The 57671-nt window shown below is 36.2% G+C and carries 64 protein-coding genes (2 of these 64 only partly in view); 49 read left to right on the forward strand and 15 right to left on the reverse strand.

Translation table 11 applies throughout. The annotated features are described in order from the left end of the window. Positions 1-106 carry the beginning of a peptide deformylase gene (def, locus tag COL05_RS02810; RefSeq protein ID WP_000957055.1) on the reverse strand. The gene continues 449 nt to the left of window position 1, outside the view, so 106 of the gene's 555 nt are visible here — the first part of the coding sequence; its start codon is at positions 104-106; its stop codon lies off the left edge, out of view. Between the two features lie 155 nt (positions 107-261). Further along, positions 262-408, reverse strand: coding sequence for a YjcZ family sporulation protein (locus COL05_RS02815; RefSeq protein ID WP_000274562.1), 147 nt, complete (start codon positions 406-408; stop codon positions 262-264). Between the two features lie 513 nt (positions 409-921). Here COL05_RS02815 and pdhA point away from each other — a divergent pair. From pdhA to COL05_RS02840, 5 genes are all read left to right on the forward strand, one after another. Next, positions 922-2037 (forward strand): pyruvate dehydrogenase E1 component subunit alpha, encoded by a 1116-nt coding sequence (gene pdhA / locus COL05_RS02820; RefSeq protein ID WP_000536893.1) that lies wholly within the window; start codon positions 922-924, stop codon positions 2035-2037. Between the two features lie 3 nt (positions 2038-2040). Next, complete coding sequence (gene pdhB, locus COL05_RS02825) at positions 2041-3018, forward strand: pyruvate dehydrogenase complex E1 component subunit beta (RefSeq protein WP_000068166.1); 978 nt, start codon at positions 2041-2043, stop codon at positions 3016-3018. Between the two features lie 92 nt (positions 3019-3110). After that, entirely contained in the window at positions 3111-4397 is a 1287-nt protein-coding gene (pdhC, locus tag COL05_RS02830; RefSeq protein ID WP_098667485.1) for a pyruvate dehydrogenase complex dihydrolipoyllysine-residue acetyltransferase, read from the forward strand. A gap of 5 nt (positions 4398-4402) precedes the next feature. Continuing rightward, positions 4403-5815, forward strand: coding sequence for a dihydrolipoyl dehydrogenase (lpdA, locus tag COL05_RS02835; protein ID WP_000260104.1), 1413 nt, complete (start codon positions 4403-4405; stop codon positions 5813-5815). Between the two features lie 237 nt (positions 5816-6052). After that, positions 6053-6280 carry a hypothetical protein gene (locus tag COL05_RS02840; protein WP_098667486.1) on the forward strand — a complete coding sequence of 76 codons (228 nt, stop codon included), beginning with the start codon at positions 6053-6055 and terminating at the stop codon, positions 6278-6280. A gap of 1 nt (position 6281) precedes the next feature. On the opposite strand, the gene COL05_RS02845 is transcribed toward COL05_RS02840, so the two are convergent. Then, a complete protein-coding gene (locus COL05_RS02845) occupies positions 6282-6674 on the reverse strand; it encodes a DUF1885 family protein (protein ID WP_098667487.1) in 393 nt (130 codons plus the stop codon). Positions 6675-6801: 127 nt separating this feature from the next. Here COL05_RS02845 and COL05_RS02850 point away from each other — a divergent pair, with 127 nt between their 5' ends. The 4 genes from COL05_RS02850 (at position 6802) to COL05_RS02865 (ending at position 7785) form a co-directional block, all read left to right on the forward strand. Further along, positions 6802-7098 carry a DUF3055 domain-containing protein gene (locus tag COL05_RS02850; protein WP_098667536.1) on the forward strand — a complete coding sequence of 99 codons (297 nt, stop codon included), beginning with the start codon at positions 6802-6804 and terminating at the stop codon, positions 7096-7098. A gap of 196 nt (positions 7099-7294) precedes the next feature. After that, entirely contained in the window at positions 7295-7423 is a 129-nt protein-coding gene (locus tag COL05_RS02855; RefSeq protein WP_000536778.1) for a GapA-binding peptide SR1P, read from the forward strand. A 59-nt stretch (positions 7424-7482) separates the two neighbouring features. Beyond that, entirely contained in the window at positions 7483-7611 is a 129-nt protein-coding gene (locus COL05_RS02860; protein ID WP_000536800.1) for a GapA-binding peptide SR1P, read from the forward strand. A gap of 45 nt (positions 7612-7656) precedes the next feature. Further along, positions 7657-7785, forward strand: coding sequence for a GapA-binding peptide SR1P (locus tag COL05_RS02865; RefSeq protein ID WP_098667488.1), 129 nt, complete (start codon positions 7657-7659; stop codon positions 7783-7785). 34 nt (positions 7786-7819) lie between these two features. Here the strand turns inward: COL05_RS02865 and COL05_RS02870 are convergent, their stop codons facing one another. Together COL05_RS02870 and speA are read right to left on the reverse strand one after the other, a co-directional pair. Beyond that, positions 7820-8650: a protein-glutamine gamma-glutamyltransferase gene (locus tag COL05_RS02870; protein WP_098667489.1), complete on the reverse strand. Its 831-nt coding sequence runs from the start codon at positions 8648-8650 to the stop codon at positions 7820-7822. A 75-nt stretch (positions 8651-8725) separates the two neighbouring features. Beyond that, positions 8726-10198 (reverse strand): arginine decarboxylase, encoded by a 1473-nt coding sequence (speA, locus tag COL05_RS02875; RefSeq protein ID WP_142337326.1) that lies wholly within the window; start codon positions 10196-10198, stop codon positions 8726-8728. 365 nt (positions 10199-10563) lie between these two features. Between speA and COL05_RS02880 the strand changes: the two genes are divergently transcribed. Continuing rightward, positions 10564-10833, forward strand: a complete 270-nt coding sequence (locus COL05_RS02880; protein WP_098667491.1) for a UPF0223 family protein — start codon at positions 10564-10566, stop codon at positions 10831-10833. 81 nt (positions 10834-10914) lie between these two features. Here the strand turns inward: COL05_RS02880 and COL05_RS02885 are convergent, their stop codons facing one another. Further along, positions 10915-11541 carry a YktB family protein gene (locus COL05_RS02885; protein ID WP_098667492.1) on the reverse strand — a complete coding sequence of 209 codons (627 nt, stop codon included), beginning with the start codon at positions 11539-11541 and terminating at the stop codon, positions 10915-10917. A 206-nt stretch (positions 11542-11747) separates the two neighbouring features. Here COL05_RS02885 and COL05_RS02890 point away from each other — a divergent pair, with 206 nt between their 5' ends. Both COL05_RS02890 and COL05_RS02895 read left to right on the forward strand, forming a co-directional pair. After that, the gene (locus COL05_RS02890; RefSeq protein ID WP_001250168.1) at positions 11748-11936 is read left to right on the forward strand and encodes a hypothetical protein; all 189 of its coding nucleotides are present in this window, start codon (positions 11748-11750) and stop codon (positions 11934-11936) included. 88 nt (positions 11937-12024) lie between these two features. After that, on the forward strand, positions 12025-12816 hold the full coding sequence (locus COL05_RS02895; RefSeq protein ID WP_098667493.1) for an inositol monophosphatase family protein: 792 nt from the start codon (positions 12025-12027) through the stop codon (positions 12814-12816). Between the two features lie 44 nt (positions 12817-12860). On the opposite strand, the gene COL05_RS02900 is transcribed toward COL05_RS02895, so the two are convergent. After that, positions 12861-13040, reverse strand: a complete 180-nt coding sequence (locus COL05_RS02900) for a DUF5325 family protein (RefSeq protein ID WP_000400127.1) — start codon at positions 13038-13040, stop codon at positions 12861-12863. A 140-nt stretch (positions 13041-13180) separates the two neighbouring features. Here COL05_RS02900 and typA point away from each other — a divergent pair, with 140 nt between their 5' ends. The 3 genes from typA to COL05_RS02915 all read left to right on the forward strand — a co-directional run bounded on the left by typA (position 13181) and on the right by COL05_RS02915 (position 15776). Next, on the forward strand, positions 13181-15025 hold the full coding sequence (typA, locus tag COL05_RS02905; protein WP_000914761.1) for a translational GTPase TypA: 1845 nt from the start codon (positions 13181-13183) through the stop codon (positions 15023-15025). 158 nt (positions 15026-15183) lie between these two features. Then, a complete protein-coding gene (locus COL05_RS02910; protein WP_063223159.1) occupies positions 15184-15486 on the forward strand; it encodes a YlaH-like family protein in 303 nt (100 codons plus the stop codon). Between the two features lie 14 nt (positions 15487-15500). Beyond that, the gene (locus COL05_RS02915; RefSeq protein WP_098667494.1) at positions 15501-15776 is read left to right on the forward strand and encodes a hypothetical protein; all 276 of its coding nucleotides are present in this window, start codon (positions 15501-15503) and stop codon (positions 15774-15776) included. Positions 15777-15811: 35 nt separating this feature from the next. On the opposite strand, the gene COL05_RS02920 is transcribed toward COL05_RS02915, so the two are convergent. Next, positions 15812-16012, reverse strand: coding sequence for a YlaI family protein (locus COL05_RS02920; RefSeq protein WP_097846076.1), 201 nt, complete (start codon positions 16010-16012; stop codon positions 15812-15814). Positions 16013-16157: 145 nt separating this feature from the next. Here COL05_RS02920 and COL05_RS02925 point away from each other — a divergent pair, with 145 nt between their 5' ends. Together COL05_RS02925 and COL05_RS02930 are read left to right on the forward strand one after the other, a co-directional pair. After that, complete coding sequence (locus COL05_RS02925; protein WP_098667495.1) at positions 16158-16613, forward strand: pyridoxamine 5'-phosphate oxidase family protein; 456 nt, start codon at positions 16158-16160, stop codon at positions 16611-16613. 246 nt (positions 16614-16859) lie between these two features. Further along, entirely contained in the window at positions 16860-18188 is a 1329-nt protein-coding gene (locus COL05_RS02930; RefSeq protein WP_000358083.1) for a PhoH family protein, read from the forward strand. Positions 18189-18235: 47 nt separating this feature from the next. On the opposite strand, the gene COL05_RS02935 is transcribed toward COL05_RS02930, so the two are convergent. Further along, a complete protein-coding gene (locus tag COL05_RS02935) occupies positions 18236-18733 on the reverse strand; it encodes a hypothetical protein (RefSeq protein WP_098667496.1) in 498 nt (165 codons plus the stop codon). A gap of 150 nt (positions 18734-18883) precedes the next feature. On the opposite strand from COL05_RS02935, the gene COL05_RS02940 reads away from it, so the two are divergent. The 3 genes from COL05_RS02940 to pyc all read left to right on the forward strand — a co-directional run bounded on the left by COL05_RS02940 (position 18884) and on the right by pyc (position 24254). Next, positions 18884-19171: an Fpa/YlaN family protein gene (locus COL05_RS02940; RefSeq protein ID WP_000135695.1), complete on the forward strand. Its 288-nt coding sequence runs from the start codon at positions 18884-18886 to the stop codon at positions 19169-19171. A gap of 125 nt (positions 19172-19296) precedes the next feature. Beyond that, positions 19297-20478 (forward strand): putative lipid II flippase FtsW, encoded by a 1182-nt coding sequence (gene ftsW, locus COL05_RS02945; RefSeq protein WP_098667497.1) that lies wholly within the window; start codon positions 19297-19299, stop codon positions 20476-20478. 329 nt (positions 20479-20807) lie between these two features. Next, positions 20808-24254, forward strand: coding sequence for a pyruvate carboxylase (pyc, locus tag COL05_RS02955; RefSeq protein WP_098667498.1), 3447 nt, complete (start codon positions 20808-20810; stop codon positions 24252-24254). A gap of 128 nt (positions 24255-24382) precedes the next feature. Here pyc and ctaA read toward each other — a convergent pair whose 3' ends face one another. Then, on the reverse strand, positions 24383-25318 hold the full coding sequence (ctaA, locus tag COL05_RS02960; protein ID WP_098667499.1) for a heme A synthase: 936 nt from the start codon (positions 25316-25318) through the stop codon (positions 24383-24385). 497 nt (positions 25319-25815) lie between these two features. Here ctaA and ctaB point away from each other — a divergent pair, with 497 nt between their 5' ends. The 7 genes from ctaB (at position 25816) to COL05_RS02995 (ending at position 32953) form a co-directional block, all read left to right on the forward strand. Continuing rightward, the gene (gene ctaB / locus COL05_RS02965; RefSeq protein ID WP_001015052.1) at positions 25816-26739 is read left to right on the forward strand and encodes a protoheme IX farnesyltransferase; all 924 of its coding nucleotides are present in this window, start codon (positions 25816-25818) and stop codon (positions 26737-26739) included. Positions 26740-26832: 93 nt separating this feature from the next. Next, positions 26833-27882, forward strand: a complete 1050-nt coding sequence (gene coxB, locus COL05_RS02970; protein WP_098667500.1) for a cytochrome c oxidase subunit II — start codon at positions 26833-26835, stop codon at positions 27880-27882. Positions 27883-27942: 60 nt separating this feature from the next. Beyond that, a complete protein-coding gene (gene ctaD, locus COL05_RS02975) occupies positions 27943-29778 on the forward strand; it encodes a cytochrome c oxidase subunit I (RefSeq protein WP_180233418.1) in 1836 nt (611 codons plus the stop codon). Next, positions 29778-30401: a cytochrome c oxidase subunit III gene (gene ctaE / locus COL05_RS02980; RefSeq protein ID WP_000557861.1), complete on the forward strand. Its 624-nt coding sequence runs from the start codon at positions 29778-29780 to the stop codon at positions 30399-30401. Before ctaD ends, ctaE begins: the two co-directional genes overlap by 1 nt. Positions 30402-30404: 3 nt before the next feature. Beyond that, positions 30405-30737: a cytochrome c oxidase subunit IVB gene (ctaF, locus tag COL05_RS02985; protein ID WP_000985699.1), complete on the forward strand. Its 333-nt coding sequence runs from the start codon at positions 30405-30407 to the stop codon at positions 30735-30737. An 85-nt stretch (positions 30738-30822) separates the two neighbouring features. Then, on the forward strand, positions 30823-31728 hold the full coding sequence (ctaG, locus tag COL05_RS02990; protein ID WP_098667502.1) for a cytochrome c oxidase assembly factor CtaG: 906 nt from the start codon (positions 30823-30825) through the stop codon (positions 31726-31728). Between the two features lie 226 nt (positions 31729-31954). Further along, complete coding sequence (locus COL05_RS02995) at positions 31955-32953, forward strand: formamidase (protein WP_000535791.1); 999 nt, start codon at positions 31955-31957, stop codon at positions 32951-32953. A gap of 46 nt (positions 32954-32999) precedes the next feature. Here COL05_RS02995 and COL05_RS03000 read toward each other — a convergent pair whose 3' ends face one another. Continuing rightward, positions 33000-33365, reverse strand: coding sequence for a YugN family protein (locus tag COL05_RS03000; RefSeq protein ID WP_098667503.1), 366 nt, complete (start codon positions 33363-33365; stop codon positions 33000-33002). A 206-nt stretch (positions 33366-33571) separates the two neighbouring features. On the opposite strand from COL05_RS03000, the gene COL05_RS03005 reads away from it, so the two are divergent. The 6 genes from COL05_RS03005 (at position 33572) to COL05_RS03030 (ending at position 37107) form a co-directional block, all read left to right on the forward strand. Continuing rightward, positions 33572-34606, forward strand: a complete 1035-nt coding sequence (locus COL05_RS03005) for a CAP domain-containing protein (protein ID WP_098667504.1) — start codon at positions 33572-33574, stop codon at positions 34604-34606. 186 nt (positions 34607-34792) lie between these two features. Next, on the forward strand, positions 34793-35236 hold the full coding sequence (locus COL05_RS03010) for a YlbD family protein (RefSeq protein ID WP_098667505.1): 444 nt from the start codon (positions 34793-34795) through the stop codon (positions 35234-35236). A gap of 11 nt (positions 35237-35247) precedes the next feature. Beyond that, positions 35248-35493 (forward strand): YlbE-like family protein, encoded by a 246-nt coding sequence (locus tag COL05_RS03015; protein WP_001200991.1) that lies wholly within the window; start codon positions 35248-35250, stop codon positions 35491-35493. Between the two features lie 82 nt (positions 35494-35575). Then, the gene (locus tag COL05_RS03020) at positions 35576-36148 is read left to right on the forward strand and encodes a histidine phosphatase family protein (protein ID WP_142337328.1); all 573 of its coding nucleotides are present in this window, start codon (positions 35576-35578) and stop codon (positions 36146-36148) included. A 116-nt stretch (positions 36149-36264) separates the two neighbouring features. Then, positions 36265-36714 (forward strand): YlbF/YmcA family competence regulator, encoded by a 450-nt coding sequence (locus COL05_RS03025; RefSeq protein ID WP_098667507.1) that lies wholly within the window; start codon positions 36265-36267, stop codon positions 36712-36714. Positions 36715-36840: 126 nt separating this feature from the next. Beyond that, complete coding sequence (locus COL05_RS03030) at positions 36841-37107, forward strand: YlbG family protein (RefSeq protein ID WP_002080814.1); 267 nt, start codon at positions 36841-36843, stop codon at positions 37105-37107. A 55-nt stretch (positions 37108-37162) separates the two neighbouring features. On the opposite strand, the gene COL05_RS03035 is transcribed toward COL05_RS03030, so the two are convergent. Then, positions 37163-37552, reverse strand: a complete 390-nt coding sequence (locus tag COL05_RS03035; RefSeq protein WP_000616011.1) for a DUF7147 family protein — start codon at positions 37550-37552, stop codon at positions 37163-37165. 503 nt (positions 37553-38055) lie between these two features. On the opposite strand from COL05_RS03035, the gene rsmD reads away from it, so the two are divergent. Then, a complete protein-coding gene (rsmD, locus tag COL05_RS03040) occupies positions 38056-38622 on the forward strand; it encodes a 16S rRNA (guanine(966)-N(2))-methyltransferase RsmD (protein ID WP_098667508.1) in 567 nt (188 codons plus the stop codon). Then, positions 38619-39110 (forward strand): pantetheine-phosphate adenylyltransferase, encoded by a 492-nt coding sequence (gene coaD / locus COL05_RS03045; RefSeq protein ID WP_000200598.1) that lies wholly within the window; start codon positions 38619-38621, stop codon positions 39108-39110. The genes rsmD and coaD overlap by 4 nt, the downstream gene beginning before the upstream one ends. Here the strand turns inward: coaD and ylbJ are convergent. Further along, positions 39102-40331, reverse strand: coding sequence for a sporulation integral membrane protein YlbJ (gene ylbJ, locus COL05_RS03050; RefSeq protein ID WP_098667509.1), 1230 nt, complete (start codon positions 40329-40331; stop codon positions 39102-39104). The genes coaD and ylbJ overlap by 9 nt on opposite strands. Positions 40332-40444: 113 nt before the next feature. On the opposite strand from ylbJ, the gene COL05_RS03055 reads away from it, so the two are divergent. Further along, a complete protein-coding gene (locus tag COL05_RS03055) occupies positions 40445-41236 on the forward strand; it encodes a patatin-like phospholipase family protein (protein WP_098667510.1) in 792 nt (263 codons plus the stop codon). Further along, a complete protein-coding gene (locus tag COL05_RS03060; RefSeq protein ID WP_098667511.1) occupies positions 41229-42251 on the forward strand; it encodes a SepM family pheromone-processing serine protease in 1023 nt (340 codons plus the stop codon). Before COL05_RS03055 ends, COL05_RS03060 begins: the two co-directional genes overlap by 8 nt. Positions 42252-42278: 27 nt before the next feature. Here the strand turns inward: COL05_RS03060 and COL05_RS03065 are convergent, their stop codons facing one another. Further along, complete coding sequence (locus COL05_RS03065) at positions 42279-43520, reverse strand: nucleotidyltransferase (protein ID WP_180233419.1); 1242 nt, start codon at positions 43518-43520, stop codon at positions 42279-42281. A 153-nt stretch (positions 43521-43673) separates the two neighbouring features. On the opposite strand from COL05_RS03065, the gene COL05_RS03070 reads away from it, so the two are divergent. The 3 genes from COL05_RS03070 (at position 43674) to COL05_RS03080 (ending at position 45043) form a co-directional block, all read left to right on the forward strand. Next, the gene (locus COL05_RS03070) at positions 43674-44174 is read left to right on the forward strand and encodes a YceD family protein (protein WP_098667513.1); all 501 of its coding nucleotides are present in this window, start codon (positions 43674-43676) and stop codon (positions 44172-44174) included. A 61-nt stretch (positions 44175-44235) separates the two neighbouring features. Continuing rightward, complete coding sequence (gene rpmF / locus COL05_RS03075) at positions 44236-44409, forward strand: 50S ribosomal protein L32 (RefSeq protein WP_001984764.1); 174 nt, start codon at positions 44236-44238, stop codon at positions 44407-44409. Between the two features lie 127 nt (positions 44410-44536). Beyond that, positions 44537-45043: an RsfA family transcriptional regulator gene (locus tag COL05_RS03080; protein WP_098667514.1), complete on the forward strand. Its 507-nt coding sequence runs from the start codon at positions 44537-44539 to the stop codon at positions 45041-45043. 34 nt (positions 45044-45077) lie between these two features. Here COL05_RS03080 and COL05_RS03085 read toward each other — a convergent pair whose 3' ends face one another. Beyond that, positions 45078-45551 (reverse strand): N-acetyltransferase, encoded by a 474-nt coding sequence (locus COL05_RS03085; protein WP_098667515.1) that lies wholly within the window; start codon positions 45549-45551, stop codon positions 45078-45080. A gap of 296 nt (positions 45552-45847) precedes the next feature. Between COL05_RS03085 and panE the strand changes: the two genes are divergently transcribed. The 9 genes from panE to murD form a co-directional block, all read left to right on the forward strand. Then, the gene (panE, locus tag COL05_RS03090) at positions 45848-46738 is read left to right on the forward strand and encodes a 2-dehydropantoate 2-reductase (RefSeq protein ID WP_098667516.1); all 891 of its coding nucleotides are present in this window, start codon (positions 45848-45850) and stop codon (positions 46736-46738) included. Positions 46739-46817: 79 nt separating this feature from the next. Further along, a complete protein-coding gene (gene bshC, locus COL05_RS03095) occupies positions 46818-48434 on the forward strand; it encodes a bacillithiol biosynthesis cysteine-adding enzyme BshC (protein WP_098667517.1) in 1617 nt (538 codons plus the stop codon). Between the two features lie 368 nt (positions 48435-48802). Next, entirely contained in the window at positions 48803-49735 is a 933-nt protein-coding gene (rsmH, locus tag COL05_RS03100) for a 16S rRNA (cytosine(1402)-N(4))-methyltransferase RsmH (protein ID WP_098667518.1), read from the forward strand. Between the two features lie 15 nt (positions 49736-49750). Continuing rightward, complete coding sequence (gene ftsL, locus COL05_RS03105) at positions 49751-50113, forward strand: cell division protein FtsL (RefSeq protein ID WP_000067082.1); 363 nt, start codon at positions 49751-49753, stop codon at positions 50111-50113. Positions 50114-50134: 21 nt separating this feature from the next. Further along, the gene (locus COL05_RS03110; protein ID WP_098667519.1) at positions 50135-52285 is read left to right on the forward strand and encodes a penicillin-binding protein; all 2151 of its coding nucleotides are present in this window, start codon (positions 50135-50137) and stop codon (positions 52283-52285) included. An 81-nt stretch (positions 52286-52366) separates the two neighbouring features. Continuing rightward, positions 52367-54283: a stage V sporulation protein D gene (locus COL05_RS03115; RefSeq protein WP_098667520.1), complete on the forward strand. Its 1917-nt coding sequence runs from the start codon at positions 52367-52369 to the stop codon at positions 54281-54283. A gap of 208 nt (positions 54284-54491) precedes the next feature. Continuing rightward, the gene (gene murE, locus COL05_RS03120) at positions 54492-55967 is read left to right on the forward strand and encodes a UDP-N-acetylmuramoyl-L-alanyl-D-glutamate--2,6-diaminopimelate ligase (RefSeq protein WP_098667521.1); all 1476 of its coding nucleotides are present in this window, start codon (positions 54492-54494) and stop codon (positions 55965-55967) included. Positions 55968-55989: 22 nt separating this feature from the next. Then, the gene (gene mraY, locus COL05_RS03125; RefSeq protein ID WP_000893058.1) at positions 55990-56964 is read left to right on the forward strand and encodes a phospho-N-acetylmuramoyl-pentapeptide-transferase; all 975 of its coding nucleotides are present in this window, start codon (positions 55990-55992) and stop codon (positions 56962-56964) included. Further along, positions 56965-57671 carry the 5' portion of a UDP-N-acetylmuramoyl-L-alanine--D-glutamate ligase gene (gene murD, locus COL05_RS03130; RefSeq protein ID WP_098667522.1) on the forward strand. Its footprint extends 646 nt past the window's final position, so only the first 707 of its 1353 coding nucleotides appear in the window; its start codon is at positions 56965-56967; its stop codon lies off the right edge, out of view.

Genomic DNA, 57671 nt, shown 5'->3' on the forward strand with positions numbered 1-57671 from the left:
CTTTAAGTGTATTTGTATCTTCTTCGCTCGCTGGTATTACTACCTCTTCTGCAACATTTCGCAAAATAGGATCTCCTTCGCGAATTACATCTTTCATTGTAAGCATATGTAATCTCTCCTTTCCCTTTTAGTCTACCAAAGGAGCCGAAAAAAGTCATCGACAAGTAGGGAGAAGCACTTTGGAAAGAGTTCTATTGTATGTAATAAAAAGAAACAGACGGCAAAGCCGTCTGTTTCTTTCCATAGTTGTTTCATTTTACATTAGCGAATGCAAGCAGCACCAACGATAATTAAAAGAATAAACAACACAACGATTAAGGCGAAGCCGCGTCCAGACCCGCCACAAGAACCGCCATAACCGTAGGAAGGATATGAACAAGTTGGATAGCAATATGAGTATCCGTACATGAGATGACCTCCTTTATCATTTCCCGCTAATACTGCGGTTACTATAATGTATGGAGGGAAGAGTAGAAATGTATGGGTAATTACCTATAAAAGGAAGAAGAGTTTGTATATTTTTGCTAAGAAGGGAGAAAAACTAAAGAGAATTAAATCGTTTACATATTATTCTAAGAGAAAAAACTAGTTAAAAAGGGAATAATATAACAGCGGGTTAATGCTTACTAATACAGATGTGAAAAATAAAAACACGTTTGTGTAGAAGAAACCGGCAGATTATTTATAAAAAAACGTATTCAAAGTAATTGACATCGTAATTAGAATAGTTGTAAACTAAAAAACGTGATCAAGATTGTATTAATATGTTTCTGAAAAAACATTAGTACAGATTGTTAGGTACACAAAATTATTCTCAACCGACAAATAAATTTGTTGGTTTACATTGTTGCGTTTTCAGTCTAGCCAATAGATAGTGAAAGCGTTTCAGAATATGGTTCAAGAGAGGAAGAGGTGAACGGAATGGGTACTAAAACAAAAAAGACCCTATTTAATGTTGATGAGCAAATGAAAGCTATCGCAGCTCAATTTGAAACATTACAAATTTTAAATGAAAAAGGCGAAGTTGTGAATGAAGCAGCTATGCCTGAATTATCTGATGATCAATTAAAAGAATTAATGCGTCGTATGGTGTATACTCGCGTATTAGATCAACGTTCTATTTCTTTAAACCGTCAAGGACGTTTAGGTTTCTACGCACCAACAGCTGGACAAGAGGCTTCTCAATTAGCAAGTCATTTCGCACTTGAAGCAGAAGATTTCATCTTACCAGGATATCGTGATGTGCCACAATTAGTATGGCACGGTTTACCATTATACCAAGCATTCTTATTCTCTCGTGGACATTTCATGGGTAACCAAATGCCTGAGAACGTAAATGCACTTGCTCCACAAATCATCATCGGTGCGCAAATCATCCAAACTGCTGGTGTTGCGTTAGGTATGAAACTACGTGGTAAAAAATCTGTTGCAATTACTTACACTGGTGACGGTGGTGCTTCACAAGGTGACTTCTACGAAGGTATGAACTTTGCGGGTGCATTCAAGGCTCCAGCAATCTTCGTTGTTCAAAACAACCGTTATGCAATCTCTACTCCAGTAGAAAAGCAATCTGCAGCTAAAACTGTAGCTCAAAAAGCAGTAGCAGCAGGTATTTACGGAATTCAAGTAGACGGTATGGATCCATTAGCTGTATACGCAGCAACTGCTTTCGCTCGTGAGCGCGCAGTAAATGGCGAAGGCCCTACTTTAATCGAGACTTTAACATTCCGTTACGGTCCACATACAATGGCTGGTGATGACCCAACTCGTTACCGTACAAAAGATATCGAGAACGAATGGGAACAAAAAGATCCAATCGTACGCTTCCGTGCATTCTTAGAAAACAAAGGCCTATGGTCTCAAGAAGTTGAAGAGAAAGTAATTGAAGAAGCAAAAGAAGATATCAAACAAGCAATTGCTAAGGCTGACCAAGCTCCAAAACAAAAAGTTACTGATTTAATGGAAATCATGTACGAAAAAATGCCTTACAACTTAGCTGAACAATATGAAATTTACAAAGAAAAGGAGTCGAAGTAAGCCATGGCTCAAATGACAATGATTCAAGCAATCACTGATGCTTTACGCGTTGAAATGAAAAATGACCCTAACGTACTTGTGTTTGGTGAAGACGTTGGTGTAAACGGCGGTGTATTCCGTGCTACTGAAGGTTTACAAGCTGAATTCGGTGAAGACCGTGTAATGGATACTCCACTTGCAGAGTCTGGTATTGGTGGACTTGCAGTTGGACTTGCACTTGAAGGATTCCGTCCAGTTCCAGAAATCCAATTCTTCGGTTTCGTATATGAAGTAATGGATTCAATTTCTGGTCAATTAGCTCGTATGCGTTACCGTTCTGGTGGACGTTGGACTGCTCCTGTAACAGTTCGTTCTCCATTCGGTGGCGGTGTTCATACTCCTGAACTACATGCTGATAGCTTAGAAGGATTAGTGGCTCAACAACCTGGTCTAAAAGTTGTTATTCCATCTACTCCATACGATGCAAAAGGTCTTTTAATCTCTGCGATTCGTGACAACGATCCAGTTATCTACTTAGAGCATATGAAATTGTACCGTTCATTCCGTCAAGATGTACCAGAAGGTGAGTACACAATTGATTTAGGTAAAGCTGATATCAAACGTGAAGGTACAGATGTATCTGTTATCGCTTACGGTGCTATGGTTCACGCTGCATTAAAAGCTGCTGAAGAACTTGAAAAAGAAGGTATCTCTTTAGAGGTTGTTGACTTACGTACAGTTCAACCATTAGATATCGAAACAATCATCGCTTCTGTTGAAAAAACAGGCCGCGTGGTAGTAGTTCAAGAAGCACAAAAACAAGCTGGTATTGCAGCTAACGTTGTAGCGGAAATTAATGACCGTGCAATCTTAAACTTAGAAGCTCCAGTTGTACGTGTAGCAGCTGCTGATACAGTATTCCCATTCTCTCAAGCTGAGAGCGTATGGTTACCAAACCACAAAGATATTGTTGAAGCTGTTAACAAAGTAATGAACTTCTAATTTTTAGTTATTCATGTGCAAAAGAAATCAGCACATGCTGATTTCTTTTGCCATATTCCATAATAAAGAAATGAATCAGGGGGCTGAATTCCGTGGCATTTGAATTTAAACTACCAGATATCGGTGAAGGTATCCACGAAGGTGAAATCGTAAAATGGTTTATTAAACCAGGCGACGAAGTAAACGAAGATGACGTACTTCTTGAAGTACAAAATGATAAAGCAGTAGTAGAAATCCCTTCTCCTGTTAAAGGTAAAGTACTTGAAGTACTTGTAGAAGAAGGTACGGTTGCAGTAGTTGGAGATACATTAATTAAATTTGATGCTCCAGGATACGAAAACCTTAAATTTAAAGGTGACGATCATGACGAAGCTCCTAAAGCTGAAGAAGCGAAAGAAGAAGCTCCAGCAGCAGAAGCTACTCCAGCAGCAACTGCAGAAGTAGTAAATGAGCGCGTAATCGCTATGCCATCTGTTCGTAAATATGCTCGTGAAAACGGCGTAGACATTCATAAAGTAGCTGGTTCTGGTAAGAACGGTCGTATCGTAAAAGCTGACATCGATGCATTTGCAAATGGTGGACAAGCAGTAGCAGCAACTGAGGCTCCAGCAGCAGAAGCTACTCCAGCAGCAGTGAAAGAAGAAGCACCAAAAGCACAACCAATCCCAGCTGGTGAATATCCAGAAACTCGTGAGAAAATGAGTGGTATCCGTAAAGCGATTGCAAAAGCAATGGTTAACTCTAAGCACACAGCTCCTCACGTAACATTAATGGATGAAGTTGATGTAACTGAGCTTGTTGCTCACCGTAAGAAGTTCAAAGCTGTTGCAGCTGACAAAGGTATTAAATTAACTTACCTTCCATACGTTGTTAAAGCTTTAACATCTGCATTACGTGAATTCCCAATGTTGAATACTGCTTTAGACGATGCTTCTCAAGAAATCGTTCATAAACATTACTTCAACATCGGTATCGCAGCTGATACAGACAAAGGTCTATTAGTACCAGTTGTTAAAGATACAGATCGTAAATCAATCTTCACTATTTCTAACGAGATCAATGATCTTGCTGGTAAAGCACGTGAAGGTCGCTTAGCTCCGGCTGAAATGAAAGGTGCTTCTTGCACAATTACAAACATTGGTTCTGCAGGTGGACAATGGTTCACTCCAGTTATCAACCACCCAGAAGTAGCAATCCTTGGTATCGGCCGTATCGCTGAAAAACCAGTTGTGAAAAACGGTGAGATCGTTGCAGCTCCAGTATTAGCATTATCTCTAAGCTTTGACCATCGTTTAATTGACGGCGCAACTGCTCAAAAAGCATTAAACCAAATTAAACGTCTATTGAATGACCCACAATTATTAGTAATGGAGGCGTAATAACAATGGTAGTAGGAGATTTCCCAATTGAATTAGATACAGTCGTTGTTGGTGCAGGTCCTGGTGGATACGTTGCGGCAATTCGTGCAGCACAATTAGGTCAAAAGGTAGCAATTATTGAAAAAGCTAACCTTGGTGGCGTATGCTTAAACGTTGGATGTATTCCTTCAAAAGCGTTAATCAATGCAGGTCATCGTTATGAGAATGCAATGCATTCTGATGACATGGGTATCACTGCAGAGAACGTAAAAGTTGACTTTACAAAAGTTCAAGAATGGAAAAACGGCGTAGTTAAGAAATTAACTGGCGGTGTTGAAGGCCTTCTTAAAGGTAACAAAGTTGAAATCATTCGCGGTGAAGCTTACTTCGTAGATGCTAACACATTACGCGTAATGACTGAAGATGCAGCTCAAACTTACACGTTTAAAAATGCTGTTCTTGCAACTGGTTCTACACCAATCGAAATTCCTGGATTCAAATACTCTAAACGTGTTATCAACTCTACAGGTGCTTTAAGCTTACCTGAAATTCCTAAAAAACTTGTTGTAATCGGCGGCGGTTACATCGGTATGGAATTAGGTACTGCATATGCTAACTTCGGTACAGAAGTTACTGTAGTAGAAGCTGGCGACGAAATCTTAGCTGGTTTCGAAAAAGCTATGAGCTCTGTTGTTAAACGTGCTCTACAGAAAAAAGGTAACGTTAATATCCATACAAAAGCTATGGCTAAAGGCGTTGAAGAAACAGAAACTGGCGTAAAAGTTAGCTTTGAAGTTAAAGGTGAAATCCAAACTGTAGAAGCAGACTACGTATTAGTAACTGTAGGTCGTCGTCCAAACACTCAAGAAATCGGTCTTGAGCAAGTTGGAGTTAAAATGACTGACCGCGGCATCATCGAAATCGATGAGCAATGTCGTACAAACGTACCAAATATCTATGCAATCGGTGATATCGTTCCTGGACCACCATTAGCTCACAAAGCTTCTTACGAAGGTAAAGTAGCTGTTGAAGCAATTAGTGGCCATGCATCAGCAATCGATTACATCGGAATTCCTGCAGTATGCTTCACAGATCCAGAATTAGCATCTGTTGGTTACACTAAGAAACAAGCTGAAGAAGCTGGAATGACTGTAACTGTATCTAAGTTCCCATTCGCTGCTAACGGTCGTGCGTTATCATTAAACAGCACTGACGGTTTCCTACAACTTGTAACACGTAAAGAAGATGGTCTTCTTGTAGGTGCTCAAGTTGCAGGTGCAGGCGCTTCTGATATTATTTCTGAGATTGGTTTAGCTATCGAAGCTGGAATGACAGCAGAAGATATCGCTCAAACAATCCACGCTCACCCAACATTAGGTGAAATCACAATGGAAGCAGCTGAAGTTGCTCTTGGAATGCCAATTCACATTGTAAAATAATTTAAGTAATGAAAATAGCCCATCTCTTATTTAAAGAGATGGGCTATTTTTTATTTTAATAAAAATGGCTTGCAAGGTCTTTATGTGTACTTGTCGAATGAATATATAATACTTTATTTGGACTGTTAGAACATATATTAATCCAAAAGCCATATATATGCTTTCGTATAATATGTAATTGATTCAAACTTAATCCCATATAGTAATAAAATAGAGCATGTCAAAGGAGAAGGTTCCATGAAAATATTACATGTTATATTTTATCATTTTTTATTATGGAGTGGTTTTTCCGTTGTATTATCATTGTCAAATGGTGATAAGTTGCATTATAAAGTCATTCTATTTTTTGTATTTCTTTATTTAGGATATGTGATCGCATATGTTGTATTGCAGATTAGAAAGCAGGCATTATTTCTTACGTGTTCAAATTGCATACTTTTCTTAATCATATTTTCTATTTTTTAGATTAACGTTTATAGAAATACATTGTTCTGCCATTAAATAATTGTAACTCTCCTTCTAACTTCTTCGCTAGAAAACGGCAAAATTCATTTGCTTTTCCTTTATCACCAAATGTTGCATTAGGTGGTAACGAGATCTGAATGAAAGATTGTTCTTTTTCTATACCGACACCAACATAAATGGAATCATATCGATTGTGAGTAGATTGTAGTTTTAATGTTGTTGCTGATGTATCTAAAATTTCATAAGGAAAAGCGGTATTTGTATAAGCGTAATTAATTTGAACACCAGTTTTGGAAGTAACTGTTTGATAATAATGAAAAAGTTGTTTTATATCATCTATTGAAACAGATTGTTGATTGGATTTAGGTACAAGCGTAATGAAGGCATGTTGCATATAAGTTCCCCCTAACTTAGTAGAATACTTTCATTCTACATCCTACTGAATTTTTTGACAATTAAAAGGAGTATTCCTTTTTTTGTTTAATATACTAATGAAAGGTGATGGAGAAAGGTGGAAACCGATGTTTGAAAAATTGTATGATGAGCATGAAAGTGTGAAGGTACGATTTTTGGGATTTATGACACATGATACTCGTTATGATTTTGGTGTTATTTATACAAATATGTTTTTTGGGAAGCCACTCATTGTTTGTATGCAAACAGGAAGGTCTACTTTACTTGGACGAGATGATGTAGAGAATGTTCAATATTTAAAGGAAATTTTTAAATTAGGATCAGAAGGCGAAGCAGCGGAGTTAGCTCAGTTTTTTTCATTTCTAGTTCCCTCTACATCTTTGCATGCTGAATATGAAGAATAAATAATGTAAAACAGTCGTACGTATAAATATGGCTGTTTTTTTGTTTGAATATCGTATACTAATTTAAATTAAAAATATTTAATGTGTTATACTAAAAACCTATTGACGTAAAAAGTATAACATATTAAAATGAAGACAGAAAGTTAAGCGGTTACAAAAAAGTTTTTGGGATTATAAACTTAGGGGGAAATGAAAAATGGGAACAATCGTATGTCAAGATTGTGAAGGTACAATTGCACACTTCGAGGATGAGAAAGTAACGGTACTTTACGGGAAATGTGGATCTTGCGGATGTGATCACACAGAGCATACAAAAGCCCAATAATTGATAGGAAATGGACAGCTAAAAGTTTTTAGGACCATAAACTTAGGGGGAAATGAAAAATGGGAACAATCGTATGCCAAGTATGTGAAGGAACAATCGGTCATTTTGAAGATGAAAAGACGACAGTGCTTTACGGGAAATGTGGTACAAATTGTGACTGTGCTAATAAAGATAAGGCGAAAGCTTAATTATAAATAAGTAGATTATTATTAAAACTCAGGGGGAAATGAAAAATGGGAACAATCGTATGCCAAGTATGTGAAGGAACAATCGGACATTTTGAAGATGAAAAATCAACAGTACTATACGGAAAATGTGGATCTCATTGCGACTGTAACCATAAAGAACATGCAAAAGCTTAAATAAGAAAAAGCGCCTACACTTGTAGGCGCTTTTTTAATAAATTGTAGTTGTATGGCCAACTGTTGCAACGATTGCATCATCTCTAATCGGAATAAATCCTATGGATGTCTGTGGGGCTTTTGAAGAAGCGTAGTGGCTCATGAGACGGCTATCGATACGGGTAATAGTATCGGTCAAGAAAGCCGAAATGAAAGCATAAGGAACTCGTCGTTCATTTAACGCGTATATAATTTCTTCTTTTGTTTTTACACCTACACCATGTCCGTAAAAAAAGAAATTCCCCAAATAGATTGTATTTTCTCCTTGCCACTCGATTGTAGCTGGATTCACTTGTGGATTTTTAAAATAAACGAGATCACCTGGGATAAGATCGCCACCCGTTTTTGTTATGAGTTTTAAATCTTGATCGTAGTCCCACGTATAAAGTAAAAGGTTTGCAAAGAGACGGTTGAAAGTTTCTTCTTCATACAACGATAGTAAAGCTTTGTAAAAAATAATAATCATCGCGGTGGCACATTCAGTTCCATATAGTTTTCCGTTTTTGAAAATATCTTGTATGGCAATGGAAGGGGGTATGTTTGGAAGGAGCTCAAATCCTCCAAGGGACGTTCTTTTCCAATACTGAGGGTTACAAAAGGATTGTTGAAATGTTCGAAACTGAAATCCACTTTGAAAAAGTTCTAATGCGGAAGTAATAATATTCACACGCAAGTTTAGATCGAAGCTGAGTTCATCTGATGTTCGGAAGGAATAGATTTCTTGATTTCCTGCCATTATAGATAAAATTTGCTGTTTCTCAGCTGCAAATGGCTCATATTCATTTGTGATATAAGGATGCACAATAGAACGGCCTATTACAATCATAATAGTATCCCCACCTATACGTTACATTACATAATATCGTATGAGAAAAGGGAAAAAGGGTGAAAGAAAAGCCTATCAACTGATAGGCTTGTACTCTTTAATCACACGTAATGTTTGCAATGTCATATCTTCAGGACCTTGTACAGGTAAACCTGCTTCTAAGTTTTTACGAATATACTCTAAGTTATCTTGTGTAATAATTTCCCCCGGAGTAAAGATTGGAATCCCTGGTGGATAAACCATAACGAAATCAGCTATAATACGACCGGCTGCATTTTCAAATGGGATGACTTCTGTTTCCGAATAAAAAGCATCTCGAGGAGAAAGTGCTAGCACTGGTATTTCTGGAATTTCTACTTGTACTTGAACACCTTTATCAGCTGTATTTCTAAATGTTGCTGCTAAATCTTGTAATGCTGTAATAAGTGTATTCGTCTCACTTTCTGTATCTCCGAAAGTGACAAGACATAGTATGTTGTATAAATCTGAGAGTTCTACTTCAATGTTATATTGCTCTCTAAGCCATACTTCAGCCTGATGGCCTGTAATACCTAAATCTTTTACAGATACAATTATCTTTGTAGGATCATAGTTAAAAGTAGCATCCGTACCTAGCATTTCTTTCCCAGGACAGTAAAGATGCTCAATGTCATTTATAGCATCACGAACTTGTTCTGCTAATTGAATTGTTTGTTCTATGAGTGCAGTTCCTTCTGTAGCAAGACGTTTTCTAGCAACATCAAGAGATGCTAATAAGATATAAGAAGTTGATGTAGTCGTAAGCATGCTAATAATAGATTGAACATGTTTTACGTTCACAAGGCCTTCTTTCACATTAAGAATAGAACTTTGCGTTAAAGATCCTCCTAGTTTGTGAACACTTGTTGCCGCCATATCTGCTCCAGCTTGCATCGCTGACATCGGCAATTCATCGTGAAAATGAATATGAACACCATGAGCTTCATCAACGAGTACAGGGATATCGTAAGAATGTGCTAATTGTACAATCTGTTCTAAGTCCGCAGCAAAACCAAAGTATGTTGGGTTAATAACAAGTAAGCCTTTCGCATCTGAGTGCTCTTCAAGAGCCTTTTTGACAGATTGAATTGTAATTCCATGTGAAATACCAAGTTTTGGATCGATTTCAGGATGCATAAAAATCGGTTTTGCACCTGAGAAGATAATTGCTGACATTACGGATTTATGCACGTTTCGTGGTACTAGGATTTTGTCACCAGGACCGCAAACGCTCATTACCATTGTCATAATTGCGCCACTTGTACCTTGAATGGAAAAAAAAGTATGGTCTGCACCGAATGCAGCGGCTGCTAAATCTTGTGCTTCTTTAATCATACCTTTTGGATGATGTAAATCATCGAGCGGCGCAATATTAATTAAATCAATTGCTAATGCATTATGCCCAATAAATTCGCGAAATGTAGGATCCATGCCTTGTCCTTTTTTATGACCAGGAATATGGAATTGAATTGGATTTCGCTTACTGTGCTCAACTAAAGCGGTAAACAATGGTGTTTCGTATTGGGACAATCTATACACCCCTTCTTCTTCGTAATATTTAGTATTATTTGTTTTATATAATCCGGTTCTAAAAAAGCTAAGTCCTTTTTTAGTATAAGGCTTGTTTTTCTGCCATTCACAAAAGTGTTTTGAGATGGTAGGTTCACTTTATTTTCTATAAAACAAAAGCATTATATCACCAATAATTATAGATGTATAGAAAAAAATATTTTTACAGTGCGTATGTTAAATAGTTATTTCCAATTAACTTATAGAGGAAGACAATTCCATCATAAGGAATAAATAGTGTATAATGCAAAGTGGCTATAGTGAAGAGGAAAAAAAAACTTAAGATAGCATATTGAAATAAGAAGAAATGATAAATGAGGTGCAAAATGGAATATCAATATCCGTTAGATTATGATTGGTCAAATGAAGAAATGGTTGCAATTGTGAAGTTTTATGAAGCGATTGAGAAAGCATATGAAAAAGGCATTATAAGAGAAGAATTAATGGGATTATATCGTCGTTTTAAAGAGATTGTTCCATCGAAAGCAGAAGAAAAGAAGATTGATAAAGAGTTTCAAGAAGTAAGTGGATATTCTATATACCGTGCGATTCAAAGGGCTAAAGAAGCAGAGGAACAAAAGCTTGTGAAAATGTAAAAAATATTTTGAAAAATAAAAACTGAAGTGATATAATGTGATAACAACTAAAAACGGACAATATAAATTGTCCGTTTTCTACTATCGATTACAAAGTGCATATAAAGGAAGGAGTGATTGCATCGTAGATTCAATCTTAGCAAGGAATTGTTCGTTGGTCATTGCTGAAAACTCCTCTGGTGATATATGAATACCAACTAATAATTCTGCTTTTTTCACAGTAGCTAGACGTTCAATCATCTTTTGTAAATCTTCTGTTTCAAGTGTTTTATGTAATTTTACACTTGGTTTAGTATGGTCAATGGACCAAACGAAGTCATTTGGAATATTAGTTTTTAAATCATTTAAATGTTCTAAGAAGGCGTGAGCCGTCTCCACTTTTTGTGGACACTCATAGATTAAACCAAAGTATACGAAGGCATGAGTACCCCATAATCCAATTTGGAAATGTGGTAGCATTTTATATCCGCGTTTATTTGTTGAAAAAGCAACCCAAGTATCGTTTGGTGGATTGACTTTGCGACGTGCATGTTTTGCTACATGATAAAAAAAGTTCTCATCAGTTTGTTTGGATAAATACGCAGCAAACTGTTCCCCTAAAGCTTCTAGCTTAGGATGAATGTTCGTTTTAATTGCACTCATTCGTTCTTCGAGACCATCAACTGTAAAGACCTCAAAATCAGTTGATTTGAATGTTTGTAGTGTCATGATTGTTCCTCCAACTCCTATTTTGCTTTTATTTTAGCATAGCTTGTACTATTCATAAAAAAAACAGCACAAAAAAATTTAAATAAAAAAATATAATTTTGTTGCATAGATGATTTATCCAACATAGTATAGTATAAAACAAAAAATCAGAAAATTAAATCAATTACAGTCCGAGGGCAGACGAATATTGGGAGGAGGCAAATAATATGAGACAGGTGATTAATGCGTTAAAGAGAACAGATGCTGAAAAGAGAATTCCGGTGCTACGTTTGGAGCTAGATTATGAATTAGCGACTTTATATGATGCGATGATGGAAAATGATAAACAGAAAAAAGAAGAGTGTGTACAAAAGTTAGAAGTGTTAAGACTTGAAATGATTCGTTTAGAAGCGTAATAATAGTATATGTATAAAAAATTAGTTGGTGCGAACCTTATAAAGGGTTCGTTTTTTCTGTGAACAGTATAGATCGGAGTGTTTAAACATGCAAGAAGTATGGAAAGACATCGATGCACAAGCCAAACAGTGGATTCGAGATGCGGGAGAGCGTTTAATGGCATCAATGAAAAAGGCACTTATTATAGAAACAAAATCAAATGCAGCTGACTTAGTAACAAATATGGACCGAGAAATAGAACAGTTTTTAATTGGGAAAATTAAAGAAACATTTCCGAATCATACCATTTTAGGGGAAGAGGGTTATGGAGATGAGGTAACTTCTTCTGACGGGATTGTTTGGTTAATTGATCCAATTGACGGCACGATGAACTTTGTCCATCAAAAAAGAAATTTTGCTATTTCAATTGGAATTTATGAGAACGGTATCGGAAAGATTGGACTTATTTATGATCCAGTTCATGATGAATTATATCATGCGTTAAAAGGTGCTGGAGCTTTTTGTAATGAAGTGCCAATACCTTCATTACAAAAAGGGACTGTAGAGCAAGGTATTGTAGCTTTAAATGCGATATGGCTTACCGACAATCCATTGCTTGATATGGAAAGTATGATGGCGCTTGTTAAGAAAGCAAGGGGCACAAGATCATATGGCTGTGCAGCGTTAGAGATGGTATATGTTGCAACAGGGAGAATAGATGCATATGTAACGCCGAGATTATCACCATGGGATTTTGGCGGGGGACAGATAATTGTAGAGGAAGTTGGAGGCAAGGTGACAACCTTCTCTGGAGCCACGCTTTCTATTGTAGAGAAGAGTAGCGTGTTAGTTGCGAAACCAGGGGTGTATGAAGAAGTGTTATCGTTTATATCGGAGTAACAAAAAAAGTAAGAGGCTGTATATAAGCTTCTTACTTTTTAGCGTTATTGTGATTTGCGCATTTTTCTTTTTGTTACAAAACCGTATCCAACTGTAACAAATGTGCCGATAATGCAAATAATAATACCGATGGGACTATTTTCAGCAATCATAATGCCGATACCAATTAAGAAAATAACACCGATAATTGCGGTTAATAAAAAGCGATATTGAATGTGTTCCATTTCTTCACCCTCCAATCTCATTTTACTTTCACAAAAGTAAGAATACAACTATATTTTCATTCTTGATTTTATTTTAATTGCTATTGTATCCCCTTCGCTCTTATAATAGAGAAGGATTAAAAAGACATTAGGAGTTGGACATGTTGAAAAAACGACAAGATTTACGTAATATAGCAATTATTGCCCACGTTGACCATGGTAAAACAACACTTGTTGACCAGTTATTACGTCAAGCGGGGACTTTCCGTGCGAACGAACACGTTGAAGAACGCGCAATGGATTCAAATGATCTAGAAAGAGAACGCGGTATTACAATTTTAGCGAAAAATACAGCGATTCACTATGAAGATAAAAGAATTAACATTTTAGATACACCTGGTCACGCTGACTTTGGTGGAGAAGTAGAACGTATCATGAAAATGGTTGATGGTGTTTTACTTGTTGTTGATGCATATGAAGGTTGTATGCCACAAACACGATTTGTTTTAAAGAAAGCTCTTGAGCAAAACTTAACTCCAATCGTAGTTGTAAACAAAATTGACCGTGACTTCGCTCGTCCGGATGAAGTAGTTGATGAAGTAATCGATTTATTCATCGAACTTGGTGCAAACGAAGATCAATTAGAGTTCCCAGTTGTATTTGCATCAGCAATGAACGGAACAGCAAGCTTAGATTCAAACCCAGCAAATCAAGAAGAGAATATGAAATCATTATTTGATACAATTATCGAACATATTCCAGCGCCAATCGATAATAGCGAAGAGCCACTTCAATTCCAAGTAGCACTTCTTGATTACAATGACTATGTTGGCCGTATTGGGGTTGGCCGTGTATTCCGCGGTACAATGAAAGTAGGACAACAAGTTGCTTTAATGAAAGTTGATGGAAGTGTAAAACAATTCCGTGTAACAAAATTATTTGGTTACATTGGATTAAAACGTCAAGAAATTGAAGAAGCAAAAGCTGGTGACTTAGTAGCTGTTTCTGGTATGGAAGACATCAACGTTGGTGAAACAGTATGTCCAGTTGAGCATGAAGATGCGTTACCATTATTACGTATTGATGAGCCGACACTACAGATGACGTTCCTTGTAAATAACAGTCCATTTGCAGGTCGTGAAGGTAAATACATTACATCTCGTAAAATTGAAGAGCGCCTTCGTTCACAATTAGAAACAGATGTAAGTTTACGTGTAGATAATACAGAGTCTCCTGATGCATGGATCGTATCTGGACGTGGGGAACTACATTTATCTATCTTAATTGAAAACATGCGTCGTGAAGGTTATGAACTACAAGTATCTAAGCCAGAAGTAATTATTAAAGAAGTTGATGGCGTAAGATGTGAGCCTGTAGAGCGTGTACAAATCGATGTACCTGAAGAATATACTGGTTCAATCATGGAATCTATGGGTGCACGTAAAGGTGAAATGTTAGATATGGTGAATAACGGAAACGGTCAAGTTCGCCTTACTTTCATGGTTCCAGCACGTGGTTTAATTGGTTACACAACAGAATTCTTAACATTAACTCGTGGTTACGGTATTTTAAACCATACATTCGATTGCTACCAACCAGTACACGCTGGACAAGTTGGTGGACGTCGCCAAGGTGTTCTAGTTTCACTTGAAACAGGAAAAGCATCACAATACGGTATTATGCAAGTTGAAGACCGTGGTGTAATCTTCGTTGAACCAGGTACAGAAGTATATGCTGGTATGATTGTTGGAGAACATACTCGTGAGAATGACTTAACAGTTAACGTTGTAAAAATGAAACAACAAACTAACATTCGTTCTGCAACGAAAGATCAAACTTCAACAATGAAAAAACCACGCTTAATGACTTTAGAAGAGTCATTAGAGTACTTAAACGATGACGAGTTCTGTGAAGTAACTCCAGAATCAATTCGTTTACGTAAAAAGATTCTTGATAAGAGCGAGCGCGAAAGAGCTGCTAAGAAAAAGAAATCTGTAGAAGCGTAAAATAGTAAAACAGCTACCTTTAATTAAGGTAGCTGTTTTTTTATGTTTATTTTTTAGAATATTTACTCTTTTTTGTGGACAGTATTTTTTTCACAGGTTACTCTTGTATTAAGTACATAAAGAAAAATGGTTTGATTTATGAGGAAGGGGGATAAATGGTGTTAGAAAGAATGTCGTTTTTTGCGAAATTATGTAAAGTTGATGAAAATCCAGAGCTAGGGATGTGGTTACTGTATGGCATCATTATAATATTAAGTGCACTTGTGTATAATTTAGGTTTTGCAAGAAAGCTATCAATAATAAAAAATATAGTCATATATATATCGTTAGCGATTGGATGTACAGTTTTAACTTTCTTTGCAGTTTTTTTACCTGTTGGAGAGGGACTTGTTGTAGCGGCAATTGTGCTTGGGATTTATAGATTGCGATTACATCAAGCAAGACAACAAAAAGCAGGGTGAGGGGGCGAAATTTTATGCGTTCAGTGCAAGATGCATTATATAATTGGTTAACAATTAAAACAGTTGCCGAAGCACGTCCAGATGATAATGCAGCAAAAGAAACGTATTTACTATTTCAAAATATGATATATGAAGAGCACAAATTAAAGAATGTGGAAGTTGAAAAGAACGAAGAAATGTATTTGATTTCATATGAAATGAATGGGGAACGAAAATCTGCACGGTTTCCATTAGAAGCTATTGATTGTTTCTTGGATCAAATGAATCGTGAACCTGAAAAATATAAATAAGTCCTTATCTATATGATTAAGGACTTATTTACATTTTACCAATCGTCTTCGACTTTTTTATCACGATATAGTCGGAAGTTACCACTTGCATGACGTTCCAGCGTACGTTCTGCAATTCGTTCCGAACATTCCATGCACATATATGTATGAATAGGGCGATTACGCAGTTTTTTTGCCGTAGGATTTTCATCATCTAACATATCTTTTTTATCACAAATCATACATTTGACTCTCATTTCGTCACCTCAATACGAATTCTATCAATATAAGTATATCATGGAAGTATAATGTTTTTGAATAATAGCGGGAAAAAATAATATTTTCGCAATTCAAAAAATAAGTTATGATAAGGATATATTAAGTATATTTGGAGGTGGAAATATGGCGAATGTAGTAGAGCCTACATTAACAGATGATTTAGTACAAACGTTACGTAAAGAGTGTATTGTCATGGTAGCAACAACAGATTTTGAAAAACAAGTTCCCAACGTAAGTGCTATTTCTTGGGTGTATGCGATGAGTAAAACTAGTATTCGATTTGCAGTAGATCAACGTTCTCGTATTGTGGAAAATATACGGCATAGTACTGGGGTGGTATTGACTATAATGGCGAATGAATCCGTATTTTCCATAAGTGGTGCAGGCGAAATTTTGACTGATAGAATGGAAGGCATTCCTCTAAAATTAACTGTAATAGAAGTAAATGTACAAGAAGTACGTGATGTGATGTTTTATGGTGCAAAACTTGCAACTGAGCCAACATATGAAAAAACATATGATCTTCGGGCAGCAAAAAAGCTCGATAATCAAGTATTGGTAGGAATGAAAGAATTATAAATGCGATAAATAAGAAAGTAAGGTATTAACTTTTGTAATCAGTTATTGTGATTTTATGTTAATAATTATAATTAAAAGTAATATATTGAATAGAAATGAATAAAAAATAAATAAAAGGTTTAATGGCGATACATTTCGATTCTACCTCGTTTATACGGTACATATAATTATAACAATGGTTCGTCCATATTTTATGGATGAAACCCTTGTTCTACAAATTTAAAAGTGGAGTCAGGGGGTAACAGGTTGGATAAAATTTATGTGTTAGATACGAATGTACTTTTGCAGGATCCTTTATCTATTTTTTCATTTGAAACCAATGAAGTAGTGATTCCAGCAGTTGTATTAGAAGAGGTTGATTCGAAAAAACGTTACATGGATGAAGTAGGAAGAAATGCTCGTTATGTATCTAAGTTAATAGACAAATTTCGTGAAATAGGAAAGCTGCATGAGAGTATTCCGCTAGAAAACGGCGGTACATTTCGTATTGAATTAAACCATCGTTCATTTGTCCAACTACAAGATATCTTTGTAGAAAAGACAAATGATAATCGAATTTTAGCTGTAGCAAAAAATCTATCTTTAGAAGAACAAGAAAAAGAGGATGGGAAATCTGTTATTTTAGTAAGTAAAGACGTGCTCGTAAGGGTAAAGGCAGATGCGATTGGTTTGAAGGCGGAAGATTACTTAAGCGATCGCGTAATTGAAGTAGAAAATATATATTCAGGATTTTTAGAAGGGTATATATCAAAAGAGCAATTGGATTATTTTTATGAAAAAGGTGAATTGCCATTATCCGAAATTGCAAATCATCCTTTTTATCCAAATCAGTTTGTAGTAATGAAAGATGCATTAGGGGGATCTAGTTCAGCACTTGGCATTGTGGATCACTTAGGTAAGAAGGTAAAGAAACTTATTTTTCACAATGAACAAGTATGGGGGATACGACCGCGAAATGTGCAGCAGATTATGGGGTTAGAATTGTTGCTTCGTGAAGATATTCCGCTAGTAACATTAACGGGGAAAGCTGGTACAGGAAAAACATTACTAGCTTTAGCTTCGGGACTCATGCAAACCGAAGATTTAGGACTATATAAAAAATTACTCGTTGCAAGGCCAATTGTTCCAGTCGGAAAAGATATCGGTTATTTACCAGGAGAAAAAGAAGAAAAGTTAAGGCCTTGGATGCAACCGATTTTTGATAACTTAGAGTATTTATTTAATACGAAAAAGCCAGGAGAGTTAGATGCGATTTTAGCTGGAATGGGTTCGATTGAAGTAGAGGCTCTTACGTATATACGCGGAAGAAGTATTCCAGATCAATTCATTATAATTGACGAAGCACAAAATTTAACGAAGCATGAAGTGAAAACGATACTAACAAGGGTAGGAGAAAAAAGTAAAATCGTATTAATGGGAGATCCTCAGCAAATTGATCATCCGTATTTGGATGAGTATAATAACGGTTTAACATATGTTGTAGAGAAATTTAAAGAGCAACGTATTAGTGGCCATGTGAAATTTGTTAAAGGGGAGCGATCTAATTTAGCTCAACTAGCAGCAGATTTATTATAAAAAGGAGTGAGCCTTGGCTCACTCCTTTTTTCTTTCAAATATACACATTAAATAATGGTAAATTTACGAATGTTACGGATTGGATTTTGTCTATTAGATCCATCATTGTAATATAGATGAACAGGTCCATCCTCTTTTAATGGTTTTCCTTCTTTCGAAAAACCAAGAATAGCATTTTTGACGGTTTCTAATGGAAGTGTAAATGTATGTTCTACTGTTTCGACCTCGACTTGCGTAGCGTCATCTGAAATTTCAGCGTTAGCAAGAAAAGGATGAAATGGCATACCGAACGTTCCAGTAATTAGCTGTTCTTTTTTATATTTTTTTACACTTTGTTGTATCGGCGGGAAAGCAGCACCATCACGGATTTCGCGATCCCAATGCTCTGAAGTGTTTTTCAAATAAGCTTCTAATTCTGATATGTTTTCTCTCGTTTCATCAAAGTAAGTTGTCAAATCTACTTTTCGATCATCAAAGATCCAAACCGTTGGATCAATAGTGATTGGAAACCGAACTTTTCCATTAATAAATAAAATTTCGCTCATTGTTGTTCCCCCATTTGTGTTATACTCCCACTTTTCAGTATAATAGTATTAGACACTATTGTCACAAAAAATGTTTCTATTGCAATTTATTAAAACTATCGCTAATATTAATAGATAGGAGAGAGTAGGACGGAAACGGAGGGAATCAATTTGGCGTCTGAGACAGTATCAAATCATCAGGAAAAGGCACTAGCCCTTCTACAAGCGGATGCGGAGAAGATTTTAAGACTTATTAAGGTGCAAATGGACCATCTTACAATGCCGCAATGTCCATTATATGAAGAAGTGTTAGACACACAAATGTTTGGACTATCCCGCGAGGTCGATTTTGCAGTTCGCCTTGGTCTTATTGCAGAAGAACAAGGGAAAGCAATGTTAGGAGAGCTCGAACGTGAGTTATCTGCACTTCATGAAGCATTTACAAACAAACAACAATAACGGGTTCAAATAAGGGGGCTCAAACTGAAAAAGTTTGGGCTTTTTATTTGTATAATAAAGCAGGAAGAATCAATGTACATATGGAATACAACAATAATTAAATTGAAACAGAGAGAGGAAATGAAATGAAAAGAGTATGGAAATCAATGGATTATTCATTATTACTTCCTCTTGTTATCTTATGTGTGTTGGGAGTTATAATGGTATATAGTTCTAGTTCCATTGTCGCGATTTCGTCGAAATATAACTGGCCAGCAGATTACTTTTTTAAAAAACAATTAGTTGCTCTTGCTATTGGAACGATAATACTTGTGATTGTCGTTATAATACCTTACAAATTGTGGAGGAAAAAAATAGTTCTTACAGCGATGGGGTTAGGGAGTATTGGATTACTAACAGCAGCTCTCCTTTTCGGTAAGGTAATCAATGGTGCAAGAGGATGGATACTAGGTATACAACCAGCTGAATTTGTAAAAATAGCAATTATTATTACGCTAGCAAGTTTTTTTGCTAAGAAACAAGAGAGGCAAACCCCTTTTTTTCAAGGGATAATACCTCCCCTATTTGTTGTCGGTGGATCGATGGTATTAATTTTATTACAAAATGACTTAGGGACTGACATATTAATAGGTGGAACAGTGTTAATTATGTTCTTCTGTTCAGGAGTTAATGTTAACTTGTGGATAAAAAGATTTTTATTAACATCTGTCGTGTGGATTCCGGCGTTGTACTTTATTGGGGACTATAAATTAAGTAAATACCAAAAAGCGCGATTTTCAGTTTTTCTTGATCCATTTAGTGACCCTCAAAATGATGGATTCCAATTAGTTAATTCGTTTATTGGAATTGCCTCAGGTGGGTTAAATGGTAGAGGACTAGGAAATAGTATACAAAAGTATGGCTACTTACCAGAGCCGCAAACGGATTTTATTATGGCGATTATATCTGAAGAACTAGGTTTTATAGGTGTAGCTATCATTTTAATCTGTTTACTACTTATTATCATTCGCTCGTTTAGAGTGGCGCAAAAATGTAAAGACCCATTTGGAAGTTTACTTGCAATCGGGATTGCAAGTTTAATTGGGATACAAACATTTGTTAATGTTGGTGGTATGTCTGGATTAATACCGCTTACAGGTGTACCTTTACCGTTTATTAGTTATGGTGGTAGTTCTCTATTAGCAAATCTAATTGCGATGGGTATATTATTAAATGTTGCTAGTCATGTAAAACGACAAGAGAAACAGCAAAATGAGGAAATGAAAGAAAGAAAACAAGATGGACCACGTCTTGTTGTTGTGAAATAAAAAACACATTGTGCTTTAGAGCACGATGTGTTTTTTTTTAGAAATATTAAATGTGATATATTAATTGATATTTCCAACTAAAAATATATCACATTAAATCTAATGTGATATACAATTAGGTTGTTAGAAAAGGAAGAGGTATGCTATACTATTTTTGTGAAACAAATTAATCAGAAAACTTATCATTTGTTAAAAAATAAGGTATGATGGATAAAAATAAAGTGAAGCTTTCTAAGTATAATATAATGTAGAAAGTGAAGAACTTCACGCTCTTTATGGTGTGTATATATTTTATCTCTAGAGTGGTAGGAAAGTAGAGGGGGAAGATCATGACAAAGCTGCAACGTATTCAAAAAGTATTGGTAGCTAACCGTGGAGAGATTGCAATTCGTGTGTTTCGAGCTTGTTCGGAACTTGGATTAAAAACAGTTGCAATCTATTCTAAAGAGGATAGTGGTTCTTATCATCGTTATAAAGCCGATGAATCCTATTTAGTTGGGGAAGGGAAAAAGCCAATTGATGCTTATCTAGATATTGAGGGCATTATTGAGATTGCGAAAAGTAATCATGTAGATGCAATCCACCCTGGATATGGTTTCTTGTCAGAAAATATTCAATTCGCAAAACGTTGTGAAGAAGAAGGGATTATCTTTATCGGTCCAAAAAGTAAGCATTTAGATATGTTTGGAGATAAAGTAAAAGCAAGAACACAAGCGCAGCTAGCAAAAATTCCAGTTATTCCTGGTAGTGATGGGCCAGTAGATTCGTTAGAAGAAGTCAAAGAATTTGCTGAAAAGTATGATTACCCGATTATTATTAAAGCTTCCCTTGGCGGTGGCGGTCGTGGTATGCGTATTGTACGAAATAGTGAAGAATTAAGAGAATCGTATAATCGTGCGAAGTCAGAAGCAAAAGCAGCCTTTGGTAATGATGAAGTATACGTAGAAAAATTCGTTGAAAAACCTAAACATATAGAAGTTCAAATTTTAGCAGATGAAGAGGGCAATGTTGTTCATTTATACGAACGAGACTGTTCTGTACAACGTCGTCACCAAAAAGTAGTAGAAATTGCACCTAGTGTGTCGCTTTCAGATGATTTGCGTCAACGTATTTGTGATGCTGCTGTGAAGTTAACGAAAAATGTAAACTATTTAAACGCAGGAACAGTTGAATTCCTTGTTAAAGACGATAATTTCTATTTCATTGAAGTAAATCCACGTGTTCAAGTAGAACATACGATTACAGAAATGATTACAGGAGTAGACATCGTTCAATCACAAATTTTAATAGCTGATGGACATGCATTACATAGCAAAATAGTAGGTGTTCCGAAGCAAGAGGAAGTTGTTGTGCATGGATTTGCAATACAATCTCGTGTAACGACTGAGGATCCACTAAATAATTTCATGCCGGATACAGGAAAAATTATGGCATACCGATCAGGTGGGGGCTTTGGAGTTCGTCTTGATACGGGTAATAGTTTCCAAGGTGCTGTTATTACACCGTACTATGATTCTTTACTTGTAAAAGTTACAACATGGGCGCTTACTTTTGAACAAGCTGCTGCAAAAATGGAACGTAACTTAAAAGAATTCCGTATTCGTGGTATTAAAACAAATATTCCATTCCTAGAGAATGTAGTAAAACATAAAAACTTCTTATCAGGGGAATATGATACTTCATTTATTGATGCGTCACCTGAACTATTCTTGTTCCCGAAACGTAAAGACCGCGGAACGAAAATGTTAAATTACATTGGGACAGTAACAGTAAATGGCTTCCCAGGAGTAGGGAAAAAAGAGAAACCAATTTTCCCTGATGCTCGTATACCGAATGTACTACATTCAGAGCCAATCCAAAATGGTACGAAACAAATTTTGGATGAGCGTGGAGCAGATGGATTAGTAAAATGGGTACAAGATCAAAAACGTGTACTTTTAACGGATACAACATTCCGTGATGCGCATCAGTCATTACTTGCGACGCGTATTCGTACAAAAGATTTGCATCAAATTGCAGAGCCGACAGCGAGAATGTTACCGAACTTATTCTCAGCGGAAATGTGGGGCGGTGCAACGTTCGATGTTGCATATCGTTTCTTAAAAGAAGATCCATGGGAACGATTGCTAGATCTTCGTGAAAAAATGCCTAACGTTTTATTCCAAATGTTACTTCGTTCTTCAAACGCAGTTGGTTACAAAAACTATCCGGATAATTTAATTCAAAAGTTTGTGGAATGTTCTGCTCAAGCTGGAATTGATGTGTTCCGTATTTTTGATAGCTTAAACTGGGTAGAAGGTATGAGAGTTGCAATTGATGCTGTACGAGATACTGGTAAAATTGCAGAAGCAACTATGTGCTACACAGGAGATATTCATGATCCATTACGTAGTAAATATGATTTAAATTACTATAAAAACTTAGCAAAAGAGTTAGAAGCATCAGGAGCTCATATTTTAGGTATTAAAGATATGGCGGGCTTACTAAAACCAAACGCAGCATATGATTTAGTTTCAGCATTAAAAGAGACGGTATCGATTCCGATTCACCTGCACACACATGATACGAGTGGGAATGGTATATTAACGTATACGAAAGCGATTGAAGCAGGAGTTGATATTGTCGATGTAGCAGTAAGCTCTATGGCTGGTCAAACGTCACAACCAAGTGCGAACACGCTATACTATGCGTTAGGTGGAAACGAAAGACAGCCAGACGTTAATATAGATTCATTAGAAAAACTATCTTATTACTGGGAGGATGTACGTAAATACTACGCACCGTTTGAAAGTGGTATGAATGCTCCTCATACAGAGGTATATATGCACGAAATGCCAGGCGGACAGTATAGTAATTTACAACAACAAGCGAAAGCGGTTGGTTTAGGGGATCGCTTCGATGAAGTAAAAGTAATGTATCGCCGCGTGAATGACATGTTTGGTGATATCGTTAAAGTAACGCCATCATCTAAAGTTGTTGGAGATATGGCATTATTTATGGTTCAAAATCACTTAACAGAACAAGATGTTTTAGAGCGTGGGCATTCTATGGACTTCCCGGGATCTGTTGTTGAAATGTTCTCAGGAGATTTAGGACAACCATATGGTGGTTTCCCGAAAAAGTTACAAGAAATTATTTTAAAAGGGAAAGAGCCGTTAACAGTAAGACCAGGTGAATTATTAGAGCCAGTAGATTTCGACGCGTTAAAAGAAGAGCTATTCCATAAACTTGGACGTGAAGTGACGATTTTTGATGTAGTTGCATATGCACTATATCCAAAAGTGTTTATGGATTACGAAAAAGTTGCTGAGATTTATGGAAATGTATCCGTGCTTGATACACCGACATTCTTCTATGGTATGAGACTTGGTGAAGAAATCGATGTGGAAATTGAACAAGGTAAAACGTTGATGGTGAAACTAGTATCAATTGGAGAACCTCAGCCAGATGGAAATCGTGTTCTTTACTTGGAGTTTAACGGTCAACCACGTGAGATTGTTGTGAAAGACGAAAGTGTGAAAGCAACAGTTGCACAACGCGTGAAAGGAAACCGTGAAAATCCAAACCACATTAGCGCAACAATGCCAGGAACGGTTATTAAAGTAGTTGTAAAAGAAGGCGATGAAGTGAAAAAAGGCGATTCTATGGCAATTACAGAAGCGATGAAAATGGAAACGACAGTTCAAGCGCCGTTCAATGGTAAAGTGAAGAAAGTATATGTTAACGATGGAGATGCAATTCAGACGGGTGACTTACTTATTGAATTAGATCACTAAAATAAAAAAAGAGCTGTGTCATTATGAACTGCACCCCAATTGTTAGACACAGTCTAACAATTGGAGGTGCAGTTTTTCTATATTACAAAAAATACCTTGCTGATTCGGCAAGGTATTTTCATTTAACTTTATTTTGTTTGTTTAGAAGTTGATGCAGCTTCTTTTGCATTCACTTTACTTCTTGTACCTAACATAACTAAATAGCATAGTACAGCAAACAAGCAAGAAATGAATAATGAATGTAATAATGCCATTGATAAACTAGCATTTGTAAATACGACTAAAATTCCTACTATAGCTTGAAGTGTAACAAGGATAAATGAAATGATCCATCCCCAGTAGACGACAGGCTGCTGTTTGTAATGGCGAATAGCAAGAATCATTGCGTATAGTATCCAAGCGAAAATTAACATCGCTGCAACTCTATGTCCCATTTGAACCCATTCATGTAGTTGAGTTGGCATAGGTCTGTTTTTGCTACATAAAGGGAAGTCTGGACAGGCTAAGCTAGCTCGTTCGTGACGTACTAAAGCCCCTGTGTAGACGACAATATAACTGTAAATTGTTACACCATAAATATGAAATTTCATTTTTTGGTCCATAATAAGTGAACGTGCATCAAATTTTTGATCGATTTCAAAGATAAGACACGTTAATAAAATGACAGAAGCAAATGAAATTAAGGAAATACCGAAATGGATAGCAAGTACAGCTGGCATTTGTCCCCAAACAACTGCTGCAGCCCCCATTAATGCTTGTGCAACTAAAAATACGAAGGATAAAATTGCTAACGTTTTTGTTTCGCGCACATGTTTATAATATTTCCAGGACAAAATACAAAGGAGAGTGACAAGAATTCCTGCGGATCCTGATGTAAGGCGATGACTCAGTTCAATAATAGTTTCCATTGATAAATTAGATGGAACAAATTCACCGTTACAAAGTGGCCATGATTTACCGCACCCTTGACCAGAACCTGTTTTTGTAACTAAAGCGCCTCCTAATAAAACTATTAATAAATCAAGGCTTGTAATGACTGCTAACCATTTAATAAAGCGTTGCAATCTCGTTCACCATCTTTCTGCTATGAAGTTATTGCGAAATATTTTCATTCCATTATGTATAGAATAAAACGCGCTAATTCCTATGATATATAAAAAATAATAAAATAGCAAAGAAATGGAGGGGGAAGACAGGGGAGAGAAAATGGGTGTAGAAATAGAATATATAAGGAAATTTTTAGGTGAAAAATAGGCTATTTTGAAAAGAAATGGGGAGAATACGTGTTAAATATGACAAAAAAGTTTATTATAGAAGGTAACATCATGTTATGATATGGATAAGTAACAATTACGTTTTTTATATTCGACACAAAAAGTTCATGTTTTCTTCACAAAATGTTCGGGAAATATGATTTAATATATTGGAGTATGGGCGTAGATTAGTAGTAGAATGGGTTAACAATGTTTCTACTGTAATAATATTGCTATATAGAGGCGAAATATTTCATTCGAAATAGGCGCAAAAAGAAAGATGAAAGTTTTAAGAGGGGGTTAAAGTGATGAACCATGCAACAAGTGAGCTGCATGATGAGTCTGCTGTTACAAGTATACCGGAAACAACTCGGTTACAAGATTTAAAAGCACTCGTTAAAATGGGGATTGTAAACTCAAATACACTTACTGTATTTACAGGATTTTGGTTGGCATTACACTTTAATGGATTAAGTGTGATGGATAATCTGGATAAGTTATTCTTTACAATCGTTGGTTCTGGATTAGTTATGGCAGGGGTATGTTGTTTAAACAACTACATTGATCGAGACATCGATCCATTAATGGAAAGAACAAAGACCCGTCCAACGGTTACTGGAAAGTATAAACCAGGATTTGCACTTACATTTGGATTAGTTATATTACTTCTTGGGTTTGTATTTTTATTATTAACAACACCAATGGCAGTGTTAATGGGGTTTATTGGTGCTTTCACATATGTTGTTCTATATAGTTTATGGACAAAGAGAAAGTATACACTAAATACTGTTGTAGGTAGTATCTCTGGTGCAGTTCCACCTTTAATTGGATGGGCAGCAATCGATCCATCTTTAGGCCATCCAATTGCTTGGATGCTATTTTTGATTATGTTTATTTGGCAAATCCCACATTTCCTTGCATTAGCAATGAAACGTGTTGATGAATATCGAAATGCAGGAATTCCAATGCTTCCTGTAGTTCATGGATTTGAAATTACGAAACGCCAAATTATGATTTGGACAGTATGTTTATTACCACTACCATTTTATATGAGTGGACTAGGGATAACATTTATGGTAATTGCAACACTGCTTAACATCGGATGGATCGTTTTAGGATTTTATGGCTTCCGTAAGAAAGATGACATCAAATGGTCTGTGCAAATGTTTGTTTATTCCCTAAATTATTTAACAATCTTATTTGTATCAATGATTGTAGTTACATTCTTCTAAGACAACGACATAATTGGATTTCTTTACGTTGAGATTTACTTTACTTAACTATAAAGTACAATCTAATTCACAAGGAAAGTGGGGGTTGTTTGTATGAAGAAACAGTGGCGACTGCTTTCGTTCGTTTCACTGCTGGCTTTACTGTTAGGGGGATGCGGTAAAGCCTTTCAATCTACTTTAATTCCGCAAGGAGAAGTAGCAAAAATGCAATATGATCTGCTCTTACTAGCAAGTGCAATCATGGTAGGAGTAGTATTAGTAGTTACTATTATTTTCTTATATGTAATTGTGCGTTTCCGACAAAAGAAAGGTCAGGAAGATTATATTCCGGAGCAAGTTGAAGGAAATCACAAACTAGAAATTATATGGACAGTTATTCCGATTATTCTTTTGTTAATCTTAGCTGTTCCGACGGTTACATATACATTCAAACTTGCTGATGTAAGTGCGATGGAGAAAAAGAATATTGATAAAGATACTATCGTTGTTGATGTAACAGCGAATCTTTATTGGTGGGAATTTTCTTATAAATCAGAAAAGATAGTAACTTCCCAGGATTTAGTCATCCCCACAGGTAAGAAAGTGTATTTGAATTTGAAGGGTGCCGATATTAAACATTCGTTTTGGGTTCCATCTTTAGCTGGGAAAATGGATACAAATACAGATAATGTGAACAAAATGTGGTTAAAGGCAGATAAATCGGGCACTTATAATGGTTTTTGTACAGAATTTTGTGGCCCATCACATTCTTTAATGCAATTCAAAGTGAAAGCTTTAGATGAAAGCGAGTACAAACAGTGGCTTGCTGATATGAAGAAGATTGATGGGAAGAAAAAAGTAGCTTCAACGAAAGCGCAAGAAGGCCAAGAAATATTTAATAAAAGCTGTATTGGTTGTCACGCAGTTGGATCTAATGATAGTAGACCACCTTCCGCTCGTATCGCACCAAACTTAGCAAACTTTGCGGATCGCGATACAGTTGCCGGCATTGCCGAAAACAATGAAGAAAACTTAAAAAAATGGCTGAAAGATCCTGAAAATATGAAACCAGGAAATAAAATGACTGGTAAATATGGCAACTTAACGGATGATCAAATTGATGCATTAAATGCATACTTACAAACGTTAAAAGTTGAAAAGTAAAGAGGGATTATTCGCGAAGGGGAGGTTGAAAACGTGAGTTCTGTAGCAAAAAAACAGGGGATGGGTGCTGTCATATGGGATTATTTAACGACAGTAGACCATAAAAAGATTGCCATTCTCTATTTAATTGCAGGTGGATTGTTTTTTGTAATAGGCGGAATAGAAGCTCTATTTATTCGCCTTCAATTAGCGATTCCTAACAATGCTTTTCTTGTTGGGGATGCTTATAATCAAGTATTAACGATGCACGGTACAACAATGATTTTCCTCGCAGCTATGCCACTCGTGTTTGCATTTATGAACGCCGCTGTACCACTTCAAATTGGTGCACGTGATGTAGCGTTCCCGTTTTTGAATTCACTTGGATTTTGGTTATTTTTCTTTGGTGGAGTATTTTTAAATTTAAGTTGGTTTTTAGGTGGAGCACCTGATGCAGGATGGACATCTTATGCATCTTTAGCGTTAGCTTCTAAAGGTCATGGTGTTGATTTTTATGTATTAGGCTTGCAGATCTCCGGTATTGGTACATTAATTGGAGGTATTAACTTCCTTGTAACCATTATTAATATGCGTGCGCCAGGGATGACATATATGCGTATGCCGATGTTTACATGGACGACATTTGTAACATCTTCGCTAATATTGTTCGCTTTTCCGCCGTTAACTGTAGGATTAGGACTTTTAATGTTAGATCGTTTATTTGGAACAAGTTTCTTTAATCCGGCATTGGGTGGGAATACGATTATATGGGAGCATTTATTCTGGATTTTCGGTCATCCAGAAGTATACATTCTTATACTCCCAGCTTTCGGAATATTCTCAGAAATCTTCGCGACATTTTCGAAAAAACGATTATTTGGTTATTCGTCGATGGTGTTCGCGACAGTATTAATTGGATTCTTAGGATTTATGGTATGGGCGCATCATATGTTTACTGTTGGGCTTGGTCCAGTTGCAAATGCTATTTTCTCAGTTGCAACAATGGCGATTGCAGTACCGACTGGTATTAAAATATTCAACTGGCTCTTTACAATGTGGGGAGGAAGTATTCGTTTTACGACACCGATGATGTGGGCGGTAGCTTTCATTCCATCATTCGTAATGGGGGGAGTTACAGGTGTTATGCTAGCATCTGCACCAGCGGATTATCAATTTCATGATAACTATTTCGTAGTAGCTCACTTTCATTATGTAATTGTCGGTGGTGTTGTATTCGGTTTACTTGCAGGAGCTCATTATTATTGGCCACTGATGTTTAATAAAGTATTGAATGAAACGTTAGGAAAGATAACATTTTGGCTATTCTTTATCGGTTTCCATTTAACGTTCTTCATACAGCATTTCCTTGGGTTAATTGGTATGCCACGTCGTTACTACACATATCTTGAAGGTCAAGGGTTGGAAATGGGGAATATGATTAGTTCTATTGGAGCGGTATTTATGGCTCTTGGAACGATTGTTCTTCTATTCAATGTAATTAAAACGACAGTTTCAAAAGAAAAGGCTGGTCGTGATCCATGGGATGCTCGTACATTAGAATGGACAATGCCAGCACCTACACCAGAATATAACTTTAAACAATTACCATTTGTTCGCGGGTTAGATCCGTTTTGGATTGAAAAACGTGAAGGGAATAAAGAGATGACAGCGGCGGAACCAGTGGGTGATATTCATATGCCGAATCCATCATTTTCACCATTTATCATTTCTTTAGGACTGTTTATAGCGGCATTCGGTGCAATGTATATGCAGGGTGGAAAAGATAAGTTGTGGTTATTAGTAGCAATTATCGGCTTAATCATTACATTTGGCACAATGTTCCTACGTTCCGTAATTGATGATCATGGATATCATATTCATAAGGAAGATTTAGAAGATAAGGGGGGCAAGGCATAATGCATGTAGATGAAAAGTTAACAAATGAAACATTTCCAGCAGAGCCTGAAAAAGCAACCCTTGAGGGGAAAAATAAGTTTGTCGGTTTTTGGTTATTTCTTGGAGGCGAAACAGTATTGTTCGCTTCCTTATTTGGCACATATTTAGCGTTAAAGAATTCTACAAATGGTGGACCAACATCTCAAGAAATGTTCCAAATGCCACTCGTTTTCATAATGACGATGCTTTTATTAACGAGTAGTTTAACGAGCGTATATGCAATGTATCATATGAAAAACTTTAACTTTAAAAAAATGCAACTTTGGCTACTAGTAACAGTGCTGTTAGGTTTAGGGTTTTTAGGGTTTGAGATATATGAGTTTTATCATTATACACATGAATTTAAGCATACTATGAGAAGTAGTGCATTTGGTTCCGCGTTTTATGCTCTTGTTGGTACACATGGACTCCACGTATTGTTTGGATTATGTTGGATTTTAACATTAATCTTTAGGAATGCGAAGAGAGGCCTAAATTTATACAATGCACCGAAGTTTTATGTTGCATCGATTTATTGGCACTTTATTGACGTAGTTTGGGTGTTTATTTTCACTGTAGTATATTTGATGGGAATGGTGGGATAAACAATGGCGATAAAGCAAACGAATAATCCTAAAGTTGATCTTGTTTATCGGAAAAGAAAAAGTGCGGAGGAAATGAAGCATCAAGTTATTACATTTGCATTAATGATTTTTTTAACATTAGTTGCATTTGCAGCGGTAGCATATCCGAAAACTTTTAGTCCGACTTTTTCAGTACCATTTATTTTACTATTAGCGGTGGTACAAGTAATTTTTCAATTGTATTATTTTATGCATATGAGTCATAAAGGACATGAAGCGGCAAGTTTCTTTCTTTATTCTGGTCTGTTGATCGGATTAATTACAATTTTAGCTTTTATGACAATTGTGTGGATTTGAAAAGTGAAGAATAAGGGAGCTCGTGTCGTCACAGCTCCCTCTTCATGTTATGTGAAAGGATAACCTTAAGAAGGTAGGTGTGACAATGAGTAACTTGTGGATATTTGGTTTTCAAGCACTATGGAGTCCAATCTTTTTACTATTTATGATTTCAATCCTTATTGGGTACTTTTTAATTATTGGACCATATAGAATGCGATTTGAACATGCGACAAAGGTAAGTAAGAAGCAAGTTTTTTATTTTACGACCGGGATTGTTCTTTTGTATTTTGTAAAGGGAGGGCCTATTGATTTAATTGGTCATATTATATTTAGTGCACATATGTTTGAAATGGCAGTTATGTATATTGCCGTTCCACCGTTATTGTTGCTTGGTATACCAGTTTGGTTATATCGTTATATTACTTCTTTTAAGTTCGTTCAAATTATATTAAAGATATTTGCTAAGCCACTTATTGCATTGTTTGTATTTAATGGCCTGTTTTCTTTTTATCATTTACCAGTTGTTTTTGATACAGTAAAACAAAGTCAAATTGCTCATCCTATTTGTCTCGCTATATTGTTCTTTACGGCAATCATGATGTGGTGGCCGATGCTAAATCCATTACCAGAATATCAAACGTTAAGTGATATAAAGAAACTTGGTTATATGTTTGCTAACGGTATATTATTAACGCCAGCTTGTGCGTTAATCATTTTTGCGACGGCACCATTATTTGCAACGTATACGGATCCGGCTGCTTGGATGAAGGCGATGGAATTATGTGTACCAGCGGGAACTTTATCTGATTTAAATATAACTGGACCAGAATTTTTACACTGGATGCCCGTCGTGCAAGATCAACAAACAGGTGGCATCATTATGAAAATTGTCCAGGAAATAGTGTACGGTACGATTATTGGCTATGTATTCTTTAGATGGGCACGTAAAGAGCGTGAAAAAGATAAAGAACAGTTGCAACAATTACCGCCATATTTACAGACGAAGTAAAAAGTGTATGGGTTTCCATACACTTTTTTAGTTTTACTAAACTTTAATAGATTGAATTTTCTAATTATTTATGTTAAGTTAGTTTAGGCATGTACTAAAAGTGGATATAAGATTTACTACTAGCTTTAATACATAATAATTCCATGTGTAGTACAAGTTTTTTAGAGAGTTATAAATTTATATTGTTATCTTTAATAAACAAGGACTATTTTAAGGGGGAATTTAAATGGGTAGTAGTGGAAGTATGGTAAAGCCAATTAGTGGTTTTTTAACAGCATTAATACAATATCCAGTACCGGTAGTAGAGTCACGTGCAGACATTGATAAACAAATTAAACAGATCATAAAAACAATTCATTCAACTAAAGCAGGGTATCCTGGATTGGAATTGATAGTATTTCCAGAATATAGTACGCAAGGGCTTAATACAAAAAAATGGACTACAGAAGAGTTTTTATGTACAGTCCCTGGGCCAGAAACAGACTTGTTTGCTGAGGCATGTAAAGAGTCTGAGGTATATGGTGTTTTTTCTATAATGGAAAGAAATCCTGATGGTGGAGAACCGTATAATACAGCAATAATTATTGATCCACAAGGTGAAATGATTTTGAAGTATCGTAAGCTAAATCCTTGGGTGCCAGTTGAACCTTGGAAAGCTGGAGATTTAGGTTTACCTGTTTGTGATGGACCTGGAGGAAGTAAATTAGCTGTTTGTATTTGTCATGATGGTATGTTTCCTGAAGTAGCTCGTGAAGCAGCTTATAAAGGTGCAAATGTCTTGATTCGTATTTCTGGATATAGCACACAAGTTAGTGAACAATGGATGTTAACTAATCGTTCGAATGCATGGCAAAATTTAATGTATACATTGTCGGTGAACTTAGCGGGTTATGATGGTGTATTTTATTATTTTGGTGAAGGACAAGTATGTAATTTTGATGGGACTACTTTAGTGCAGGGACACCGAAATCCTTGGGAGATTGTTACTGCTGAAGTATATCCAGAGTTAGCAGATCAAGCTAGATTAGGATGGGGCCTCGAAAATAATATATATAATTTAGGTTCAAGGGGATATGTAGCGACTCCTGGTGGGGTGAAAGAAAACCCGTATACGTTTGTAAAAGATTTAGCTGAAGGTAAATATAAGGTTCCTTGGGAAGATGAGATTAAAGTAAAGGATGGAACTATTTATGGGTATCCAGTCAAAAAGACGATTCATTCTTAAGTAAGATAAATAGAACAAGCGCATCAATATGATGCGCTTGTTCTATTTAATCAATGATTTGGAATTCTTTTAACTCTTTTTCGACATTTTGTAGGAGTTGTTCGCTTTTTTGAAGTACATTCGTTGGGAAAGTTTCACCCTCACCATATTCAACGCCGTGAGGATAATAATGTTTACCTAATAAGGGAGGAAGTAGTTTTATTTCAGCATGTCTACTACCAATGTCACCTTCAACAGCTAAACCTTGTACGCGTAAATAATAAACATCGTTTAATATTTCGAATTTATAATCGTATGTAACTCTTTCGTAGTCCCACTGTCCAGCAAGTACAAAATGGTTTTTCTCCATAATCTCTGTTAATAGTGTTAAATCAACGACTGCCCCATTAAATTTCGTATTTGTAAATTGCATATAATACCTCCTTTTTTAATGTTACATCATTATTTTTATAATAGTATGAATAATAAGAAAGTGCAATTCATATTGGGAGAAAAGGGATAATCCAGACTTTTTTTGCGAAAATATGATATAGTGAAAAGAGTACGGTACACACAAAAAAGGAAAGAAAAGGATTTGTGTATATCTCAATTTTATGTTTTATGCAGGAGGTATATCGATTGAAGAAATTATTGCGTATCGTAATGATTACATTTTTAATTTTAGCTGTTGATTTATACGGGAAATTACTCGTTTCACAATATATATTAACCCCATCTCAATCAAAGCAAGAAAATAAAATTGTGAAAAAGAAAAAGCAAGTAAATGAAAACTCTTCCGATACAGTTTTAAATATGATTGGCGGGGACTCTGAAAATTTATTAGCAAAATGGGGAGAACCTTCTCGAATAGAGCCATCTGCTTACGGGTATGAATGGTGGGTATACAATCAAGATTTAGCTCAGTATGTTCAATTTGGGGTTGCTGAACGTAAAGTTGTAACGGCGTATGTTGCTGGTGAAGAGGTTAAGGTGCCACCTTATTATATAAATGAAAAGTATGAAGATGTGTATAAAAAGAATCCACTCTCTCATGAGATTTCGTTAAAAAGAGGAAAGAATAGTTATCAATTTGAGTTATCTGATACCGAAGTGATGGAACAACCATTAATACCTGTAGAAGATGGCTGGGCGCAATTATATTTTGATCATTTTACACATGAGCTTGTTGGCGTTCGTTATATGAATGACGAAACGTTGTTACGCCAAAGGCCTTATCAGCTTGTTTATTCAGGTGAATTACTAGCTGAACAACCATTGACTCCAGATAAAATGAAACAAATAGAGAATGGGAATATGCAACAAATTTTTGATTTAACAAATATTATTCGAAGTCGTCATGAGTTGCCGTTGTTAACATGGGATCAACAAACGGCAGATGTGGCTATCGGTCATAGTAAAGATATGAAGGATAATAATTACTTTTCACATGATTCACCTACATTAGGTACGTTAGGAGATCGTTTGCAGCGTGGGAAAGTAGGATTTCAACTTGCTGGTGAGAATATAGCGGCGCAACATAGTGACGGAATTGCGGCGTTGCAAGGTTGGTTAAATAGTGAAGGACATCGAAAGAATTTATTGAATGAACAATTTACAGGATTAGGTGTTGGCGTATACGATAAGTTTTATACACAAAATTTTATTCGGAAATAAAGTGAACCTGTAAGTTGTGGATGGAACACTTCCTAGATGTTTACTTCATTTTCAATGAATTATAGATAGGAATCTGAACCTATGCAAATAGTAGGGGAAAAAGGTGCATGAATCGTCTAAAAATAGGCGAACCATGCGCCTTTTTTTTCTTATTATATAGTAGATATACATGAAGAGGTGAGGATTATGCCGACAACAAAAGGACCGTTACATCCATCGGTTCAACAGTTTAAAGAGTTTGTAAACCATCACCCTAAAATGGTTCATGAAGTTAGAAGTGGTCATAAAACTTGGCAGCAGTTTTATGAAGAATGGTACTTACTTGGTGAAGAAGATCCGATATGGGCAACTTTTAGACCGGATGGAGCACCTGCTTTTTCTTCGGTAAAAGAAAAGAAAACAGAAAAAGGAAAAGACACTCGAACTGAAGAAGAAAAAACTGCTGATGTAATGGGACAAATGCTTTCTTTCTTTAAGAAGCTGGATGTGGAACAAATGCAACATCATTTAGCCAATGTGACGAGTGCTATTGGTAGTGTGCAACAAGTTTTTCAACAATTTCAAGGAAAACGCACGCAGCAAGAAGAGAGTACTTCCGAAAATAATCCATTTTTCTTTCAGAAAGATTAGGGGGAAAGCGGATGAGAGCAGAAATTATGGAGTTTATAAAGGCAGATGAGGATTTATCTCGCTATATTAGAGAGCAACCGTACTGGTATAGAAAGCTAACGCGAAACCCTGAAGAAAAAGAGGCGTTTGAGTTAGCGGCTATGCAACATTTCAAAAAAACGATACCAGATAAAGTTGAGAAATTCCAAAATCAATTGGCAGTTGCCTCCATTATGATTGATATGTTTCAGTATATGAAGCAGCAAAATACAACATAATTGGAAGGGAAAACTATGTCCGTCATGCAGAACTTTTGATACAATAGAAGCGGATTATTTAAAAAGGAGTTGCAGCATGAGCATGACGGAAATTTGTTTAGTACGACATGGACAAACTGATTGGAATTTTCAAGAGATTATTCAGGGACGTGAAGATATTCCGCTGAATGAAGTGGGGAAGAAGCAAGCGAGTCAAAGTGCAGCTGCTTTGCAAGCGGAGGCATGGGATGTAATTATAAGTAGCCCACTAATTAGAGCGCAAGAAACAGCTAAAGAAATTGCAGGGGCAACTGGATTACAATCAATTTTATTAGATGAGCGATTTGTTGAACGTAATTTTGGTGAAGCTTCTGGGAAACCGGTTGCGACTGTTAGGGAATTAATTGCAGCGGGGGAAGTAGAAGGTATGGAGCAAGATGAAGAGATTGTAGCTCGTTGTTTTGCTGCTGTAAAAGATGTTGCAGAAACTCATTCTGGTAAACGTATTATCATTGTAGCCCATTCACATGCGATAAAAGCAATTTTACATGCAATTGCTCCGGAAGATATTTCATTTAAGACACCGTTAAAAAATGCATGTATTAGTTATGTGAACGAAAATAGTGGGAAATGGGATGTTCTTAAATATAATATTGCAGAACATATTAATGTATAAATTTTTGTGGACATTATATAAAAAATAGTTAGAATGATATCTTTCTGTTTAGTGAGACACTTCAATTAGTAGTTCTATTCTAAATGTGGTATGATGAATACTCGGAGGTGTCACTCATGATTGTAGCGACGCTGGAAAGCGTATTAATATTAGATAAGGCAGAGCAGCTTGCAAAAGCGATTATCTGTTCAGATATAGCAGAAGATTATCGTAAGTGTTATAAAGAATTGCATGAAGATATGGAAGTTCAGACGTTGATTCAACAATTTACAGCGATGAAAGAACGATATGAGGAAGTACAACGTTTCGGTAAATACCATCCTGACTATACTTCCGTTTCGACGAAAATGAGGGAGTTAAAGCGTTCTGTAGACCTACATGATAAGATTGCAGCTTTTAAACGAGTAGAAACGGCTTTGCAAAAGCTGTTAGATGAAGTTAGTGTAGCAATCGGTTCTGAGGTGTCCTCTTCCATCAAAGTTCCAACAGGAAATCCATTTTTCGATGCTGGTGGCTGTGGTGGAGGTTGTGGTACCGGTGGAGGTTGCGGCTGTAAAACGGGGTAAATCACCCCGTTTTTTAGAAGATAGAAGAAAACGTATACAGAGTTTGTCCTGTAATGTCATAAATTTCTGATTGGTTTTCATAAAATATAAAATATATGTTTTTAAAAGGAGAAGATGGAGAAGACTATGTTCGGGCAACGACAAAGTATGATTGTTTATTTACATTCATTGAAACATGCCAAGATTTTAAGGAAATATGGTAACATACATTACATATCAAAACGTTTAAAATATGCAGTAGTATATTGTGATATGGAACAAATTGAGCATATGATGCAAAAGTTGAACAAACTTCCTTTTGTGAAAAAGATAGAACAGTCGTACCGCCCGTATTTAAAAACGGAATTTGAAAATTCACGTCCTGATCGGGCAAAAGAATACGATTATAGCTAATAGAAAAATCCCCTGCTAATTTTAGCAGGGGATTTTTTATTCCTCCAATAACACTTTATTTCATTGGAGGAATGAAATTATTCATTCGTAAAATACCAATTAAATGATTGAAAAATAGTTCTTTTTCTGGGAAAGTTGTGGATGGTTTTACCGTAAAGGTAGTTACTTTTTTTCCAAGTTGTTCTGCTGTTTCTTCAAATAAGATGACGCGTTTACTTTTTTTATTTTCAAGTACAGGAATGCCTTCGCGACATATGTATAATGGTTGGAAATCACCAGTAGTAGTTGGTTTTAATATTACAACAAGTGAGCACACTTTTTTTTCGTTTTTAATCGTTTCAAATTGTAACATATGTGTTATACGTTCTTGATTTGCTTTGGCAATTTCAAGTAATTCATATAAATCAGAGTAGCCTTCTCCGAGTTCTATAAAGCGTTGAATCATATTTTTTCCTCCTCTTTCTTTTACTGTACCATCTCAATTTTTAAATGAAAAGTAGACAACGAAAAAAAACCCTGCAAAGCAGGGCCCTTCTTATACTAGCATGTACTAGTAAGAAGGAAAAGGGAGAGGAGAAACCGGAGGAAGAACTTATGGGGAAACGTAAGTCTTCTCCGCGGTTGGCAACAACATCGAAGGTGATGTTGTTATAATTATTTATGTCCAATCTAAATGAAGATATACATTATGAAATTAAATTTTATGTTGGGCTTTTTATTTTTCTTTTTTTTATTTTATGATAGGATAAAAAAGGTAAAGTGAAACGAATGGTTCGTGTTAGCGAATGGTGAGATGAATACATAAAAATACAGAGCGATTATTTTAAGTTAAGTTCTTCTAGTGTTCGTTGAAAGATGAATGGAATCGTATAGTTTGGTAGCGGTTACCGAGTGGAGAAAGATTTTCAATAATTGCTCCATAGATTGAAATAAAGGTAGTGACAACAGATGAGAGTAGTTTCAGGAAAATGTAAAGGACACCCGCTTAAAGCGGTGCCAGGTAATACAACACGTCCAACGACAGATAAAGTAAAGGAATCAATTTTTAATATGATAGGCCCTTATTTTGATGGTGGTATCGCGCTTGATTTATTTGGTGGTAGCGGTGGTCTTGGAATCGAAGCTATAAGTAGAGGGATTGATAAAGCGATTTTTGTGGATCGCGACAATAAAGCGATAAAGGTAATCCATCAAAATTTAGAAAGTTGTAGAATACAGGAACAAGCTGAAGTATATCGAAATGATGCAGAACGTGCGATAAAAGCGCTTATAAAACGTGAAATGTCATTCGATCTTATACTAATTGATCCTCCATATAAAGATCAAAAAATTATATCTTTAATCAGTGTAATGGATCAACATGGATTGCTACATAACGATGGTTTAATTATGGCAGAGCATGGTAATGATGTAGTTTTACCCGAGTCAATAGGGAGACTTGTAAAAGTACGAGCTGAAAATTACGGCATTACAGCGATATCGATCTATAAGTATGAAGGTGAGGGGACGGAATGACAAGTATAGCTATTTCTTCGGGAAGTTTTGATCCAATTACCCTTGGGCATCTGGATATTATTAAAAGGGGAGCAAAAGTATTTGACGAGGTATACGTAGTAGTTTTAAACAACTCGTCAAAAAAACCTTTCTTTTCAGTTGAAGAGCGCTTAGATTTAATCCGAGAAGCAACAAAGGATATCCCGAATGTAAAAGTAGATTCACATAGTGGACTACTAGTCGAGTATGCGAAAATGCGTAATGCGAACGCGATTTTACGTGGGTTACGAGCGGTTTCTGATTTTGAATATGAGATGCAAATTACTTCTATGAATCGAAAATTAGATGAAAACATTGAAACCTTTTTTATTATGACAAATAACCAATATTCATTTTTAAGCTCGAGCATTGTGAAAGAAGTCGCGAGATATGGAGGAAGTGTAGTAGACCTCGTGCCTCCTGTTGTAGAACGTGCTTTAAAAGAAAAGTTTCAAACCCCGTTAAAGTGAACGGGGTTTTTCTTTATTGCTCCGAAAAAATAATAAGATGACATATAAATATAAACAAAATAATGTAAATATTGGTCCGTATTGTACAAAAGATGTCCAAATTTCATGCAGTATAGAAGAATGATTCGATAAAAAGACGGGGGTATCTTTTTGCATAGGTGAAAAAGAGCTTACTTTTTCATAGAATGGTTTCCAAAATATAAAGGTGAAAATAGGAGCAAGGATACTTTGGATAATTCGTGCGAAAAAATAGGGTTTAAATCGTATGTCTGTTTCAGCTAATATGCTAGCAACTTGCGCCTGAATAGAAAGGCCGCTAAATGCTAAAATAAAGCTTGTTACCATCGCTTGCTGCAGGAGGGGTGTTTCATTTATTTGACTAATCATTTGGCTGCCGAGTGTCATTTCAAAAATGCCAGATAATATCGGAATACTAAATTCAGTAGTTAGTTGGAAGAATGATAAAATATGTTGCATAATAAAAGAGAGAGCTGCTGTAATATGAAATACAGTAATCATTTTATTTAAAACAGAGAATAAAATAATAAATCCACCAATCATAAGTAACGTTTGAATAGAAGAAACGATAGCGTCCCCAAGTAATTTTCCTATTGGTCTTTTTTCTTGCATACGTGTCTCGTGTAGGATTGAAAATGGGTTTTGAAAAGGGCGTTTTTTAGTAGTATGTTTATCGTGCATGGAAATGTTGTTATGACCGTAAAAACGCATCAGTAACCCGACGGCAAAGTTACTTACATAATGTGCAGCAGCTAATACAATTCCTAATTTCGGATTATTGAAAAAACCGATAGAAACAGCTCCAAAAATAAAAAGTGGATTGGATGAGTTTGTAAAAGATACGAGGCGCTCTGCTTCAATTTGTGTTAGTTGATTGCTTTTACGCAGTCTAGCGCTTAATTTGGCGCCAGCGGGGAATCCTGAAGCCATTCCCATTGCCCAAACAAATCCGCCTATCCCTGGTACGCGGAAAAGTGGTCGCATGAGTGGTTCTAATATAACACCTATAAATTTTACAACACCAATACTAATGAGAAGTTCGGCAATGATGAAAAAAGGTAAAAGTGAAGGGAATACAACTTCCCACCATATATTTAACCCTCGAATGGAAGCTTGCAGAGCAGCTTGGGGGTGGAGTACAAGAGAAAAGGTTAAAAACAGTGTTGATATGGTAAGGAAAGCCGTTTTCCATTTTTCATACATGTAAGTAAATCCCCCTTTGTCCCAAAAAACGTTCATTTCAGTATACGTGGATACGTAGTGAATTTAGACCATAAGTATGAAAAAGGAATGAAAAAAATTAAAGGGTGAGAAAAATGAAAGAACCGAAAATTGGCTTAGCTCTTGGATCTGGGGGCGCAAAAGGTTTTGCTCATATTGGTGTTATAAAAGTTTTAAAGGAAAATGATATACCGATTCATATGATTGCAGGAAGTAGTATGGGGGCTTTAGTAGGTACATTTTATGCAGCTAGTTCAAACATTGAAAGACTGTATAAACTGGCAAATGTTTTTAAGAGGAAATATTATTTAGATTTTACGGTTCCGAAAATGGGGTTTATTGCTGGAAAACGTGTCAAAGATATGATTAAAATGTTTACATATAATAAAAAATTAGAAGAGTTAGATATCCCGACGGCTGTTGTGGCTACTGACATCTTGAAGGGGGAAAAAGTAGTTTTTACAAGTGGTCCTGTTGCGGAGGCGGTGAGAGCTAGCATATCTGTACCTGGAGTGTTTGTACCAGAGAAAATAGATGGAAGGTTATTGGTAGATGGCGGAGTAATTGATCGCATCCCGGTATCGGTTGTGAAAGAGTTAGGTGCCGATATTGTCATAGCTGTTGATGTATCCCCGATTAAAGTAAATGGAGAAGTTACGTCTATTTATGATGTAATTATGCAAAGTATTGAAATTATGCAACATGAGCTTGTGATGAATCGGCAAATTGCATCTGATTTAATGATGCGCCCAGCTGTGGAACAATTTAGTTCTCGTGCCTTTACGAACATTGAAGATATTATTCGAGTAGGAGAGGTAGAAGCGGGAAAACATGTTGCAAATATTCATTTATTAATTGAGCAGTGGAAGGAGAAACATAATGTTTAAACGTTTTCGGTTTATGTATGCAATTTTAATAGGGGTTATATTGGCGATGTTACTTGTTTACGTACGTTTACCGTATTATGTAACAAAACCAGGAATGGCTGCAAAATTAGAGCCTTACGTTCAAGTTGAGGGGGGAACGAAAGAATCTGGTGATTTTATGCTTGTTACGGTTTCGATGGGACCGGCAAATGTGGTCAATTTAATAGCGGCACAGTTTAATAAATATACACATATTTCGAAAGCGGAAGAAATATTGCAAAAAGGTGAAAGTGATGAAGAATATCAATTTCGTCAAAATTATGCGATGAAAGACTCGCAAAATGCAGCGATTTATAATGCGTATAAACGTGCAAATCGTACTGTTTCTTTTGAAAATAAAGGTGTATTGGTTGCCGGTGTAGCGAAAGGGATGCCGTCAGAAGGGAAGCTTAAACTTGGCGATATTATTATAGCAGTCGATGGAAAAACATTTGAAAAGACGGAGCAATTTATTGAATATATGACAGGGAAAAAAGAAGGAGATACAGTAAATATTGAATATAAGAGGAATGGAAAACAGCTACAAGAAAATTTAAATGTAAAGACTATTCCGAATGGAAATGGTCGTGTTGGTATAGGTGTTTCTATCGTTACGGAAAGAGAATTAGTGGTTGATCCGAAAGTGAAAATTGACTCTCATGAAATAGGCGGGCCATCGGCAGGTTTAATGTTTACATTAGAAATATATAATCAACTGGTGGAAGAGGATCTAACAAGAGGGCATGAAATAGCTGGAACAGGTACGATTAATGAAAAGGGAGAAATTGGTCCGATTGGTGGTATTCAGCAAAAAGTGGTCGCTGCGAGTGATGCGGGTGCTGAAGTGTTCTTTGCACCAAATGAAAAAGGTGCGGAGAAATCGAATTATAAAGATGCACTTGAGGCTGCGAAAGATATTAAAACGAAAATGAAAGTTGTACCAGTTGATACGCTGGATGATGCATTAATGTATTTGGAAAAAATGGGTAAAAAATAAAAACCTCTCTGAAAAAGAGAGGTTTTCTTATAGGAATTTTGCAGTTGTTTCATCATACCGAATTGGATGATATGTTGCATCTTGTTTTAGTAGTTGTGTTCGTAACGGTTCTTGCATAATGGAGAAATATACAGAATTGGCTTTTCGCTCAATGTGTAAAGTAGGGTGATCAAATGTTTTTGTATGGGTAAGGATTGGAAGCTCTATTTTTTTCTTGTTTTTTGAAAGGTAAGTTTGTCCTTTTTGTGACATGCCTAGTAGACGAATGTACGGTGCATGCTGTTCTATATTTGCGCTATGTATTTCTTCTTTTGTTGTATTTGTTAAAATGTGTGTACAAGCTCTTTGCAGTCTAGTCCACGTATAACGCTTCGTTTTTAATGCTTCCATGAATGAATGGAAGGAGGAACTGCTTTGTATTTTTGATAAAATACGATGCTCTAAACCTTCTTCAATTTCATATATATGTCGTAAGTCGTCTGGAGACATCGTCATAAGTTTGTATTTGAAAAATGAAAAATATTGTTCCCAATTATGTAATATCCCGTAGTTTTGTTTATAATTTGCTAAAAGAGAAGCAGTCGCTTCGGGGATAAAAGGCTCAATTTCTGTAAAGGAACTATTTTCGCTAAAAAGTTGTTTACGAATACTTGTTGCGCTTGCAATATGTTGGTCGTTAAAAGTTTCATCATGATAATGAGATGCGAATCTTTTTATCGTTTGTGCTTGCATAGAACTATTTTGCGACAGAATTGCTTTCATGTACTGGAAGCCTAAAATGTTATTTGGTTGTGACATGTCTATGTTTTTTTCGGAAGGTAAAATGTGGCGGAAAGCTTCAGATGTAGCTTTTGCGTAACTATTACCTGCGTTCATGAATTGCTTTACAAGACGATTATAAGTCTCTTCTTCATTTTTTTGCACAGAGATCGTGTTATAAAAATTTTTGATTTGTCCATCTTCACTACCGAAACAAATTTCAGAAACGTGTAGGGCGTTTAAAATAGAAATAGCGCCATTTGCAAAGGTTTCAGCCTTTTGTGTTGAGAAGGCATAAGGAAGCTCTACAACGAGGTCTACACCGCATGCTAAGGCCATTTTGGTGCGATACCATTTGGATACGAGTGCCGGCTCACCACGTTGTAAAAAAGGGCCACTCATAACAGCGATTGTTATATCAGTGTGTGTTAACTTTTTTGTTTGTTGCACATGATAATCATGACCGTTATGAAAAGGGTTATATTCAACGACAATACCACTGGCTTTTATGGTAATCTCTCCTTTCGATGTAGCATCTTTTTGAAAAACGTGATACTCTATATATTATTTACTATGATGACTTCATTATAGTGTAAAGAAAAAACATTGACAAATATAAAATGGCTAGCTATAATTTTGTTTGTTGCCTTGAGGTGATATGATATGAAATGGTCCATCCATCAATTGAATAAATTGAGAAATAAAGGATTGACATTGGATGAGATGGTAGATGTAAGTGAGCTAAAAGAGGTCGAGAAAGATATTCGTGAAATTAATCCTGTTCACGTAACAGGAAGAGTTGATTTTGGCTCCGGTAAGTTTACGTTCCATCTACATATAACTGGAAGCATGGTTTTACCATGTTCTCGCTCTTTAGTAGATGTGACATTACCATTTGACATTAAAACAACTGAGGTGTTCCAAACTTCACAAGAAGAATTTGAAACTGACGCTGAAATTCATTGTTTAGAAGGAGAAGTACTTGACTTACTGCCCGTAATCAAGGAAAATATACTTTTGGAGATTCCAATGCAAATTTTCAGTGATGATGTTTCTGGTGGAGCACCGACGCAAGGTCAAGACTGGCAAGTGATTTCGGAAGAAGACAAAGAAAAGCCTGTTGATCCAAGATTGGCAGGACTTGCAAAGTTTTTTGACAAATAATCGGAAGACTGGTTCAGGCCTTCATATGAAAATAACTATTTCTTTTAAGGAGGTGGGAAGAATGGCTGTACCTTTTAGAAGAACTTCTAAAACAGTAAAAAGAAAGCGTCGTACGCATTTCAAATTATCAGTACCTGGTATGGTAGAGTGCCCAAGCTGTGGTGAAGCGAAATTAGCTCACCGTGTATGTAAAGCATGCGGTACTTACAAAGGTAAAGAAGTAATCAGCAAGTAATTGCGGGAAATAAACGTAGAAGATATCTTCTACGTTTATTTTTTTGTCTTATTCTTCATTTGATGTATTCTATCTTTTCTAGTAACTGCATATGTTTAATAAAAAATGCATAGGGAGGACTAGAGAGATGGCGACAACAAGACAAGATGCTTGGACTGATGATGAAGATTTGCTTCTGGCAGAAGTAGTACTCCGGCATATTCGAGAAGGTGGAACGCAATTATCTGCCTTTAAAGAAGTGGGAAGGCATTTATCTCGTACACCAGCAGCATGTGGATTTAGATGGAATTCTTACGTTAGAAAGCAATACAAAGAACGTATTGAAGAAGCAAAGCAACTGCGTAAAGTGGAAAATTATGAAGTGAAAGAGACGAAGGTGCTAGAGCCTGCGTCAATTACATTGAATGATGTTATTAATTTCTTGCAAAATTATAAAGATGAGAACTCTTTAATGATGTTGCAACAGCAAATTGAATCGTTACAAACAGAGAAAGAGAGCCTGTTGGAGCGATTATCAGTATATGAGGAAGAATATAGAACACTGCTTGATTATATCGATCAAAAAAGAAGTGTAATGGTAGCAGAAAGAAATAGTGCTCGTTCGAATGGGAAATTAGAAAAGTTAAAGAAATAAAAAAACAGCTGCTATGTAGCTGTTTTTTTATTTCTTATGCAGACTCTTCGTTTGTAACCGCATTCAAATTTGTCTCTGGGTTCCAAACATAAAAATCACCATCAGGTACTGATATAGGTTGGAAATTTAATTTATCCCAAAAACCAGCTGAATGGATACGTGCAATCGTTTTAATTGGGAATTGAAGCCCCTTCGCATAATTTACAAGCATTTCTCCGAATCCTTGTTTTTGGAAAGTTGGTAATACTTCAAGTTTATAGAGTTCTAGGTAAGTACCTGTAATTTCGAATGGTTCTCCGCCGTCCCTTTTCATGTATAGACTCATACGTGCAATGAGTGATCCGCCATAATAAATACCGTAGAATGGAGATTCGCTATCGTTTTCAATAATATTTGCTTGTAATTCTTCTAACATGGAGAGTTCTTGAGCTCCGCAACCTTTAAATTTTTTAAACTCGTCTAATGTTTTATAATTGATGAGCAAGCGCTCAACTTTTGGGAATCCCATAACATCACATCCTTTTTTTGTCTCGTTGAATGCAGAAAAGTAAAAATATTTATAATAATATTATAACTCATTTTTTTATTTTTATGAAGATGATAGTATATTTCTTTTATTATTTTTTTTGGGGATTTGCTAAACTAAGAGTAGGAGCATATTAATAAGTAGTATATACATATTGGAAGAAGAGGTGGCGTTTGTTCCTCTTTAGTTAATTATGAGTCCTTACCAATCGGGTGATTGTGGGATAAAAAGGGAGGGGAAAAAGGGACTTATGTATCGTGTTCATATGAGTTCCTTGTGTGAAAATGAAAATTGGAGTTGTGGGACCAGGAGCTATCGGTCTATTATATGCATTTTATTTACAAAAAAGTAATCAAGATGTTACGTTGTTTACAAGGACAGCTAGCCAGGCTGGCGAATTGAATATAACGGGTGTAACTTGTATTAGGGAGGGGAGACGCGAAACGGTATTCCCACCTGTTTTACCCATAGAAAGTATGCTAGATCGACAGCTAGACTATATATTTATTGCTGTTAAGCAATATCATATAACTGACATACTACCTTTTGTACGAGGGGAATCCTCATTAATCTTTTTGCAAAATGGAATGTCACATCTTCATGCTATGCAGAAAATAGAGAATGAAAATATTGCAGTTGGAATTGTAGAGCATGGTGCGAAAAAAGAAGAAAGTCATACCGTTTATCATACTGGGATAGGTGTAACAAAGTTTGGAATTGTGCAAGGCCGGTCTAAACATTTTGAAAAAATGTTTAATTGCTTTCCTTTTCCTCATTTTCCGATTCAAATAGAAGATGATTGGAAGGATGTTATGCACAAAAAATTAGTAGTAAATGTATGTATCAATCCATTAACGGCGTTATTACAAGTCAAGAACGGAGATTTGATTACGAACCCGTTTTTTTATCAGATGATGGAGCAAGTATTTCACGAAGTCGTTTTTCTTGTTAAAGAAGAAAAAGAAATAGTATGGGAAATGGTACGTCAAGTATGTGAAAGAACGTCTCATAATACATCATCTATGCTGGCAGATGTAAGAGCGAATAGACAAACGGAAATTGGTGCGATTGTTGGATATGTATTAGAAGAAGCTAGGAAACAGCGAAAATCTGTTCCGACACTCCAATTTTTGTTTGATGCAATAAAAGGGTTGGAAGTAAAAGCATAAGTGTAATTCTTTGCTTTTACGTGAAACATTGACTACAATGTGGATTGGTGAGAGAACAGGATACGAAAGGAAGAATTATATGGAGATAAAAGAAATCTCTGTTCCGCAACAAGGTGTTGTAGCGGACTATATGAACGGTAAAAAAGAGATACAGTCGTGTTTTGATTATATGTTAACAGAAGATGCTTTTAAACAGCGTGTACAAGATTTGCGTGAGAGGGAGTTTTTCCGCCAAGATTTAGTAGCGCATTTATTAGAATATAATACAAAATTACAAGCGGGAGAAGCTACAATTCAAAATGTAAAAGCGCTTGGAGATGAAAATACATATGTTGTAATAGCTGGACAACAAGCTGGGTTATTAACAGGGCCACTTTATACGATTCATAAAATTATTTCAGTTTTACAGCTTGCGAAGGAAAAGGAAGAAAGTTTAGGTGTTAAAGTTGTTCCTGTTTTCTGGATTGCTGGTGAAGATCATGATATGGATGAAATTAATCATACTTTCGTAACGAAGAATAAAAAAATAAAAAAGACTATTTTTCATGATCGTAATCCGAAAAAGGCGAGTGCTTCAGAGTCTGAGCTTTCTTTGGAAGACTGTAGAAAGTGGATTGAAGAAATTTTCAAAACATACCCTGAAACGAATTTCACAAAGGATGTAATTCGATTTATTGATGATTCTTTGAGGAAATCGAATACGTATGTAGATTTCTTTGGTCATCTTATTATGAAAATGTTCGTGAATTCTGGTTTAATTCTTGTCGATTCGCATCATCCTGAATTAAGAAAATTAGAAGTGTCGTTTTTTAAACAAATTGTAGGTAAGTATAAAGACGTACAAGAGGGACTTCATAACCAACAGGAAGTAATTAAAAAATTAGGATATAAACCAATTATTGAAACAAAGTCTAATGCAATACATATATTCATGGAAATTGATAATGAGCGAGTGTTGCTTGAAGACGATCAAGGAAGGTTTGTTGGGAAGGATGGAGCGTATTCCTTTTCATATGAAGAATTGATTGAAGAGATGGAAAGAAGCCCGGAGCGCTTTAGTAATAATGTTGTAACGCGTCCTCTTATGCAAGAGTATGTATTTCCTACGTTGGCGTTTATTGGAGGCCCGGGAGAATTAGCTTACTGGAGTGAATTACAACAAGTTTTCCATACTATCGGTTTCCGAATGCCGCCTGTCGTTCCGCGTATTACAATTACTTATATCGAGAGGGATATAGCGACAGATTTGCATGATTTACAATTGCAAGAGAGTGATCCGTTTTTAAATAACGTAGATAAGTTGCGTGATGACTGGTTATCTAATCAAATAGAGGAACCGATAGATGACCGATTTGTAGAGGCGAAAAAAGAAATAATTAATATTCATACGTCATTACAACAGTTTGTGAAGAAAATAGATCCAGGGTTAAGTGCGTTTGCAGGGAAAAATGAATTCAAAATTAATGAACAAATCGAACTGTTGGAAAGAATGTTGAAAAGAAATGTTGAGAAAAAACATGAAGTGCAACTAAACAAATTCCGTCGTATACAATTTGCACTCCGTCCATCAGGAGCGCCGCAAGAGCGTGTGTGGAATATATGTTACTATTTAAATCAGTACGGTTTAGATTTCATTGATCGTGTAATGGAAAAGCCGTTTTCTTGGAATGGAAAACATCACGTTATAAAACTATAGAATCTTGCTCTTAGGAGCAGGATTTTATTTTTATCTCGTTGAATTTACTGTGAAGTGAAATTTTTCTGAATTATTAATTTAAAAACAGTGGATATTGCAATTATGCAGGATACTTAAATATATGACAAAATAGCACAAAATGTAAACGTATTATTATCTTTTTCGACAGTTTTTTATTTAAATTCCCGCAAAAGATGATAAAATTTAGTATATAATAAAAGAAAATAGCGATTTGTATAGTATGCTGCCGTTGTAGGCAAGTTAAATGAGTCGTTCTTTCACAGTATTTCGTTTTCTAATCGTGAAACATGCGTTTAGAAGGAGAGATACATTCAACATAATTAATTGGAAAAAGAGTAGGTGCAACAATGTTTAAACACGTAACAGTGCTTTTGAAGGAAACAGTAGACGGCTTAGATATAAAGCCAGATGGTACATATGTAGATTGTACACTGGGGGGAGGAGGACATAGTTCTTATTTATTATCCCAATTAACTGAAGGCGGAAGATTAATCGCGTTTGATCAAGATGAGATAGCAATTCAAAATGCGAAAGAAAAATTCTCTTCATACGGTGAGCAATTCATAACAGTAAAGAGTAATTTCCGATATTTATCTGAAAAACTACAGGAATTAGGTATAACAGAAGTAGACGGTATTCTATTTGATTTAGGTGTTTCATCTCCGCAATTAGATACACCAGAGCGTGGCTTTAGTTATCATCATGATGCACCGTTAGATATGCGAATGGATCAAGATGCCTCATTAACAGCATATGATGTTGTAAATAGCTGGTCATATGAACAACTTGTAAGAATTTTCTTCCAGTATGGTGAAGAGAAGTTTTCAAAACAAATAGCAAGGAAAATTGAAGCATATCGTGAGAATAAAGCAATTGAAACGACAGGAGAGTTAGTAGAACTAATTAAAGAGGGTATTCCAGCTCCTGCTCGTAGAACGGGTGGACATCCTGCGAAGCGAGTGTTCCAAGCAATCCGTATTGCGGTAAATGATGAATTGAAAGTATTTGAAGAAGCGTTGGAATCTGCAATTGAGATGGTCAAGCCAGGCGGAAGAGTTAGTGTTATAACGTTCCATTCTTTAGAAGACCGTATTTGTAAAACGACGTTTAAGCGAAATAGTACAACGCCACAATTGCCGCCAGGGTTACCAATTATTCCTGATGAATTTAAGCCGAAATTAAAGCTTATTACGAGAAAACCGATTTTACCTTCTGATATAGAGTTAGAAGAAAATAATCGAGCGCGTTCTGCGAAATTGAGAATCGCTGAAAAACGATAAAAAGGGGAGAGAGGTATGAGTAACTTAGCTGTAAAGTACAAACAACAAGCGCAAGAAGAGGTTCAGATTCAAACGCCCCCACAGCAGATGGTTCAGCCAAAAGCTAAAGCGAAGATTACAAGAATCGAAAAACTGTTGTATGTAGCGTTTATTGGCTTTTTATTGTATGCCTGTGTAGCGTTTATTGGAAATAAAGCAGGCCTTTATCAAGTTAATGTAGAAGCTGCGACGATAGAACAAAAAATTGTACAGCAGCAAAAAGAAAATCAAGAATTACAGGCTGAAGTAGAGAAGTTAAGTCGTTATGAACGCATCTCTGAAGTTGCAAAAAAACACGGGCTAGAAATTAATGCGAATAATGTGAAAGGCCTCAAATAAGGCAATAGGTGTGAAGGGAAAATGAAAAGAACTATGACTAAATTTCATACCAATAAGGGAGCAGGGTATTTTATGATTTTCTTCCTCCTGCTCTTTTTGCTGTTATTAGCCCGATTTTTTTACATACAAGCAACAGGAACAGTGCATAATCAAGATTTGGATAAACTCGCTCAGCAAAAGCATAGTAAAACCGGAGTTCTTGAAGCAAACCGCGGGACGATTTATGATCAAAACGGCCATGTATTAGCGCAAGATGCAAACTCTTATAAGCTTGTAGCGGAATTAAAAGGTGCGAATCAGGTTGAGAATAAAGAGGATACTGCAAAGAAAATTGCGGGAGTGCTCGGAAAAGATGAAGAGAAGATTTTAGCTACATTAAATAAAAAAGATAAAAGTCAAGTCGAATTTGGAACGCTAGGTAAAGATTTGACGAAGGAACAGAAGGAACAAATCGAAGCATTGAAATTGCCAGGCATATCTTTTATTACTGAAAATGCAAGAGTGTATCCGAACGGCGATTTTGCGTCTTATGTTATAGGGCATGCTAAACCGAATGAAGCAGGAACTTCGGTAGGACAATTTGGTTTAGAAAAAAGTTTAGATAAGTACTTGAGTGCTTCTAACGGAAAAGTAGCTTATACAGGCGATCGTAAAGGTGTGTCTCTTGACGGTGGAAAAGTGAACGTAGAGGCACCTAAAAACGGAGATAACACGTATTTAACGATAGATCAACGTATTCAAAGTTATTTAGAAGATGCGATGAAATCTGCAAGTAAACATTACGACCCAGAAAGTTTAATAGGGATTGTTGCAGATCCAAAAACAGGGAAAATATTAGCGATGTCTAGTAAACCTAGTTATGATCCGAATGATCGTCAAATTCAATATTTCTTCAATGACGCAATTGCAAATGCATTTGAACCTGGATCAACAATGAAAATTTTCACGCTAGCAGCAGCTATTAATGAAGGTGTGTATAAGGGACAAGATTATTATCAGTCTGGTACATATCAAGTCGGGAACCGCAAAATAAAAGATCATAATGGCGGTGCTGGATGGGGATCTATCACATTTGATGAAGGGGTAGAGCGCTCTTCCAACGTAGCGTTTGCTATTTTAGGTGATCAAAAACTTGGTCCAGACCGTTTCCGAAAATATATCCATGCTTTCGGATTAGATGAAAAAACGAATATTGATTTACCTGATGAAGGTTCAAATACCATTGTATTCGATCAGCAAATACAGCAAGTAACAACAGCTTTTGGACAAGGTTCTACTGTAACGCCAATTCAGCTTGTGCAAGCTGCAACGGCTATTGCGAACGATGGGAAAATGATGAAACCTTATACAATTGATAAAATTGTAGATCCGATAACAGGGGAAGTAAAATTAGAACATAAGCCAGAAGAAGTGGGCAAACCTGTTACAAAAGAGACAGCAGCGCAAGTAAGACAGTTATTAGAACGCGTTGTTACATCGCCGAAAGGAACAGGAACTGCTTATAAAGTCGATGGATATTCAGTTGGTGGTAAAACAGGAACAGCGCAAATTCCGGATGGAAAAGGTGGCTATATGACAGGAAGAGAGAATTACATATTCTCGTTCTTAGGTATGGCACCTATGGATGACCCACAACTTGTTGTATATGTAGCAGTTAAAAAACCGAAGTTGAAAGATGATGAGAGTGGCGCACAACCTTTAGCTGATATTTTTAAATATGTAACGAAGAATAGTTTAGAGTATTTAAAGATTAAACCTAATGAAGTGAAAGATCCGAAGAAATATGTGAAAGAGCAGCAAACTGCTGTTCCAGATGTAACCGGAAAAACGATGGAAGAAGCGAAAAAAGCTATTGATAAAGCAAAACTTCGTCCAATCGTATTAGGTGAAGGGAAAGTGCAGCAACAAGTACCGAAAGCGACTGAACAAACATTGAAGGGTGATCGAGTGTTCTTAGTGGGAGATCAACCTACAATGCCGAATATACAAGGCTGGGCACTTCGTGATGTTATGAATTTAGCAAAAACATTAAAGCTTAATCTAAAACCTACTGGTACAGGATACGTAACCGAACAAAGTGTACCAGAAGGAACATTGTTGCAACCTGGTACAGAGTTAGGTGTAACACTTGTACCGCCACTTGAACCACAACAAGAAGCAGAAAAGCCGTAATGGTAAAAGAGAAGAAGTTCTAATTAAATAAGTACAAGCATATATTGGAACAAGCTAGGCGTAAGGGAGGCTTGTTCCAAAATGCGTGTATCAAATGTAACAGTTAGAAAACGACTTATTTTTATACTTATATCAGGTATACTTATTTTCACTATCATCGATATTCGTCTTGGATATGTGCAATTTTTTCTTGGGAATATGTTAACGGATCGTGCGAAAGATTCATGGAGTCGTAATATTACTTTTGAACCTGAGCGTGGGAAGATTTTAGACCGAAATGGTGTGGAACTTGCTACGAATAAAAGTGCTCCAACTGTCTTTGTTGTACCGAGGCAAATTGAAAAACCAGCAGAGACTGCAGAGAAGTTAGCTGCAGTATTAGGTGTGGAAAAAGATGAGATTTATAAGAGAATTACAAAAAAAGAATCGATTGTAAGGTTAGATAAAGGCGGAAGGAAAATATCACATGATAAAGCGAAAGAGGTACGAGGATTAAGTTTGAAAGGTGTTTATATCGCAGAGGACTCTATCCGGTACTATCCATTTGGCAACTTTTTATCACACGTATTAGGGTTTGCTGGTAGTGATAACCAAGGTCTTATGGGACTAGAAAAATATTATGATAAAGAGCTAAATGGTGATGAAGGTCATGTGCGTTTTTTTGCAGATGCAAAAGGACAAAGGATGCCTAATGTTGGCGATGATTTCAAAAAACCAGAAGCTGGTTTGAATTTAGGGTTAACAATTGATGCACGTATTAATAGAATTATGGAAAGAGAAATGAATATCGCAGAGTCGACATATAATCCAGATGGTATGATTGCGATTGCGATGAATCCGAAAAATGGTGAAATTTTAGGTATGTCGAGTCGGCCGAGTTTTGATCCGGCAGATTTTCAAAGTGTTTCTCCAGAAGTATACAATAGAAATTTACCAGTATGGAGTACGTATGAACCTGGTTCAACATTTAAAATCATTACGTTAGCTGCAGCTTTGAATGAAAATTTAGTAGACTTAGAGAAAGATACGTTTTATGATGATGGAGCAGCTGAAGTTGGTGGAGCAAGATTGAAATGTTGGAAAGCAGGAGGCCATGGTAGCCAAACGTTTTTAGAAGTAGTTCAAAACTCTTGTAACCCAGGATTTATCGAGCTGGGTGATCGTCTTGGTAAAGACCGATTGTTTAAATACATTCGTAATTTCGGCTTTGGACAGAAGACAGGAATCGATCTGCAAGGTGAAGGTAGTGGGATTTTATTTAATTTAGATAAAGTCGGTCCAGTCGAGCAAGCAACAACTTCATTCGGTCAAGGTGTTTCTGTTACGCCAATCCAACAAGTAGCGGCAGTAGCAGCGGCTGTAAATGGTGGAACTTTGTATCAACCGTATATAGCTAAAGAATTTATTGATCCGAAAAAAAATCAAGTTGTAAGTAAAAAAACACCTGTAGCAAAAAGGAAAGTTATTTCCAAGGAAACTTCAGAAAAAGTTCGGTATGCATTAGAGAATGTTGTAGCAAAAGGATCTGGTAAAGGTGCTTTCATTGATGGGTATCGTGTAGGTGGAAAAACAGGTACGGCTCAAAAAGTGAAAGATGGTAAATATTTAGAGAATAATTATATTGTATCTTTTATCGGTTTTGCTCCAGCAGATGATCCGGAAATTGTTGTTTATGTTGCTGTTGATAATCCGAAAGGTGTAACGCAATTTGGTGGAGTAGTGGCAGCTCCAATTGTTGGAAATATTCTTCGGGATGCACTTCCTGTTATGGGAGTGAAACCGAGAACAAAACAAGTTGAAAGAGAATATAAATGGGGCGATATACCAACTGTGGAAGTTCCAAATTTAATTGGTATGAAAAAGAAAGACTTACAGACGCAACTCGTCGATTTGAAGCTTGATATAAGCGGAGACGGAGAGAAAGTTATTAAACAGTCCCCAGAAGCAGGAGCTAAAGTGAAAGAAGGCTCAAAAATTAGAATTTACTTCGGGAATTAAAGGTAACCTAGTACGTTTTATGGTACAATTGGTGGAAGTGAGTTCTCTAAAGAAGAGTTACTTAATTTGAGGCCGTAAGAGTCTCATTTATAAATAGGTCTATTTATTAGACGATAGTAGCGCGTACCTCCTATTTTACTTAATTAGGAGGTAGCGTGTTGCTTATTAAAAAAGAGATAAATACACAATGTAGAGAGGGTTTAGTGAAATGAAGTTGCATACACTTGTATCATGTTTGCATGATTTTCCAGTTGTTCCAAAAGAAAATCCAGAAATCACATCTATAGAAGCTGATTCACGTAAAGTGAAAGAGGGAAGCTTATTTGTATGTATGAAAGGATATACGGTTGATAGCCATGATTTTGCTAAGCAAGCAGCGGCACAAGGAGCGGCTGCTATTGTTGCGGAAAGACCAATTGATGTTGACGTTCCAGTTGTACTTGTGAAAAACACTTTTCGTTCGTTAGCGGTTTTAGCTGATTATTTTTATGGTCAACCAACACACAAGTTACATTTAATCGGGATTACAGGTACAAATGGAAAGACAACAACATCGCATATTATGGATGAAATTATGCGCGCACATGGTCATAAAACAGGGCTAATTGGAACGATTAATATGAAAATCGGTGATGAAACATTTGAGGTGAAAAATACAACGCCAGATGCACTAACACTTCAACAGACGTTTTCAAAAATGGTTGAACACGGTGTGGATAGCACAGTAATGGAAGTTTCGTCACATGCTTTAGATCTTGGTCGTGTACACGGATGTGATTACGATGTAGCAGTGTTTACAAATTTAACACAAGATCATTTAGACTATCATAAAACGATGGAAGAATATAAACATGCAAAAGGGTTGCTATTTGCACAACTGGGCAATAGTTATAATCATAATCGTGAAAAATATGCGGTACTGAATAACGACGATGCTGTAACAGAGGAATATATGAGAAGTACTGCAGCAACTGTTGTAACGTATGGAATTGATACAACAAGTGATATTATGGCCAAAGATATCGTTATGACGAGTGGTGGAACTACATTTACGCTTGTAACACCGTATGAAAGTGTAAATGTTACGATGAAATTGATTGGGAAATTTAATGTATATAACGTACTAGCGGCAACAGCGGCAGGACTTGTTTCTGGTGTAAGTTTAGAAACAATTCTTGATGTAATAAAGAAACTAGCTGGAGTTCCAGGACGTTTTGAAGTGGTTGATGGTGGACAGAATTATACAGTTATTGTTGATTATGCTCATACACCAGATAGTTTAGAGAATGTATTGAAAACAGCAAAGCAATTTGCAAAAGGCGACGTATATTGTATCGTCGGTTGTGGCGGCGATAGAGATCGAACGAAGAGACCAATCATGGCAAGTGTTGCAACAAAATATGCAACTTATGCAATTTACACTTCAGATAATCCAAGAAGTGAAGAGCCAGGGGCAATTTTAGATGATATGGTACAGGGTGCAAATGGAAATAATTATGAAGTAATTATTGATAGAAAAGAAGCGATATACCATGCAATTGCTAACGCGAAAGCTGAAGATATCATCATTATTGCTGGTAAGGGTCATGAAACATATCAAATTATTGGTAAAGATGTTCATCATTTTGACGATCGTGAAGTCGCTAAAGAAGCAATTACAGAGCGTTTAAACAACGAAGAGTAACAACGTGAGAGGAGGACTACATGTGCTTGAGCAAGGTTTATTAGTAACGGCTGGGGTAGCATTCTTAATTTCTGTTGCCCTTTCGCCATTGTTTATTCCATTTTTAAGAAAATTAAAATTCGGACAGAGTATTCGTGATGAGGGACCAAAGTCGCATCAAAAAAAATCAGGGACACCGACAATGGGTGGTATCGTCATATACGTATCTATGATGGTCACTTCACTTATTATGGCGATTAAGTTTAATCATTTAGGTGCAGAGGTTTCATTATTACTATTAGTGACGTTTGGTTACGGATTGATTGGATTTTTAGATGACTACATAAAGGTAGTTAAGAAGAGAAATCTTGGTTTAACATCAAAACAAAAATTAGTAGGTCAGCTTGTTATTGCTATTGCGTTCTTTTTAATTGGAAAAGGGCAAGCGTTCCACACATACATCATGATTCCGGGAACGGATGTTAAGTTTGAATTAGGTTGGGCGTATTTTGTACTTGTACTATTTATGCTTATTGGTGGATCAAATGCAGTTAACTTAACTGACGGTTTAGATGGTTTATTATCAGGAACGGCTGCTATTGCATTTGGAGCGTTTAGTATTATTGCTGTAGCGCAAGAGCAATTTGGAGTAGCAATATTCTGTATGGCGGTTGTAGGAGCTGTACTTGGATTTTTAGTATTCAATGCGAATCCAGCGAAAGTGTTTATGGGAGATACAGGTTCTTTAGCTTTAGGTGGAGCCATTGCAGCTGTAGCAATTTTATTAAAACAAGAATTGCTACTTGTAATAATTGGTGGAGTATTCGTAATGGAAACTTTATCTGTTATTATCCAGGTTATTTCATTTAAAACAACAGGAAAACGTGTCTTTAAAATGAGTCCACTACACCATCATTATGAATTATGTGGTTGGTCAGAGTGGCGTGTTGTTGTGACGTTTTGGTCTGTAGGATTTTTATTAGCTGTGTTAGGAATTTATATCGGGGTGTGGATGTAATTGAAAACTGTAACTGAATTTCAAAATAAAAATATTCTTGTATTAGGCATTGCAAAAAGTGGTTATGCAGCAGCTACATTATTACAAAAATTAGGGGCGAATGTTATTGTAAATGACGGAAAGCCTTTAGCAGATAATGTACTTGCTGCAGAATTACAAGCAAAAGGAATGGACGTTGTATGTGGTGGTCATCCTTTAGAATTGTTAGAGAGAAATATTTCTCTTGTAGTAAAAAATCCAGGAATCCCATATTCTAATCCAATATTAGTTGCTGCGAAAGGAAAGCAAATTCCGATTGTTACGGAAGTTGAATTAGCATATCGTATTTCAGAAGCGCCATTTGTTGGGATTACGGGATCTAACGGTAAAACGACGACGACAATGCTTACATTTGAAATGCTAAAAGAAGGACAAAAGCATCCTATAATTGCAGGGAACATTGGAACTGTAGCGTGTGAAGTAGCACAGAATGCAAAAGAAAATGAAGTTGTAGTTACAGAGCTTTCATCATTCCAACTGATGGGAGTAGAATTGTTCCAACCTAAAATTGCTGCGTTTTTAAATTTATTTGAGGCCCACTTAGATTATCATGGGACGAAGAAAGAATATGGTTTAGCAAAAGCAAATATTTTTAAGAACCAAACAGAAAATGATTATAGTGTAATAAATGCAGATGATGCAGATGTTATGGCTTTATCTGCTTATAG

Origin of the sequence: Bacillus sp. AFS059628 (assembly GCF_002571225.1) — a bacterium.
GTDB lineage: Bacteria > Bacillota > Bacilli > Bacillales > Bacillaceae_G > Bacillus_A.

What these genes read in the sequence shown, in the direction of transcription:
- COL05_RS02815 (WP_000274562.1), bottom strand. Translation starts at nt 408, where the DNA reads ATGTACGGATACTCATATTGCTATCCAACTTGTTCATATCCTTCCTAC.
- pdhA (WP_000536893.1), top strand. Translation starts at nt 922, where the DNA reads ATGGGTACTAAAACAAAAAAGACCCTATTTAATGTTGATGAGCAAATG.
- pdhB (WP_000068166.1), top strand. Translation starts at nt 2,041, where the DNA reads ATGGCTCAAATGACAATGATTCAAGCAATCACTGATGCTTTACGCGTT.
- lpdA (WP_000260104.1), top strand. Translation starts at nt 4,403, where the DNA reads ATGGTAGTAGGAGATTTCCCAATTGAATTAGATACAGTCGTTGTTGGT.
- COL05_RS02840 (WP_098667486.1), top strand. Translation starts at nt 6,053, where the DNA reads ATGAAAATATTACATGTTATATTTTATCATTTTTTATTATGGAGTGGT.
- COL05_RS02845 (WP_098667487.1), bottom strand. Translation starts at nt 6,674, where the DNA reads ATGCAACATGCCTTCATTACGCTTGTACCTAAATCCAATCAACAATCT.
- COL05_RS02850 (WP_098667536.1), top strand. Translation starts at nt 6,802, where the DNA reads ATGTTTGAAAAATTGTATGATGAGCATGAAAGTGTGAAGGTACGATTT.
- COL05_RS02855 (WP_000536778.1), top strand. Translation starts at nt 7,295, where the DNA reads ATGGGAACAATCGTATGTCAAGATTGTGAAGGTACAATTGCACACTTC.
- COL05_RS02860 (WP_000536800.1), top strand. Translation starts at nt 7,483, where the DNA reads ATGGGAACAATCGTATGCCAAGTATGTGAAGGAACAATCGGTCATTTT.
- COL05_RS02865 (WP_098667488.1), top strand. Translation starts at nt 7,657, where the DNA reads ATGGGAACAATCGTATGCCAAGTATGTGAAGGAACAATCGGACATTTT.
- COL05_RS02870 (WP_098667489.1), bottom strand. Translation starts at nt 8,650, where the DNA reads ATGATTGTAATAGGCCGTTCTATTGTGCATCCTTATATCACAAATGAA.
- COL05_RS02880 (WP_098667491.1), top strand. Translation starts at nt 10,564, where the DNA reads ATGGAATATCAATATCCGTTAGATTATGATTGGTCAAATGAAGAAATG.
- COL05_RS02885 (WP_098667492.1), bottom strand. Translation starts at nt 11,541, where the DNA reads ATGACACTACAAACATTCAAATCAACTGATTTTGAGGTCTTTACAGTT.
- COL05_RS02890 (WP_001250168.1), top strand. Translation starts at nt 11,748, where the DNA reads ATGAGACAGGTGATTAATGCGTTAAAGAGAACAGATGCTGAAAAGAGA.
- COL05_RS02895 (WP_098667493.1), top strand. Translation starts at nt 12,025, where the DNA reads ATGCAAGAAGTATGGAAAGACATCGATGCACAAGCCAAACAGTGGATT.
- COL05_RS02900 (WP_000400127.1), bottom strand. Translation starts at nt 13,040, where the DNA reads ATGGAACACATTCAATATCGCTTTTTATTAACCGCAATTATCGGTGTT.
- typA (WP_000914761.1), top strand. Translation starts at nt 13,181, where the DNA reads ATGTTGAAAAAACGACAAGATTTACGTAATATAGCAATTATTGCCCAC.
- COL05_RS02915 (WP_098667494.1), top strand. Translation starts at nt 15,501, where the DNA reads ATGCGTTCAGTGCAAGATGCATTATATAATTGGTTAACAATTAAAACA.
- COL05_RS02920 (WP_097846076.1), bottom strand. Translation starts at nt 16,012, where the DNA reads ATGAGAGTCAAATGTATGATTTGTGATAAAAAAGATATGTTAGATGAT.
- COL05_RS02925 (WP_098667495.1), top strand. Translation starts at nt 16,158, where the DNA reads ATGGCGAATGTAGTAGAGCCTACATTAACAGATGATTTAGTACAAACG.
- COL05_RS02935 (WP_098667496.1), bottom strand. Translation starts at nt 18,733, where the DNA reads ATGAGCGAAATTTTATTTATTAATGGAAAAGTTCGGTTTCCAATCACT.
- ftsW (WP_098667497.1), top strand. Translation starts at nt 19,297, where the DNA reads ATGAAAAGAGTATGGAAATCAATGGATTATTCATTATTACTTCCTCTT.
- pyc (WP_098667498.1), top strand. Translation starts at nt 20,808, where the DNA reads ATGACAAAGCTGCAACGTATTCAAAAAGTATTGGTAGCTAACCGTGGA.
- ctaB (WP_001015052.1), top strand. Translation starts at nt 25,816, where the DNA reads ATGAACCATGCAACAAGTGAGCTGCATGATGAGTCTGCTGTTACAAGT.
- coxB (WP_098667500.1), top strand. Translation starts at nt 26,833, where the DNA reads ATGAAGAAACAGTGGCGACTGCTTTCGTTCGTTTCACTGCTGGCTTTA.
- ctaD (WP_180233418.1), top strand. Translation starts at nt 27,943, where the DNA reads ATGGGTGCTGTCATATGGGATTATTTAACGACAGTAGACCATAAAAAG.
- ctaE (WP_000557861.1), top strand. Translation starts at nt 29,778, where the DNA reads ATGCATGTAGATGAAAAGTTAACAAATGAAACATTTCCAGCAGAGCCT.
- ctaF (WP_000985699.1), top strand. Translation starts at nt 30,405, where the DNA reads ATGGCGATAAAGCAAACGAATAATCCTAAAGTTGATCTTGTTTATCGG.
- ctaG (WP_098667502.1), top strand. Translation starts at nt 30,823, where the DNA reads ATGAGTAACTTGTGGATATTTGGTTTTCAAGCACTATGGAGTCCAATC.
- COL05_RS02995 (WP_000535791.1), top strand. Translation starts at nt 31,955, where the DNA reads ATGGGTAGTAGTGGAAGTATGGTAAAGCCAATTAGTGGTTTTTTAACA.
- COL05_RS03000 (WP_098667503.1), bottom strand. Translation starts at nt 33,365, where the DNA reads ATGCAATTTACAAATACGAAATTTAATGGGGCAGTCGTTGATTTAACA.
- COL05_RS03010 (WP_098667505.1), top strand. Translation starts at nt 34,793, where the DNA reads ATGCCGACAACAAAAGGACCGTTACATCCATCGGTTCAACAGTTTAAA.
- COL05_RS03015 (WP_001200991.1), top strand. Translation starts at nt 35,248, where the DNA reads ATGAGAGCAGAAATTATGGAGTTTATAAAGGCAGATGAGGATTTATCT.
- COL05_RS03020 (WP_142337328.1), top strand. Translation starts at nt 35,576, where the DNA reads ATGACGGAAATTTGTTTAGTACGACATGGACAAACTGATTGGAATTTT.
- COL05_RS03025 (WP_098667507.1), top strand. Translation starts at nt 36,265, where the DNA reads ATGATTGTAGCGACGCTGGAAAGCGTATTAATATTAGATAAGGCAGAG.
- COL05_RS03030 (WP_002080814.1), top strand. Translation starts at nt 36,841, where the DNA reads ATGTTCGGGCAACGACAAAGTATGATTGTTTATTTACATTCATTGAAA.
- COL05_RS03035 (WP_000616011.1), bottom strand. Translation starts at nt 37,552, where the DNA reads ATGATTCAACGCTTTATAGAACTCGGAGAAGGCTACTCTGATTTATAT.
- rsmD (WP_098667508.1), top strand. Translation starts at nt 38,056, where the DNA reads ATGAGAGTAGTTTCAGGAAAATGTAAAGGACACCCGCTTAAAGCGGTG.
- coaD (WP_000200598.1), top strand. Translation starts at nt 38,619, where the DNA reads ATGACAAGTATAGCTATTTCTTCGGGAAGTTTTGATCCAATTACCCTT.
- ylbJ (WP_098667509.1), bottom strand. Translation starts at nt 40,331, where the DNA reads ATGTATGAAAAATGGAAAACGGCTTTCCTTACCATATCAACACTGTTT.
- COL05_RS03055 (WP_098667510.1), top strand. Translation starts at nt 40,445, where the DNA reads ATGAAAGAACCGAAAATTGGCTTAGCTCTTGGATCTGGGGGCGCAAAA.
- COL05_RS03060 (WP_098667511.1), top strand. Translation starts at nt 41,229, where the DNA reads ATGTTTAAACGTTTTCGGTTTATGTATGCAATTTTAATAGGGGTTATA.
- COL05_RS03070 (WP_098667513.1), top strand. Translation starts at nt 43,674, where the DNA reads ATGAAATGGTCCATCCATCAATTGAATAAATTGAGAAATAAAGGATTG.
- rpmF (WP_001984764.1), top strand. Translation starts at nt 44,236, where the DNA reads ATGGCTGTACCTTTTAGAAGAACTTCTAAAACAGTAAAAAGAAAGCGT.
- COL05_RS03080 (WP_098667514.1), top strand. Translation starts at nt 44,537, where the DNA reads ATGGCGACAACAAGACAAGATGCTTGGACTGATGATGAAGATTTGCTT.
- COL05_RS03085 (WP_098667515.1), bottom strand. Translation starts at nt 45,551, where the DNA reads ATGGGATTCCCAAAAGTTGAGCGCTTGCTCATCAATTATAAAACATTA.
- bshC (WP_098667517.1), top strand. Translation starts at nt 46,818, where the DNA reads ATGGAGATAAAAGAAATCTCTGTTCCGCAACAAGGTGTTGTAGCGGAC.
- rsmH (WP_098667518.1), top strand. Translation starts at nt 48,803, where the DNA reads ATGTTTAAACACGTAACAGTGCTTTTGAAGGAAACAGTAGACGGCTTA.
- ftsL (WP_000067082.1), top strand. Translation starts at nt 49,751, where the DNA reads ATGAGTAACTTAGCTGTAAAGTACAAACAACAAGCGCAAGAAGAGGTT.
- COL05_RS03110 (WP_098667519.1), top strand. Translation starts at nt 50,135, where the DNA reads ATGAAAAGAACTATGACTAAATTTCATACCAATAAGGGAGCAGGGTAT.
- COL05_RS03115 (WP_098667520.1), top strand. Translation starts at nt 52,367, where the DNA reads ATGCGTGTATCAAATGTAACAGTTAGAAAACGACTTATTTTTATACTT.
- murE (WP_098667521.1), top strand. Translation starts at nt 54,492, where the DNA reads ATGAAGTTGCATACACTTGTATCATGTTTGCATGATTTTCCAGTTGTT.